The 57,671-nt window shown below is 50.4% G+C and carries 57 protein-coding genes (2 of these 57 cut by a window edge); 21 read left to right on the top strand and 36 right to left on the bottom strand.

Annotated features, from left to right (window positions below; genetic code table 11):
- The 7 genes from fabG to PLA01S_RS23825 form a co-directional block, all read right to left on the bottom strand.
- Nucleotides 1-243 carry the start of a 3-oxoacyl-[acyl-carrier-protein] reductase gene (gene fabG, locus PLA01S_RS23855; protein ID WP_071220042.1) on the bottom strand. 507 nt of this gene lie to the left of the window's left edge, so 243 of the gene's 750 nt are visible here — the first part of the coding sequence; its start codon is at nucleotides 241-243; the stop codon falls past the left edge of the window.
- A 46-nt stretch (nucleotides 244-289) separates the two neighbouring features.
- The gene (gene fabD / locus PLA01S_RS23850) at nucleotides 290-1,222 is read right to left on the bottom strand and encodes an ACP S-malonyltransferase (protein ID WP_127594316.1); all 933 of its coding nucleotides are present in this window, start codon (nucleotides 1,220-1,222) and stop codon (nucleotides 290-292) included.
- 50 nt (nucleotides 1,223-1,272) lie between these two features.
- The gene (locus PLA01S_RS23845) at nucleotides 1,273-2,262 is read right to left on the bottom strand and encodes a beta-ketoacyl-ACP synthase III (protein WP_100538177.1); all 990 of its coding nucleotides are present in this window, start codon (nucleotides 2,260-2,262) and stop codon (nucleotides 1,273-1,275) included.
- An 8-nt stretch (nucleotides 2,263-2,270) separates the two neighbouring features.
- The gene (plsX, locus tag PLA01S_RS23840) at nucleotides 2,271-3,257 is read right to left on the bottom strand and encodes a phosphate acyltransferase PlsX (protein WP_071220039.1); all 987 of its coding nucleotides are present in this window, start codon (nucleotides 3,255-3,257) and stop codon (nucleotides 2,271-2,273) included.
- Between the two features lie 19 nt (nucleotides 3,258-3,276).
- Nucleotides 3,277-3,849 (bottom strand): transcription factor FapR, encoded by a 573-nt coding sequence (fapR, locus tag PLA01S_RS23835; RefSeq protein ID WP_127594315.1) that lies wholly within the window; start codon nucleotides 3,847-3,849, stop codon nucleotides 3,277-3,279.
- Nucleotides 3,850-4,036: 187 nt separating this feature from the next.
- Nucleotides 4,037-4,210, bottom strand: coding sequence for a 50S ribosomal protein L32 (gene rpmF, locus PLA01S_RS23830; RefSeq protein WP_006211382.1), 174 nt, complete (start codon nucleotides 4,208-4,210; stop codon nucleotides 4,037-4,039).
- 53 nt (nucleotides 4,211-4,263) lie between these two features.
- Nucleotides 4,264-4,773: a YceD family protein gene (locus PLA01S_RS23825; protein ID WP_127594314.1), complete on the bottom strand. Its 510-nt coding sequence runs from the start codon at nucleotides 4,771-4,773 to the stop codon at nucleotides 4,264-4,266.
- A 197-nt stretch (nucleotides 4,774-4,970) separates the two neighbouring features.
- Here PLA01S_RS23825 and PLA01S_RS23820 point away from each other — a divergent pair, with 197 nt between their 5' ends.
- Nucleotides 4,971-6,206 (top strand): nucleotidyltransferase, encoded by a 1,236-nt coding sequence (locus tag PLA01S_RS23820; RefSeq protein WP_127594313.1) that lies wholly within the window; start codon nucleotides 4,971-4,973, stop codon nucleotides 6,204-6,206.
- On the opposite strand, the gene PLA01S_RS23815 is transcribed toward PLA01S_RS23820, so the two are convergent.
- On the bottom strand, nucleotides 6,196-7,236 hold the full coding sequence (locus PLA01S_RS23815) for a SepM family pheromone-processing serine protease (protein WP_127594312.1): 1,041 nt from the start codon (nucleotides 7,234-7,236) through the stop codon (nucleotides 6,196-6,198). The two genes, PLA01S_RS23820 and PLA01S_RS23815, sit on opposite strands and share 11 nt — an antisense overlap.
- Nucleotides 7,237-7,349: 113 nt before the next feature.
- Here PLA01S_RS23815 and PLA01S_RS23810 point away from each other — a divergent pair, with 113 nt between their 5' ends.
- Nucleotides 7,350-8,576, top strand: a complete 1,227-nt coding sequence (locus tag PLA01S_RS23810) for a nucleoside recognition domain-containing protein (protein WP_127594311.1) — start codon at nucleotides 7,350-7,352, stop codon at nucleotides 8,574-8,576.
- On the opposite strand, the gene coaD is transcribed toward PLA01S_RS23810, so the two are convergent.
- A complete protein-coding gene (gene coaD, locus PLA01S_RS23805; protein ID WP_100538183.1) occupies nucleotides 8,554-9,069 on the bottom strand; it encodes a pantetheine-phosphate adenylyltransferase in 516 nt (171 codons plus the stop codon). The two genes, PLA01S_RS23810 and coaD, sit on opposite strands and share 23 nt — an antisense overlap.
- A complete protein-coding gene (rsmD, locus tag PLA01S_RS23800; RefSeq protein ID WP_127594310.1) occupies nucleotides 9,059-9,664 on the bottom strand; it encodes a 16S rRNA (guanine(966)-N(2))-methyltransferase RsmD in 606 nt (201 codons plus the stop codon). The genes coaD and rsmD overlap by 11 nt, the downstream gene beginning before the upstream one ends.
- Before the next feature lie 453 nt (nucleotides 9,665-10,117).
- Here rsmD and PLA01S_RS23795 point away from each other — a divergent pair, with 453 nt between their 5' ends.
- The 3 genes from PLA01S_RS23795 to PLA01S_RS23790 all read left to right on the top strand — a co-directional run bounded on the left by PLA01S_RS23795 (nucleotide 10,118) and on the right by PLA01S_RS23790 (nucleotide 12,773).
- Nucleotides 10,118-10,324: a DUF5316 domain-containing protein gene (locus PLA01S_RS23795; protein ID WP_127594309.1), complete on the top strand. Its 207-nt coding sequence runs from the start codon at nucleotides 10,118-10,120 to the stop codon at nucleotides 10,322-10,324.
- Nucleotides 10,325-10,392: 68 nt separating this feature from the next.
- Entirely contained in the window at nucleotides 10,393-10,563 is a 171-nt protein-coding gene (locus tag PLA01S_RS32115) for a hypothetical protein (RefSeq protein ID WP_164817505.1), read from the top strand.
- 236 nt (nucleotides 10,564-10,799) lie between these two features.
- A complete protein-coding gene (locus PLA01S_RS23790; RefSeq protein ID WP_127594308.1) occupies nucleotides 10,800-12,773 on the top strand; it encodes a stalk domain-containing protein in 1,974 nt (657 codons plus the stop codon).
- A gap of 279 nt (nucleotides 12,774-13,052) precedes the next feature.
- Here the strand turns inward: PLA01S_RS23790 and PLA01S_RS23785 are convergent, their stop codons facing one another.
- Together PLA01S_RS23785 and PLA01S_RS23780 are read right to left on the bottom strand one after the other, a co-directional pair.
- On the bottom strand, nucleotides 13,053-13,160 hold the full coding sequence (locus PLA01S_RS23785; RefSeq protein WP_243390772.1) for a YjcZ family sporulation protein: 108 nt from the start codon (nucleotides 13,158-13,160) through the stop codon (nucleotides 13,053-13,055).
- Nucleotides 13,161-13,365: 205 nt separating this feature from the next.
- Nucleotides 13,366-13,620, bottom strand: coding sequence for a helix-turn-helix domain-containing protein (locus PLA01S_RS23780; RefSeq protein WP_127594307.1), 255 nt, complete (start codon nucleotides 13,618-13,620; stop codon nucleotides 13,366-13,368).
- Nucleotides 13,621-13,798: 178 nt separating this feature from the next.
- Between PLA01S_RS23780 and PLA01S_RS23775 the strand changes: the two genes are divergently transcribed.
- The gene (locus tag PLA01S_RS23775) at nucleotides 13,799-14,470 is read left to right on the top strand and encodes a tetratricopeptide repeat protein (protein ID WP_127594306.1); all 672 of its coding nucleotides are present in this window, start codon (nucleotides 13,799-13,801) and stop codon (nucleotides 14,468-14,470) included.
- 86 nt (nucleotides 14,471-14,556) lie between these two features.
- Here PLA01S_RS23775 and PLA01S_RS23770 read toward each other — a convergent pair whose 3' ends face one another.
- The 4 genes from PLA01S_RS23770 to rpiA all read right to left on the bottom strand — a co-directional run bounded on the left by PLA01S_RS23770 (nucleotide 14,557) and on the right by rpiA (nucleotide 16,999).
- Nucleotides 14,557-15,192 (bottom strand): GDSL-type esterase/lipase family protein, encoded by a 636-nt coding sequence (locus PLA01S_RS23770; protein ID WP_127594305.1) that lies wholly within the window; start codon nucleotides 15,190-15,192, stop codon nucleotides 14,557-14,559.
- 129 nt (nucleotides 15,193-15,321) lie between these two features.
- Nucleotides 15,322-15,753 (bottom strand): GNAT family N-acetyltransferase, encoded by a 432-nt coding sequence (locus PLA01S_RS23765; RefSeq protein ID WP_127594304.1) that lies wholly within the window; start codon nucleotides 15,751-15,753, stop codon nucleotides 15,322-15,324.
- Nucleotides 15,754-15,783: 30 nt separating this feature from the next.
- On the bottom strand, nucleotides 15,784-16,233 hold the full coding sequence (locus PLA01S_RS23760) for a MarR family winged helix-turn-helix transcriptional regulator (protein ID WP_127594303.1): 450 nt from the start codon (nucleotides 16,231-16,233) through the stop codon (nucleotides 15,784-15,786).
- 49 nt (nucleotides 16,234-16,282) lie between these two features.
- The gene (gene rpiA / locus PLA01S_RS23755; protein WP_127594302.1) at nucleotides 16,283-16,999 is read right to left on the bottom strand and encodes a ribose-5-phosphate isomerase RpiA; all 717 of its coding nucleotides are present in this window, start codon (nucleotides 16,997-16,999) and stop codon (nucleotides 16,283-16,285) included.
- Between the two features lie 88 nt (nucleotides 17,000-17,087).
- On the opposite strand from rpiA, the gene PLA01S_RS23750 reads away from it, so the two are divergent.
- Nucleotides 17,088-17,285 (top strand): hypothetical protein, encoded by a 198-nt coding sequence (locus tag PLA01S_RS23750; RefSeq protein WP_127594301.1) that lies wholly within the window; start codon nucleotides 17,088-17,090, stop codon nucleotides 17,283-17,285.
- A 79-nt stretch (nucleotides 17,286-17,364) separates the two neighbouring features.
- Here PLA01S_RS23750 and PLA01S_RS23745 read toward each other — a convergent pair whose 3' ends face one another.
- The 3 genes from PLA01S_RS23745 to PLA01S_RS23735 form a co-directional block, all read right to left on the bottom strand.
- Nucleotides 17,365-17,940, bottom strand: a complete 576-nt coding sequence (locus PLA01S_RS23745) for an O-acetyl-ADP-ribose deacetylase (protein ID WP_127594300.1) — start codon at nucleotides 17,938-17,940, stop codon at nucleotides 17,365-17,367.
- 69 nt (nucleotides 17,941-18,009) lie between these two features.
- Nucleotides 18,010-18,441, bottom strand: coding sequence for a hypothetical protein (locus PLA01S_RS23740; RefSeq protein WP_127594299.1), 432 nt, complete (start codon nucleotides 18,439-18,441; stop codon nucleotides 18,010-18,012).
- A gap of 57 nt (nucleotides 18,442-18,498) precedes the next feature.
- The gene (locus PLA01S_RS23735) at nucleotides 18,499-19,122 is read right to left on the bottom strand and encodes a TraX family protein (RefSeq protein WP_127594298.1); all 624 of its coding nucleotides are present in this window, start codon (nucleotides 19,120-19,122) and stop codon (nucleotides 18,499-18,501) included.
- 216 nt (nucleotides 19,123-19,338) lie between these two features.
- Here PLA01S_RS23735 and PLA01S_RS32110 point away from each other — a divergent pair, with 216 nt between their 5' ends.
- The gene (locus tag PLA01S_RS32110) at nucleotides 19,339-19,512 is read left to right on the top strand and encodes a glycine zipper domain-containing protein (protein ID WP_164817504.1); all 174 of its coding nucleotides are present in this window, start codon (nucleotides 19,339-19,341) and stop codon (nucleotides 19,510-19,512) included.
- A 69-nt stretch (nucleotides 19,513-19,581) separates the two neighbouring features.
- Here the strand turns inward: PLA01S_RS32110 and PLA01S_RS23730 are convergent, their stop codons facing one another.
- The 4 genes from PLA01S_RS23730 to PLA01S_RS23715 form a co-directional block, all read right to left on the bottom strand.
- Complete coding sequence (locus PLA01S_RS23730) at nucleotides 19,582-22,803, bottom strand: cellobiose phosphorylase (protein ID WP_127594297.1); 3,222 nt, start codon at nucleotides 22,801-22,803, stop codon at nucleotides 19,582-19,584.
- Nucleotides 22,804-22,912: 109 nt separating this feature from the next.
- Nucleotides 22,913-23,923 carry a LacI family DNA-binding transcriptional regulator gene (locus tag PLA01S_RS23725; RefSeq protein WP_127594296.1) on the bottom strand — a complete coding sequence of 337 codons (1,011 nt, stop codon included), beginning with the start codon at nucleotides 23,921-23,923 and terminating at the stop codon, nucleotides 22,913-22,915.
- Nucleotides 23,924-24,072: 149 nt separating this feature from the next.
- Nucleotides 24,073-25,281: an SLC45 family MFS transporter gene (locus PLA01S_RS23720; RefSeq protein ID WP_127594295.1), complete on the bottom strand. Its 1,209-nt coding sequence runs from the start codon at nucleotides 25,279-25,281 to the stop codon at nucleotides 24,073-24,075.
- 4 nt (nucleotides 25,282-25,285) lie between these two features.
- Complete coding sequence (locus PLA01S_RS23715; RefSeq protein WP_127594294.1) at nucleotides 25,286-26,023, bottom strand: glycerophosphodiester phosphodiesterase; 738 nt, start codon at nucleotides 26,021-26,023, stop codon at nucleotides 25,286-25,288.
- A gap of 230 nt (nucleotides 26,024-26,253) precedes the next feature.
- Here PLA01S_RS23715 and PLA01S_RS23710 point away from each other — a divergent pair, with 230 nt between their 5' ends.
- Complete coding sequence (locus PLA01S_RS23710; RefSeq protein ID WP_127594333.1) at nucleotides 26,254-26,694, top strand: MarR family winged helix-turn-helix transcriptional regulator; 441 nt, start codon at nucleotides 26,254-26,256, stop codon at nucleotides 26,692-26,694.
- Nucleotides 26,695-26,702: 8 nt separating this feature from the next.
- A complete protein-coding gene (locus PLA01S_RS23705) occupies nucleotides 26,703-27,941 on the top strand; it encodes an MFS transporter (protein WP_127594293.1) in 1,239 nt (412 codons plus the stop codon).
- Between the two features lie 149 nt (nucleotides 27,942-28,090).
- Here PLA01S_RS23705 and bcbE read toward each other — a convergent pair whose 3' ends face one another.
- The 5 genes from bcbE to PLA01S_RS23680 all read right to left on the bottom strand — a co-directional run bounded on the left by bcbE (nucleotide 28,091) and on the right by PLA01S_RS23680 (nucleotide 35,976).
- Nucleotides 28,091-29,395 carry a bacillibactin exporter BcbE gene (gene bcbE, locus PLA01S_RS23700; protein ID WP_307719772.1) on the bottom strand — a complete coding sequence of 435 codons (1,305 nt, stop codon included), beginning with the start codon at nucleotides 29,393-29,395 and terminating at the stop codon, nucleotides 28,091-28,093.
- 85 nt (nucleotides 29,396-29,480) lie between these two features.
- Nucleotides 29,481-31,184: a methyl-accepting chemotaxis protein gene (locus PLA01S_RS23695; RefSeq protein ID WP_127594291.1), complete on the bottom strand. Its 1,704-nt coding sequence runs from the start codon at nucleotides 31,182-31,184 to the stop codon at nucleotides 29,481-29,483.
- A 310-nt stretch (nucleotides 31,185-31,494) separates the two neighbouring features.
- Complete coding sequence (gene helD / locus PLA01S_RS23690) at nucleotides 31,495-33,825, bottom strand: RNA polymerase recycling motor HelD (RefSeq protein WP_127594290.1); 2,331 nt, start codon at nucleotides 33,823-33,825, stop codon at nucleotides 31,495-31,497.
- A 295-nt stretch (nucleotides 33,826-34,120) separates the two neighbouring features.
- Nucleotides 34,121-35,179, bottom strand: coding sequence for an FUSC family protein (locus tag PLA01S_RS23685; protein WP_100538204.1), 1,059 nt, complete (start codon nucleotides 35,177-35,179; stop codon nucleotides 34,121-34,123).
- 107 nt (nucleotides 35,180-35,286) lie between these two features.
- Complete coding sequence (locus PLA01S_RS23680; RefSeq protein WP_127594289.1) at nucleotides 35,287-35,976, bottom strand: phosphatase PAP2 family protein; 690 nt, start codon at nucleotides 35,974-35,976, stop codon at nucleotides 35,287-35,289.
- Nucleotides 35,977-36,168: 192 nt separating this feature from the next.
- Here PLA01S_RS23680 and PLA01S_RS23675 point away from each other — a divergent pair, with 192 nt between their 5' ends.
- On the top strand, nucleotides 36,169-36,813 hold the full coding sequence (locus tag PLA01S_RS23675; RefSeq protein ID WP_127594288.1) for an SDR family oxidoreductase: 645 nt from the start codon (nucleotides 36,169-36,171) through the stop codon (nucleotides 36,811-36,813).
- A gap of 185 nt (nucleotides 36,814-36,998) precedes the next feature.
- Here the strand turns inward: PLA01S_RS23675 and mnmH are convergent, their stop codons facing one another.
- Together mnmH and selD are read right to left on the bottom strand one after the other, a co-directional pair.
- Entirely contained in the window at nucleotides 36,999-38,051 is a 1,053-nt protein-coding gene (gene mnmH / locus PLA01S_RS23670; RefSeq protein WP_127594287.1) for a tRNA 2-selenouridine(34) synthase MnmH, read from the bottom strand.
- Nucleotides 38,052-38,090: 39 nt separating this feature from the next.
- On the bottom strand, nucleotides 38,091-39,143 hold the full coding sequence (gene selD, locus PLA01S_RS23665) for a selenide, water dikinase SelD (RefSeq protein WP_127594286.1): 1,053 nt from the start codon (nucleotides 39,141-39,143) through the stop codon (nucleotides 38,091-38,093).
- 295 nt (nucleotides 39,144-39,438) lie between these two features.
- Between selD and PLA01S_RS23660 the strand changes: the two genes are divergently transcribed.
- The 3 genes from PLA01S_RS23660 (at nucleotide 39,439) to PLA01S_RS23650 (ending at nucleotide 42,306) form a co-directional block, all read left to right on the top strand.
- Nucleotides 39,439-40,509: a permease gene (locus tag PLA01S_RS23660; protein WP_127594285.1), complete on the top strand. Its 1,071-nt coding sequence runs from the start codon at nucleotides 39,439-39,441 to the stop codon at nucleotides 40,507-40,509.
- 134 nt (nucleotides 40,510-40,643) lie between these two features.
- Nucleotides 40,644-41,828: a peptidyl-prolyl cis-trans isomerase gene (locus PLA01S_RS23655; RefSeq protein WP_127594284.1), complete on the top strand. Its 1,185-nt coding sequence runs from the start codon at nucleotides 40,644-40,646 to the stop codon at nucleotides 41,826-41,828.
- Nucleotides 41,829-41,961: 133 nt separating this feature from the next.
- Entirely contained in the window at nucleotides 41,962-42,306 is a 345-nt protein-coding gene (locus tag PLA01S_RS23650; RefSeq protein WP_009590070.1) for a LytTR family transcriptional regulator DNA-binding domain-containing protein, read from the top strand.
- Between the two features lie 88 nt (nucleotides 42,307-42,394).
- On the opposite strand, the gene PLA01S_RS23645 is transcribed toward PLA01S_RS23650, so the two are convergent.
- The gene (locus PLA01S_RS23645) at nucleotides 42,395-43,339 is read right to left on the bottom strand and encodes a hypothetical protein (RefSeq protein ID WP_246059791.1); all 945 of its coding nucleotides are present in this window, start codon (nucleotides 43,337-43,339) and stop codon (nucleotides 42,395-42,397) included.
- Nucleotides 43,340-43,426: 87 nt separating this feature from the next.
- Here PLA01S_RS23645 and PLA01S_RS23640 point away from each other — a divergent pair, with 87 nt between their 5' ends.
- The gene (locus PLA01S_RS23640) at nucleotides 43,427-44,197 is read left to right on the top strand and encodes a YwaF family protein (RefSeq protein WP_127594283.1); all 771 of its coding nucleotides are present in this window, start codon (nucleotides 43,427-43,429) and stop codon (nucleotides 44,195-44,197) included.
- A 106-nt stretch (nucleotides 44,198-44,303) separates the two neighbouring features.
- Here the strand turns inward: PLA01S_RS23640 and PLA01S_RS23635 are convergent, their stop codons facing one another.
- From PLA01S_RS23635 to PLA01S_RS23620, 4 genes are all read right to left on the bottom strand, one after another.
- Nucleotides 44,304-45,296, bottom strand: a complete 993-nt coding sequence (locus PLA01S_RS23635; RefSeq protein ID WP_127594282.1) for an aldose 1-epimerase — start codon at nucleotides 45,294-45,296, stop codon at nucleotides 44,304-44,306.
- 128 nt (nucleotides 45,297-45,424) lie between these two features.
- Entirely contained in the window at nucleotides 45,425-47,155 is a 1,731-nt protein-coding gene (locus tag PLA01S_RS23630; RefSeq protein ID WP_127594281.1) for a glycerol-3-phosphate dehydrogenase/oxidase, read from the bottom strand.
- Between the two features lie 188 nt (nucleotides 47,156-47,343).
- A complete protein-coding gene (gene glpK, locus PLA01S_RS23625; RefSeq protein WP_127594280.1) occupies nucleotides 47,344-48,834 on the bottom strand; it encodes a glycerol kinase GlpK in 1,491 nt (496 codons plus the stop codon).
- Between the two features lie 69 nt (nucleotides 48,835-48,903).
- A complete protein-coding gene (locus PLA01S_RS23620) occupies nucleotides 48,904-50,106 on the bottom strand; it encodes an ROK family transcriptional regulator (RefSeq protein ID WP_246059797.1) in 1,203 nt (400 codons plus the stop codon).
- Nucleotides 50,107-50,538: 432 nt separating this feature from the next.
- Here PLA01S_RS23620 and PLA01S_RS23615 point away from each other — a divergent pair, with 432 nt between their 5' ends.
- The 6 genes from PLA01S_RS23615 to PLA01S_RS23590 all read left to right on the top strand — a co-directional run bounded on the left by PLA01S_RS23615 (nucleotide 50,539) and on the right by PLA01S_RS23590 (nucleotide 56,973).
- Complete coding sequence (locus PLA01S_RS23615; RefSeq protein ID WP_127594278.1) at nucleotides 50,539-51,801, top strand: ABC transporter substrate-binding protein; 1,263 nt, start codon at nucleotides 50,539-50,541, stop codon at nucleotides 51,799-51,801.
- 47 nt (nucleotides 51,802-51,848) lie between these two features.
- Nucleotides 51,849-52,790 (top strand): carbohydrate ABC transporter permease, encoded by a 942-nt coding sequence (locus tag PLA01S_RS23610; RefSeq protein ID WP_127594277.1) that lies wholly within the window; start codon nucleotides 51,849-51,851, stop codon nucleotides 52,788-52,790.
- A gap of 16 nt (nucleotides 52,791-52,806) precedes the next feature.
- Nucleotides 52,807-53,643 (top strand): carbohydrate ABC transporter permease, encoded by an 837-nt coding sequence (locus tag PLA01S_RS23605; RefSeq protein WP_127594276.1) that lies wholly within the window; start codon nucleotides 52,807-52,809, stop codon nucleotides 53,641-53,643.
- Nucleotides 53,644-53,686: 43 nt separating this feature from the next.
- The gene (locus tag PLA01S_RS23600; protein ID WP_127594275.1) at nucleotides 53,687-54,709 is read left to right on the top strand and encodes a Gfo/Idh/MocA family protein; all 1,023 of its coding nucleotides are present in this window, start codon (nucleotides 53,687-53,689) and stop codon (nucleotides 54,707-54,709) included.
- A gap of 124 nt (nucleotides 54,710-54,833) precedes the next feature.
- Nucleotides 54,834-55,817, top strand: a complete 984-nt coding sequence (locus PLA01S_RS23595) for a Gfo/Idh/MocA family protein (protein ID WP_127594274.1) — start codon at nucleotides 54,834-54,836, stop codon at nucleotides 55,815-55,817.
- A 193-nt stretch (nucleotides 55,818-56,010) separates the two neighbouring features.
- Nucleotides 56,011-56,973 (top strand): Gfo/Idh/MocA family protein, encoded by a 963-nt coding sequence (locus PLA01S_RS23590; RefSeq protein ID WP_127594273.1) that lies wholly within the window; start codon nucleotides 56,011-56,013, stop codon nucleotides 56,971-56,973.
- Nucleotides 56,974-57,131: 158 nt separating this feature from the next.
- Here PLA01S_RS23590 and PLA01S_RS23585 read toward each other — a convergent pair whose 3' ends face one another.
- Nucleotides 57,132-57,671: the 3' end of an NAD-dependent succinate-semialdehyde dehydrogenase gene (locus PLA01S_RS23585; protein ID WP_127594272.1), read on the bottom strand. It continues 885 nt past the right edge of the window; only the last 540 of its 1,425 coding nucleotides appear in the window; the start codon falls outside the window, past its right edge — the gene reads right to left on this strand; the stop codon is at nucleotides 57,132-57,134.

Below are 57,671 nucleotides of genomic sequence, written 5' to 3'. Positions count from 1 at the left end.
CTCCAACACCTGCTTTACCATGGCATCGGCTTCTTCAGTCCGTCCAACGTTGGATTTAACCGCGATGGCCGATACGCCCTTTGCGCGGATCGCTTCCACAACCTCGGCTGCAGCTGCTTCGCTTCCTGCATAATTGACAGCAACGTTAGCGCCCAGATCGGCAAGTCCGAGAGCAATGCTCCGGCCAATGCCACGGGAAGCACCCGTAACAAGCGCAGTCTGTCCTTTTAGAGCTTCACTCATACCTATTCCTCCTTTCCAGAGTGATCTGACTTTCATCCATCGTTATTTATACGACCGTCTCCAAACTGCTGACGCTGTCCAGACTATTTACATTAATGACTTTGACGGATTTGTCAATCTTCTTGATCAAACCGCTGAGTACACTCCCGGGACCAATCTCGACGAAGGTATCCACGCCTTGAGCGATCATCCATTCCACACTGTCATGCCAAAGCACGGGAGAGTATACCTGCTCCACCAGCAAACCGCGGATGGCTGCGGCATCTTCCACCGGACGTGCCGTCACATTGGCAACTACCGGGACGGAAGGAGTATTAAACGCGGCCTGCTCCAGTTTACCAGCCAGCCGGTTAGCCGCTTCCTTCATCAAAGTCGAATGGAAGGGTCCGCTTACCTCCAGAGGGATGGCCCTCTTGCCGCCTGCTTCCTTGACTCTTTCTGCAGCAGCTGCGACGCCTTGAGCGGAACCCGAGATGACAATTTGACCCGGACAGTTCATGTTCGCAAGTTCTACAACATGTCCCTCTGCCGTAATGCTCTTGCACAGCTCGGACAAAGCCTCACGGTCTGCGCCAAGCACGGCTGCCATTGCGCCTTGACCACCGGGAACGGCTGCCTCCATGTATTCTCCGCGGGCTCTAACGATCGACACAGCTTCTTCGAACGATAATACGCCTGTGCATACAAGTGCGCTGTATTCGCCAAGCGAATGTCCCGCAACGTAATCCGGTTCGATCCCCTTGCCGCGAATGGCTTCCAGATAAGCCATACTGGTAGCCAGTAGAGCTGGCTGAGTGTTTACCGTTTGTTTCAAATCTTCATCAGGACCATTAAAAATAATGGAGCTGAGCGGAAATCCAAGCTGAGCATCCGCGGTTAGAAACAGATCCCTTGCGGCAGGAACCGCATCATAGGCATCCTTTCCCATTCCGACGGACTGAGCGCCTTGACCTGGAAATATAAATGCTGTTTTACCCAAAATCGTTAGCTCCCTTCTCTTATTTAGCTAGGCCTAAAAAAGCATTCTGTTTACCAGATTAGTACGGAAGAACCCCATGTCAATCCGCCGCCAAAACCAACCATCAATACCTTGTCTCCTTCTTTCAGACGGCCGGATTCCTGTGCTTCGACAAGAGCCAGCGGCACGGAAGCGGCTGAGGTATTGGCGTATTTATCAACATTGATCACGACCTTCTCTTCCGGAAGCTCCAAGCGCTCCATGGCAGACTTAATAATCCGGATGTTGGCTTGATGAGGAATGAATAAGTCGATATCCTTTTTGTCGATGCCTGCTTTGGATAGTACAGCTTCCGTAGCAGATCCCATCACCCGTACCGCAAATTTGAACACTTCGCGGCCGTTCATATAAATAAAGTGTTTATTCGTGTTAATCGTTTCAGCGGAAGCCGGCAATCTCGAGCCGCCTGCCTCAATGTAGAGATGTGCTCCACCCGCACCTTCCGCACCCAGATCAAAGGCTTGGAACCCGCGGCCTTCCGGCACTTCACCGACAATCGCCGCTCCGGCACCGTCACCGAACAGGACGCAGGTATTGCGGTCGGTATAATCCGTAATGCGGGACAAGCAGTCCACCCCGATCACCAAAGCGTTGTTGTACATGCCCGTCTTCACGAAATTTGTAGCTGTAGCCAGGCCGTATACAAATCCCGAGCAAGCAGCCGACAGGTCAAATGCCGCCGCTTTTTTGGCACCAAGCCGATCCTGGAGCAAACATGCGGTTGAGGGAAAGAACATATCCGGCGTAATGGTCGCCACAATAATCAATTCCAGATCCTCGGCGTTCATTCCGGCGGATTTCAACGCGTTCACAGCAGCATGGTAAGCCAGATCCGACGTCGCTTCATTCGGAGCGGCAATATGCCGTTCACGGATTCCCGTCATCGAGACAATCCATTCATCGCTTGTATCTACCATTTTCTCTAAATCACGATTTGACAAAATTTTCTCAGGTACGTATTTGCCTGTGCCAATAATACCGACTGGACGCAAATTGTTCATTTCCTCACTCACTTCCCGCTGATTTCATTCGAAATACTCTCTACCAACCGGTTCTGCAGCGCCGTCCGCGCTTGGCGAACCCCATTCTTGATGGCGTTCGCATCCGATGAACCATGGCTCTTAACGACCAGACCGCTCAGACCAAGCAGGGGTGCTCCGCCATGCTCCTTATAATCGAGCGTCGATTTCAGGCTGCGAAGCTCCGGCATCATCAAGGCAGCAGCCATCTTGGTCTTAAGCGACTTGCTGAACTGCTCTTTCAACAGCGAAAAGAGTGCACCAGCCGTTCCTTCAATCGATTTCAACAAAATATTGCCCGAGAACCCGTCACATACAAGCACATCACAAACCCCGTTCATGACGTCGCGGGACTCGACGTTGCCAACAAAATGAATAGGCAGCTCCTCCAGCAGCGGATAAGCATGCTTCGTCAATTCATTTCCCTTGCCCGGCTCGGTACCGACATTTAACAGCCCGACCCGCGGTTTGGTGATTCCGTGCACCTTCTCGCGATACAGGCTGCCCATTAATGCGTACTGCTGCAGATGCTCAGGCTTTGAATCCATGTTCGCTCCGAGATCCAAGGCGAGCATCCCCTTGCCGTCGAGAGTAGGAATCATAGGCGCAAGCGCAGGACGCTCAATTCCCTTCATCCTGCCCACAACGAGCAGCCCTGTCGTCATGAGAGCCCCCGTATTGCCTGCCGAGATCATGGCGTCCGCTTCACCTTCACGAATCATGCGCCCCGCCACAACCATCGAAGCATCCTTCTTCCGGCGGACAGCCTTAACCGGCTCATCCTCCGCTTCAATGACTTCACTTGCATGAACCACCTTCAGATTGGACGGCTTGTCCTTCAGCAGCGCTCCAATCTGCGCTTCATCCCCAACGAGGATAATCTCGGTATCGCTCCATTCCCGTGCGGCAATCAGCGCTCCCTCGACGTTACTCTGGGGGGCATTATCGCCGCCCATCGCATCAATCGCAATTCTCATGCCAAACTTCCTCCTTTACTTATGTCAATTCCCCTGCAGATCGGTAGATTACGAAATTCCCCTGAAACACCATTTCATCAGCGACATAAGTAAACACTTCCACCTTGGCCTTTCCCTTCTGGCCGGCAATGGACCTAACGTAGGCTTTGGCAATGCATTTCTCGCCGAGACGCACCTGTCTCAAAAACCGTATATCCGCTGAAGACGTCAATGCGATTTCTTCATTGATTACGGCAATGGCAAGTGAATTGGCTTGAGCGAACACGTAATGCCCGCGGGCAATCAGCGTTTTGCTGAATACATGCTCCTCACGGATTTCAAATATCGATATGCCGCTCTTGTCCAACTGCAAGTCAACAACATCCCCGATCACCTCTTCGAGTGACAAGGAACGAACCTGGTCATAGGAATGTTCCGCCATCTGCTTCATTCGCTCACGAAGCTCCGGGATGCCAAGTTCCATACGGTCAAGGCGTATCGTCTGAATGCTCACTTTAAGCTGGCGAGTCAACTCGCGGTCTGTAACAAAGGGATTCTCGTCGATCAGCTGAATCAGCCGCTGGTGACGGTCTTTCTTGGATAAACGATCGATGACGAAACAACTCCTTCTGCCGCTATGCTAGCCGCCATTCTTCAAACATACATATATGTAAATTAGTCGCAAATATTAGAACCTGGTACTAATGTTAAGTATAAATCATGTCACGTCAAAAAGAAAGGGGGGCTTCAGACAAAAAAAATAGCACCTCACCAAAGATGAAGTACTACTTATTTAAAAACTATTGTTTGATGATCTCTCTTGCCTTATACGTTCCGCATACTTTACATACGCGATGAGCAAGCTTCAATTCTCCACATTGCTCGCATTTCACCATGCCTGGCACAGCCAGCTTAAAATGAGTACGACGCTTGTCACGACGTGTTTTGGACGTTCTACGTTGAGGTACTGCCATGTTCCCACCTCCTTATCAGTTCAACCCGCTGAACACGGGTGCCATATCCATCATCATTTAAAGAAGTCCTTCAGTCCGGCTAGCCTAGGATCGATCACTTCCGTATCGCAGTCGCACGTGCCTTCATTCAGGTCTTTGCCGCAATTCGGGCAGAGTCCCTTGCAGTCGGCTTTACATACCGGAGCTAGCGGCAGGTGGAGTAAAAATGCTTCTTCTACATAGGGAGTGAGATCCACACTCTCACCTTGCACGTATGTAGTGTCATCATTCTCATCCTGAATGATTTCAGGATCTTCCACCGGCTGGAATACTTCATGAAAAGGGATGTGCACATGTTCGCTGATCGGCTTCAGGCAGCGGGAGCAATTCATCTCCAGCTCGCCTTGCAATCGTCCACGAACATCCACCGTACCAGAAACCGTTGGGGTTGCTGTCAAATCCACGTCTAATGGCTGAACAGCAATGATATCCTTCCGGTCCTTAACGGCATTGCTTACATCCACGGTTTGATGGAACTGTAACGGTTGATCGCTGGTTGTCAATTTACGAAATTGAATTAGCATATCCATCACTCCAAACAAACAAAGATTATTATACCGATTCCCGAAGACTTTTGTCAACAGGATAACCCTAAAGAACCATGATGGCTTCCCGATATTTCTCACGCTACGACGAGTTTCTCACCCTTATTTGGCGATGAGTTTATTGTTGCAGGAACGTCCAGTAATTATGTTATATTCTTATCAAGGAGTTGAAACCCATGAAGACGGTTGGCATTGTCGTTGAATATAATCCCTTACATAACGGTCATGTGCTGCATTATCGCAAATCCAAAGAAATAACGGGGGCGGATGCCGTCGTTGCGGTGATGAGCGGTCCTTTTCTCCAGCGCGGCGAACCTGCCATCGCAAGCAAGCGCGCACGGGCGGAAATGGCCCTTGCCATGGGAGTTGACCTGTGCATTGAACTGCCGGTAACCTATGCCGTGCAGCCTGCGGAGTGGTTCGCATACGGTGCGGTAGCCATTCTGGAAGCCACAGGGGTGGTGGACTATCTTTCCTTCGGATCGGAGAGCGGTACGCTGGAGCAGATTCTGCCGCTGTCCCGTTCGCTTGCCAGCGAATCCGGCGAGCTCCAATCCGAAATTGAAAAGCGGCTCCAGGAAGGCATGAACTTCCCGTCCGCTTACGGCGCAGCGGCTGCAGCCCTATTCGGTGAGTCCGGACCTGCAATTGCCCATTTGCAAGAGCTGCTCACGCAGCCGAACAATTCCCTGGGACTGCACTACCTGATCGCTCTAGAGCGCCTGGGAAGCCGTATTACACCCTATACCATTCCAAGAGAAAACGCACAGTACCATGATCCCGTGCCGGGAGCGTCGTCCATTGCCAGCGCTACCGCCATCCGGAACATCATACTTTCACAGGGATTGGAAGCAGCCAGACCCTACATCCCCGAATTCACGCATAGCATCATGGAACGGGAAATGGAGAGCGGACTAGCTCCCGTCCACTGGGAACGGTTTCGCCAGCCACTGTTTCAATCCCTGCTCACACATACGCCCGCGCAGCTTGAAGGCTTCCTTGAAGTGACCGAAGGCTTGGAGTATCGTGTTCAGCGCATGCTTGCGCGGTTAAACCAGCCTACGGTTGAAGCTCTCCTAGAAGCGTTAAAAACCAAACGCTATACCCGCACCAAGCTCCAGCGTATGCTCCTGCACATCATGCTGAATCATGACAAGGCAACCATGAATCGCGAAGAATTGGCCAAAGGTCCGGGATATATCCGGGTCCTCGGCTTCAACGACACCGGGCGCTCCTTGTTGAAACGAATGAAGCAGAGCGCCTCCCTACCCGTCATTCAGAAGCCGACAACGCTGGAGCATCCACAGCTGGAGAGGGACCTGATGGCAGCCGCCGTTTACGCCAACGGACACCCTAAGCCGGATATCCGCCATTATTACAGTGATTACCTGCTGCCGCCACTCACCCCTTAGGCGGCAGCTGCTCCAGATAATCTACTGCATCCTGCAGATCCTCAACCGGGATCAGTTCCATGTCCGTTTTAATTCGGTCCGCCCGCTTCTTGGCTTCCTCGTAATTTTTTTGCGGCACAAAAAAGATATCGGCTTCCTTCCGGTCAGCCGCGACGATCTTGTGCTTCACGCCGCCAATGGGACCTACGGCGCCTGATTTGTCAATGGTACCCGTTCCCGCTACCCGGTAACCTTTGCTTAAATCACCATCGGTGAGCTGGTTATAAATTTCAAGGGTAAAGATCAGTCCGGCTGACGGCCCACCGATATTGGTATCCGCAAAATGAATGGTGTGATCGGGATTCGCCGGCTCCACGCTTTGCATCGTAGCAATCATGACGCCCAGACCCGGACGCTCCGCTCCGGTCTTCTCATCCTTAATGCTGACAAGCTGAACCTGTTCCTTAACGGTTTTCCCCTTGCGTTCAAGCTCCACGGATACCACGTCCCCGATGCTTTTCCCGCTTAACAGGCTGGCAATTTTCTCATTATCCTTTGCCGGCTGTCCATCGATCTTAATCAATTTATCGCCTGGCCGGAAATGCTCGGCATTAGCAGAATTCTCGGAGATCGACATCACGAATACATAAGCAGGCTCGATGCTGTAGTCAATTCCTGCTTCCTGATAGGCAGCTTCCATCGCAGACGACTGGGAAGAATTCATGTAATACACTTGTGTGGCTGCATATTCATCCTTGTTCTGATCGCCCATTTTTTCTGCCTTTTTCACAACCTCCGCATTGGGGTTAAACGCAGACATCATCAACAAAGCAATATTGGCATAGCTTGCCGACACGGTTGTCATCATAAATGTGCCCTCTTCCGCCGGATCGCTCTTCTCGACATTGATCATGGGCCGAACCTCTTCGGCACTCCCGGGCTGGTATACAAGATAAGGGGTCGGCATATAAACGACAACGTACAGCATGACCCCAACCATTAACAAATAGAGTGCAATTTTTAAGCCATTCGGTTTTACAGACTTCTTCATGTAGTTTCCTTCCCTCCGCCTTATATATCCAGCCTTCCACCAAGTTTGGTCTGACGGTTGTCTCCTTTGCATAAAGTTGTACTAGCCATGTTTACGCTGAAAGGAGATTCCTTATGAATAAAGACAACGCCGTCAAGTCATCAAACGGGCTGTGGAACACCATCCTGCTGGGTGCCGCCGCTTTCCTGCTTGTACTGGCTGTCGTCAGCGCGCCCGAACCTGCCTTCCAAGCCACCCTGCAAGCACTCAAGCTATGGTGGAATATCGTATTTCCCGCTTTGCTGCCTTTTCTCGTTCTGGTGGAAATACTCATTGCCTATGGCTGGGCCCATGGAGTTGGCGTACTGCTGGACCCTTTGATGAAAAAAATATTCAAACTTCCCGGTGCTGGCGGCTGGGTTCTTATAACAGGAATGACTGCCGGGTTCCCGGCAGGGGCGCAGGCCGCCTCCGGAATGTATACACAAGGCGAGCTTCGTGCCATTGATGCCGGCAGGCTCGCCGCTTTATCCCACTTCTGCAATCCAATGACCATTCTCGTTGTCATCGGAACTGGCCTGCTGCATAAACCGGAAGCCGGTTATCTGCTGCTGATCGTTCATTGGATTTCCGGGCTGCTGGCCGGATGGATATTCAGCCTCTCCCATAAACCGGCTTCTTCAGAAGGCACACGGCCGTTTACTTTAAACCAAGTCCGAACAAACGAGTTTGCCCGGCGCCCCCTCCTTAAAAGGGCAGCGACTGCAGCGCTGGAGGCCCATCAACGGGATGGACGGAGCTTCGGCAAATTACTGGGCGATTCCGTTACCCGTTCGGTTCAGACTTTACTGATGACAGGCGGCTTTATCTTGTTCTTCGCCGTCCTGACCAGAGTATTGACCGGTCACCTGCTGCCGCAGCTTCCACCCTATCTTGTATCCGGAATATTGGAGGCCCATCTGGCAGCCCAGTCCATTAGTTCCTCGGCATTCCAAGCCGGCGTTTTGCAGCTGGCTGTTCTATCCGCCGCACTGGCGTGGAGCGGAATCAGCGCTCAGCTGCAAAGCTTGTCGCTGATGCGGGAAACCGGTCTCTCTTGGCGTTACTTTATGATGAAGCGAGCCCTGCATTCGGTACTCGCCTTTGGGATTACACTGGCCATGTGGAAGCCGGTCAGCGCCCTTTCAGCAGGCATCATGCCTGCTTTCCGAACGGAACCGCTGGATCACGCCAATACGGATCAGCACTTCAACTTTTGGAGCGGATTGCCTTCATTCTTGCAGGTTCAAGGCGTGATCTGCTTATCATTGATAGCGGCGTTCTGGCTGTGTTCCCGTCTTATTGACCGTTATCGCCGCTAAATTTACGGCGCATCGCGGCATGGACCTCAGGGCTAACCAAGTCCGTTGTATCTCCATTAAAATGGGCGATTTCCTTAACAAGACTTGAGCTCAGGAACGAATATTTCGGGTGCGTCATCATAAAAATCGTCTCCGCATCCGGGTTCAGCTTATGATTGGTGGATGCCAGTTGAAGTTCATACTCAAAGTCGGTCACCGTGCGGATCCCCCGTACGATGACCTGGGCATTCTTCTGGCGGATATAATTTGCCAAAAGGTCACGGAAGCTGTCGATTTCCACATTCGGAAGATGTGCGGTTTCCTGCCTCAAGAGGTCCTTGCGCTCTTCAATCGTGAACAGCGGGTTCTTGCTTAGATTATTCAACACGGCCACAATCAGCAGATCAAACTGCTTGGAAGCGCGTGTGATGATGTCCATATGTCCCATGGTGACCGGATCAAAACTTCCCGGGTATACGGCAACACGGTATGTACTAGTATTCTCATTTGTCATCCTGTAATTCCTCCTCATCAAGCTCTGACGCTTGATCTTGCGCTGTGTCGTAACGGTATATCGATATGGCGGTTTCTCCGTACTTCGCGGTCCGGAAACAACAAAAATCACCAAATTTCTCAGGATAATTGTAACTTGATTCGTATTCCAATACCACAACAGCCGAATCTTGAAGTAACCCTCGCTCTGCCATATCTAGCATCAGCTCGTCACCATTCTTAAACCGGTATGGCGGGTCCAAAAAGACCAAATCAAAGCTGTAGCCGCGCTTTTCAAGCGCTTTAAGCGCGCGCGCCGCATCGTTGCGGTACACCTCTGCGCTTTCTTCAAGCCTGACCGCCTTCAAATTATCCTTGATCGTACTGATGCTCTTCGGTTCCACATCAATAAAAACAGCACGATCCATCCCCCGGCTTAACGCCTCAATGCCAAGGCCTCCCGTGCCTGCGAACAGATCAAGCGCGATCCCCCCCTCAAAGTAAGGGCCGATCATACTGAATATGGACTCTTTCACTTTATCCGTCGTCGGACGGGTGCTTGTACCAGGCACACTTTTGAGCGGCCGGCCCTTTGCACTTCCGGATACTACTCTCACTGCTTCATTCACCCGTTTCATTATCTATAAATTCATTGCCAAGACAACGCCATTGACAGTGATTATCGTAACACAATCATCCCATATATGAAAAACGAAACATAACGACTCTCCATTTTTTTTCAAAGCCATGTATATTTCTACCACAGCCGGGCATCCTTGAAATATCGACATCAATGAATGTCGTAGACAACCGCGGAGAAGACTTACGTTTCCCCATAAGCTCTTCGTCCGGTTTCTCCTCTCCCATGAGGGAATCTCTTCGGAGGTTCCCGAACTAAATCCCTGTAACGGCATGTTTATTACAGGGATTTAGTTCTTTTTTTATGCCTTTTTTTCCATATCCCTATTCACCTTCTAGTCAGGCGATTCACCTAACCTTATGTGAAAAGCATAACTAATCCCTCTCAGCGAACGTTCTAACGATAAAGGGCATGATGGGAGGAACACGTGATGAACCTGTTTTTATATGCAGGATTGGGTTGCCTGTTGGTTGCAGGGCTTCTATCCGGAGCGTTTACTACGGGAGACCAACAAAGAAGCAACTTCTATGCTGAATCCAAGGACGACCGCGCATCCAGAGTGAAAGTAGCCAACGGGTTCCTTTTAGCCGGTTTCGTATTTCTTGCGGTGGCCGGTATGGTGTATTTGTTCCGCTAAGTGGACTCTTTGAACATTTGCTGGGCACGAATAAACAAAGCACCTGTTTTGAGAGGAGGAAATGATTCATGAATCGTTTGATTAGCAATGAAGATACAGCAATAGAACGAGCAAGAATGAAATATGCCTTGATCACTTTAATCTCTATTCTTACGTTCAGGAAATTTGCCAAAATCGAAACGGTGAAGAATAATTTATACGCGGCTTTAATACTCTTAAGGGGAACTGATATCACTTAATAAGGTTTTCTGCCACCTATGATCCCCTTAACTTAGCACCGTTGGGTCATTGCCGTTCATACGACCAATCGCGAGCTTAACCGGCAAGACGCCCCCGGATATCCGGCGGGCGTTTTTTTGTTCCCTTTTTTAGCCATAACACCAAGCGACAATTGCAGGAATAGCACCGATTTTGTCGAATCAATATAGCTGTTTGAAAAATATTCCTAATGGTAGAGTGAAGAGAGGTCATGTAAGTGAGAAGAACGTTGTATGTTCTCGTATGGTTTAGCATGCTGATGGGACTTGGTTTTGCAGGCACGACGCACGGGATCGCTTCTGCCGAAGAGTCCAAGCTCCAGATCAGCGACATTGCGGGAAGAAACACCTACCTAATGAGCGATGGCTCCATGTGGTCCCTGATAGACGGACGACATGCCATTCGCACGCCGGGTAAAGTTGCAGCCATCAGCGGTTATGAATATGCAGGCATCGGTATGACGCAGGATGGGCGATTAGTGAAATGGGATATCGGGAAGGGGCCCGAGGTCGTTCCGGGAACAAGCGGCGTAAAGCAGATATCCGGGTACTACTGGCTGAAATCAGACGGCACCGTATGGAACGGCTCGGAAAAAGCAAAAAACCTCAGCGGCATTTTGCTCATCGCCAATGCGGATCAAGAATTTGCCGCCTTGTCCTCAAACGGGGAGCTGCTATTAGAGGATAACTACAAAAAGGGACAATTCAAGAAGCTCGGTATCGTGGAAAACCCGGCAGGGGTCAAATCCATGACGGTTCACAGCGGGCGTGTTGCCCTATTGCGTGACAACGGTGACGTGGTTGTATACGAAACGTCCAACTTTGATGATAACGGGCGCATCATCCCGGTTACCGTCGCCCAGAACGCAGCTCATATCGTTTACGCATCCAATGAGCCGACGGATCTTCTGATTGTGACGCTCCAAGACGGAACCGTATGGACAACCGGAGTGTATAAAGACCGCTGGAAGCTCAAGGAGCAGGTCTCCGGACTGAGCGGGATCGTGAGAACCTCCATTTACGGAAATGCCGAGGATCTGTCGGAGGGGTTCTATGCGCAGCGCTCTGACGGAAGCTGGATACATCACACGAACGGACAGAACAAATCGGTTGATGTGCCTGTCGTTAAAGCCTTATCGGTTTCGGTATCCGATGCCAAGCCTTATGTAGGGGATACCCTGGAAGTCAGTATCCAGGAGACTTACACAAACGGGGCCAAGATTAAAGTGCCGGTTAAAGATGCCCAGATCGATATTGAGAAGCCTTATTTGATGAACATGCAGAAGAATGGAACGCTGAAGTCTGCGGGCGTTGGCAAGACACAGATTACGGTAACCTCGGGCGGCTTGACCAAATCGATAACGGTATCCTCCAGTCTGCGCAACAATTTGAAATATGCGAAACAAGTTAACGGGAATATCATGGTTCCGGCCAAATCCGTCATTCAGGCACTGGGCGGCACCTATTCGGCCAAAAGCGGAGCCGTGGAGGCCAAGTTCGGAGAGACCGTACTCTCGCTCACGGCAGGCAGCAACCAGGCCAAGCTGAATGATAGCCCGCTGCGTCTAAAGGCAGCTCCGATAACCGACAAAGGCGAGCTGCTGATTCCAGCCACCGTATTATCCGATGTTCTGGGCGCGAAAATCAGCTGGGATGCCAAGTGGAAACAAGCGAATATCTCTTTTGACGGAGATGCAGCTATGACCGTTGTCTCCAGCGAAACGGCTGGCTTGATCAAAAAAGCGATGCAGGGCAGCTTGGTTAAATTTATCGGCCGAACGTATTGGGTGAATGATTTCGAAGACTTGGAACGCTTCTCGAAATTGACGGTAACCGACATTTTGCCGGACGACAAAGGCGAATTCAACGTGATCTTCAAAACGGGATCAGGAAAAACCGTGAAAAGCTATCCTATGCGCTCTTCGGAAGTGATGCAGCTGTTTGCAGACCGTTCTTCGTTATTAAATTACGACCCTTACCAAAAATACAAATGGTCCGCATCGGTGTGGAAACAGATTAAAGCAGGCCAGGTTTCCCTCGGCATGACAAAAGAACAGGTGCAGCTTTCATGGGGGAACCCGGCAGCCAAGGACATTACCACCGGCGGCGGGAAAACCATTGAAACCTGGGGTTACTCGAATTTTGATATCGTATCTTTCGTAAACGGTAAGGTTATATTGATTATGATGTAGCAGCAGTAACAGACCGGGACAAGAGGTTGAACCCGGGTCCATATTCGTTCTCCCAAAAACAGACCACTCTTTCGAGCGGTCTGTTTTTATTAGGGATTTTCTGATAGGCGCTTAAACTTATGATTCATAACAAGTCATTAGCGCCGATTGTCGCTTCATCAAAAACAAGACCGCCCTAAGAAGAGGCCATGCCTCTTTTGGACGGTCTGTCGTTGTGACTGCTCAAGGTGCTCGGTGTTCACTTATCGATTCAGTTGGTTTGTTCGCTCAAAAGATGGATTAGATAAATGCGCGAGTAATGATAACTAACAAGATGAATAATACCAGAATAGCACCTATAGAAGAGCCATATCCATAACCACCATAACCTTCTCCTACTCCGCTCACATGAATCCCTCCTTTTTTGAACATACCACATGTTATGTCGGTTCCGCTCAAATGAACTGGGCAGCCGCCTGTTCGAGATAAGATTAATGAATTGGCCCATGCATTCGGAACTGCCGGATACGACTATAGAACATCACCCTTGATTCCCATATGAAAAAGGCGCGGTGGAACGGTCGTTCACCACGCCTCATGTAATTTTTGATTCTTATACGTGCGAAAGCAGTTCTTTTCCATCCCGCTCGTTGTCATGGTCTGAATATACATTTCGTCTGCGGCGATCGACCAAACCTTCCTCGCCCAGCTCACGGTATTTGCGCATCCACACTTTCAGCCGTCCGATATCTGATATTTGTAAGGCGGATGCCACTTCTTTCTTAGTCATACCCTCCAGCCGCATGGCGACTGCCTTTTTTTTCGTTTCGAAACTGTAATGATGGAATATTTGTCCCTTTTTCGCCATGATTATCACCTCTTTACTACCTTTATCGGCTATCATCGACCTTCTTTCAATACCTATGGCCTATTCCGACATGCGCATGTCTTCAAGGTCTATAGAACCGATAGTGTTTCCACCTAAATAAATCCATGTTATGGTATAATTTGTGTTACAACTTTACATAGAAATTGAGGGATCTCTTTTGTTTAAACTCATCATTTTTGGATTTCTGTTCTACATCTTCGGTAATCCGATTACGGCAATTCTTGTGCTGCTTCTCATCGTGTATGTGCTGGATCGCCGTTTTGTCGGGGTATTTCCCAGCGTGACCAAGCCAATTAAGCGTGCACGGAATATTTCCAAGCTGCGCAGACTGATTGCTGTTAGCCCCAGCGACGTTTCATCAAGGCACGAGCTTGCCAGATTGCTTCTGGAGCGCCGTAAGTATGGGGAAGCTCTGAAGCTGCTGGAATCCATAGAATCCAGTTTAGAGGACTCCGCCGAGTTCTGGGACGATATCGGACATGCACGCCTGCATACCGGCAGCATCACACAAGGGGAGGCGGATATTATCAGGGCACTGGAGATCAACCCGAGGGTCAAATATGGCCGGCCTTATCTTAGGCTTGCCGATGCATTTCGGGATTCGGATCGGGAGAAGGCGCTCCATTATTTGGAACAGTTCCATTCCATTCACTCTTCCTCCAGCGAAGCCTTTTATTTGCTGGGTTATATGTATCAATCGCTTGGAAGGACCGAGGATGCCAAGAAGTCTTATCAGGAATCGCTGGATGTGTATCGGTCACTGCCCAAATACAAGAAACGGCAAGAACGCAAATGGGCCGTACGAAGTTTTTTCAGGAAATTATTTTAAATAATATGTGATTACCATAAACCAAAGGGCGCCCACACGGTCAAAAGACCATGGGACACCCTTTTTTTTCTTAATCATTCGGATATTTATGCAAGTGGCTTGTACCCAAGCCGGTTTAATTGTTCCGCGATCACCCGGTACCCTCGGCCATTCGGGTGTAAACCGTCCACCGACATCAGTTCTTTCTCACGGCCTGAAAATTGTGTGTAAATATCAGCTATTCGAAAATAGCCGTCACTTAACCCCATCAAATGCCGATTGAACCGAATCACGTATTCCGTTGCCTCCGTCCAGGCCGGATATGGATTATACAGACCGATAGCGCGAATAAAATAAGGTTTGCTGACCGGTGACTTTATTTTACGGATATGTCTAACGGTATTAGCCACATGATTCTGACATCGATATAAAGCAGCGTCCAGCACCTCCCGATTCGGTCGCCCCCCCGTGGACTTTACCGCACGTATCAAGTCATTGCCTCCGATCGATATCGTGATGATCTGGGCCTGCTGCAGATGATAGCGATACGTAGGAAATCGAACGACACGATCGTATAACTCATCCGAGGTTAATCCATTGACCCCGAGATTCTCATGGGCCACGAACTGGCGAAGCTTCTCCTCCGCCATCCGACGGTATAACGGAACAAAACCGCTGCCAGGCATCGCCCCAAACCCGAAGGTTAAGGAATCGCCGACAGCGGTATAATGGTACACCAACATGTTCACCCCCTGCCCCGCTCGTTACGACATTATATGAGGAAGGCCCCCATTGCGAAACGGGTTTATTGTCTTGAATGGCAATTTTAATTCCACTCGAAGACGGCAAGCATGCTTTTTTATATAAATGGCCTATTCTTCGGACTCCTCCACCTCGTAAATGCAGCGGAATCTTTCAACGCCCGGATACTTCTCTCCCAGGCTGTATACCTCAAAGCCGATACTGCGGTAGAAGTTTACGGCTTCTTCATCCGTTTCCGCAATGACTCGGGCCGGCTTAGGCTGGACCTCAAGGAGCAGCTCCAAAATCAATCCGCGTCCATATCCCTTTCCCCGATTCTCCGGAAGAACGGCAAGATGCCGAATGGTAAGCTCGTCCTGATCGACATCAAAACCGATGACTCCTAAGAGAAGTCCGTCCTCTTCAAATCCAAACAGCCGGCTTCGGCCCGTCTGATAAGAAGCTGCCGCCTGATCCACCGCCTCCGGATCCGGAAATACCGAGTAGCTGAGCAGTTCCTTTACTTCGGGTTGCATCGCTTGCATCGTTATATCTTTAAGCATACATATCTCCAATCTTAAACATGTTTAGGTCTACAGCATCTTCTCTGCACTGATCCCCAGCTTGCGCAGCAGCGCCGCCGCTTGCACTCTCTCGTCTTCCGACAAGCCGCTGAGCACCTTAACCATTAATTCCTGATGCTGAGGAAAAATGGCTTCGAAGAATTCTTGTCCCTCTGGGGTAAGCTCAGCATAAATGACGCGCCGATCCTCAGCGGAAGCCCGGCGAACCAGCAGGTTTTTCTTTTGAAGCTTATCCACCACGTATGTAATGTTACCGCTGGAAATGAGCACCTTCTCCCCTATTTTTTGCAGCGGCTGCGGTCCTTTGTGATAGAGTACATCCAATACACCGAATTCGGTGGAGTTCAATCCGTGACTATTGATGCTGCGATTGGAATGTGTCATCACTGCGTTATAAGCTCTGGCAAGGACAACCAGCAAATGTAACGGGGTATCCTCGTGTTCTTGAATATCCGACATATTTCACCCTCCGAAAGATATCATGTAATTAAGGTTAATGAACGCCAGATCAACTGTCAAATATATTCTTTGCTTCTATGCTCCCGGAATGCAATATCCGTACCGTACCATCCTGGCAGCCTATGAACGCTTGGTCGGCCATACCGATAAACAGCCCATGTTCAACCACGCCCGGAATGGCGCCTAGCCGAGAGCTTAATTCCTCTGGACGGGCAATCTGCTGAAACCGGCAATCAGCAATATAATTCCCGTTATCCGTAACATAAAACCCTTCATCTTGCGTACGGCGGATTAACACCGAACAGCCAAGCTGGGCCAGTGACCGAACCGTCCACTCATAAGCAAAAGGGACAATCTCAACCGGCAGCGGGAAAGCGCCGAGTTGAGTTACGGCTTTCGCTTCATCCGCCACAATCACAAGCCGTTCGCTGTGAAAAGCAGTGATCTTCTCACGGAGAAGGGCCCCGCCCCCTCCCTTGATTAACCGCAGCTGATCATCCAGCTCATCAGCCCCGTCAATTGTCAAATCCAAACGATCGATCTGATGTATGGGGGTCAGGGATATCCCTTGTTCCATCGCAAGCTTCTCCGAAGCTTCAGAGGTAGCCACAGCCTGGATCGAGAGCCCGGATCTGACCATCTCGCCGATTTTGAGAATGGCGTAATAAGCGGTTGAGCCCGTGCCCAGCCCTATCTTCATTCCATCCTGCACATACTTGGCGGCATGCTCCGCCGCAATTTTCTTCATATTATATTCACTTGTCATGTGAACCCCTCCTTCGTCTTAAGCTGAATCAAATGCTATAATATGGGGTGAATTGATGAGATTTCATAACTAACGAAAGGATTATACCATGCGAACAGAGAACCAGATCAAATCCAAGATCAATGAACTTACAATGCAGAAGAAAAAGCTGCAAACCCGCTTGACTGCTCTCGAAGAGAACAGTCCGGAGCGAGCCTCCCTTCTCAATCAGGAAGCCCGCCTCGACGATATGATCACGATGCTGGAATGGGTACTGTTTGAGCCAAGCGGTTCCTATCATATGTAAAGTCGACTGACAAACGGCAGGGGCGCTAAATGCGCCCCTGATTTTATTAAGATTATAGAAAATAATTTTTCAGCGGAGCTTATATTTGCGCCTCCTTCTCCTGCGTGAACTGCTCAAGCCAATGGACATAGAGCTCTTCGTTATCAGGAGAAAAACAAACGAAATCAATCCGATCCAGACGGTTATCCGGCAGATCCTCCTCAAGCAGCTTCGTAACCGCCTTCAACGCAACGTCACATGCCGGAGCCTTAGGATACTCATAGATACCCGTGCTTATATTAGGAAAGGCGATGCTTCTGGCACCCACCTCGATTGCAAGCAGAAGACTGTTGCGGTAGCATTCCGCCAGCGTATGCTCCTCACGCCGTCCACCGCCCTCCCAGATCGGGCCGACCGTATGAATGATATACTGGGCAGGCAGCCGGCCTGCTCCGGTGATGACGGCGTTGCCAGGCGGGCATCCGCCTTGCTGCTTGCGAATTTCCATACACTGCTCCATGATCTCCGGCCCGCCAGCGCTATGAATTGCGCCGTCCACGCCTTTTCCACCCAGCAGTCCCGAATTTGCAGCATTGACGATAATGTCGCCCGTCCATGTCGTAATATCGCCTATAAAGACGGAGACCGATGTCCTTCCGATTTTAAATGTTTTCATTTCGGAAAATCTCCTTTCGGTCTTTTATTTCTTTATTACCCCGCAAGTGGGTGGATTGACCCTGTTTGCCTATTCTGTTCTCGGCTTTTTTTTCGCAGCTGCAGACAGTCGGTCGGTTAAACTTTTCTCTTCCGGTCCTTGCAGCGCTTCCTCCACCGTACGGTAGAACATCAGCGTGCCGGTGTCCCTGGCCTTCGTCAAATGATGAAGAAACACATGGCCGGCTTGCTCCAGCTTCAGATCCTCGGATTCATTCTTGACCCGGCAAAGATATACCTTCATCATGCCTTGCGGATCGCGGAATTCCATGACCCCGATGGGACTCATCGACCTTTTGTCCTCCTCCGTGAACTGAGGCGTCATATAAACGGTATATTCCGAAGCAGGCGGAGGAATGTATGCTTCCCGTTTTTTATCCGCAATTAATTTGGAGTTCATGAATGCGATGTAACCCGCCGCCGCGAACAAAAGAATGCCGGCAGCAATTGCGATATTCAACATGTATGTCTCTCCTTGTATATAATCAATCCATCGGGCATTCACCTATAGAGTTTTTCTCTATAAAAACACCCGTAATAACGCAATAATCAGTAAATGCAGCGGATAAAATGAACGCCATACCCAGCGGCTCACCCGGATGGACTCCAGCTTCTTCCATACATGCGGGCCATAAGCTATTACAGCCGTCGGGATGACGCTCCACATCTGCAGCTCCCAGTTATTAAGGAACCAGAATAACAGGTTCAACACCATATGAAGCGGAACAAGCCAGCTGGCCTGGGCATATCGGAATATCAAAATCAACAGCAGGCCGTAAGCTCCGTAATCAAACGGAAATCCTCTCATTAACGCACAGGCGGCAACAACAACCATCCACGATAACAGCTGGGAATCCGATCGTTCCAGCACATACAAAACGATGGCTCCAGCTACCAGGGTAATGACCACATTCAACCCTTCAGGATCCAGCGCAAGCTGATAGGGAATTTGGGAGACCGCCGCAATAACGGCCAGCCGAATGATATACTTGGGTCTCGAAGAAGTGTAGCGGTGCCCCTGAACGAGAGCATAGACGTAGATTGGGAAAGCAATGCGGCCGATGATTCTCCAAACCTCCTGGTCCGGAAAAAACACAAGCCCTACATGATCAATCAGCATCGTCAGCATGGCGATCCACTGCATGATAACCCCCTCCTCGCACTCGAAGATGTTGAATCCATATGTACTTGAAATCGATATATCTATTATGGGTTGCAACACGGGGACTTGCAAGCGAAGAAAACATGAAGGAACCGGATATCCGGCATCCTAAGTCAATATCCTCTATAATAAGAACAATAGCAACTTGAGAAGGAAGCTTGTTTGGATCAACATGATGCAGATGGAGGTGACGGCCATATGGAAAAGAAAAAAAACAACATGGCCCTTGGGATGAGCATGGGGATCGGCGTTGGCGTAGCTATTGGAGTTGCCATGAAAAATATCGCTATCGGCATAGCGATCGGTGTTGCCATCGGCCTTACGTTTGGCTCAGCCATGACAAGCAATAATAAAAAGCCTCCTAATGAATAAAAAACCTTCACATAACTATAAATAGACCATCCGAGATTTCCCGGGTGGTCTATTTGGAGCAAGTGACATCTATCTCATTACAGCATGAATTGCCCGGATGTTCCCATTGCGGACTTCATGAGCCAATTCTCCTGTAAGGAGGGGGCCATCCACCTCGATCGAATCCCCTCCCACCGTAATGAGCGTTAATCGCTGAATCGTAACGCCGTCCTGACCATACGTATTTGCTGCGCGCTCACTGCGATACGTCACCTTGACGGAACCAAGGAAGGTGAACGACACTTCTTGATTCTCGTCAAACAGCCAAGCCGGAAGCACAGGGTTCAGATGCAGCTGAAGCTGGTTGTCTTCGTAACGGAATACCTTTTTCCCTGCCATCATCGAAATCCACATGCTTAGGAATTCGGCCGTCGATCCGCTCAGCCTTGCCACAAAGCCTCGTCCATGCACGTGAGGATCCGGATTCACGCTGCTGGCAATGAACGAGGAGTTCTCCAGCGTACTTCGTCCATAAACGGCCGGGTCCAAAAAAGGGATAAGGGAAGTTTTGATTTCCGAGAAAAACTCGTCATACAATCCGGCTTTTAATAATGAAAGCAAGTATTTATAGGTCATATGCAAAAATACGGATTCCCGCTCCAGCCAGCCCGCTGTAAATGCTCGGATGCGTCCGATTTCATCGGTTTCGCCTTCCAGGCTGACGGACGTTTTATACATCCCCAGCGCGGAATCATACAGATCGGAAGCCTTGATCCGGTCATACATCATTCTTGCCTGGCCTTCATCGGCGAGCTTCATTCCGCGGGCCGGCGCCTCCAGGAAATGCGGGAGCGCATAGGCCTTGAATTCAAGCACTTTTGCAGCGGGCAAACCATAGCGCGTGATGACCGGGTTCCCCGCTGCATCCCGAACCTCTTCATAGCGCTCGGCTTCAAAGCGGAAATACGTTGGCACGATTCCGCCTCCCATCTGCTCGGCACGCTGAATTCCTTCTTCGATTTTGTCCAGAAATGCCGCGTACATATCCTTCACGTTCTTCACCGAAATTTCAACCTCCTGGCCGCTAATCCCGTACCGGACCGATGCACGATAGGCCTCACGCTGCCCCGCTACCCTGTCCCAATAACCGAATGAGTCCAGTGAGCCGGACTGATATTGCTCTACGGCTTCGTATACACTCTCTAAGTAAGACGCAATCTCCTCCGGGACCTGAATCGCTTGATGGCCGAACCGCTCGGCCGCATCCAAGATGAATGAGACCATACGCTTCAATTCCATCGTTTCGCTCATGCCCGACCCAAACAGGCCCGGCAAGCCGTTCATCGCGTCATTCCAGCCCGGCTTGTTCGCCTCCATCTCTACCCCCATCCCGTAAGGATCGAGTGTTGCCATTTTATTAAGGGACAATGAGATCATTTTGACAAACAGATTCGTGCGGTAAATGCTGCCTTGTCCGCCATCTACCTGAAGCCATTCCGCCGCGTTCCGTTTTCTGCCGAGCTTGTTCAGCTTCTCCTCGTCCTCCAGGAGCGCACCGTATTGCCGTACCTTGCCACGGCTGATCACAACCTTCTCACTTCGTGGAAGGACGTACACCGGGCTGTCGAAGAACGTATACGTATTCTCGCCAAACAATAGTTCCTCATAACGGTCGGGATAAATGTCCAAGTAGGTATCAACCAAATCCATATTATAAGTCCAATGATCCGACCAGAAACCCTCGCCGAACGAAGCCGCAAAATGTTGATCGGATATCGTCAACAGCCCGGATAAGAACTGTTCCTCACTGATCTCCAGCCTGATGCCTTGATCCGAAATCGCGTTGATGATTTTCCCCGGCGTATAATCCCCGGAGCATGTATTTGCCAGCTTCTCATAATCTTCCTGCGCCGCGGAGGCCCGCAGCAGCTTCTCCAATTCCTCCTCCTTCCCTTCACTCACGCGGAATTTCGTTCCCTCTACGCTAAGCGGGTTATAACCGTCGGCTTGAATAAGACTGAAAAACATCCGGATGTTGAATGTGCCCACCTTCGGGTTGAAAAACACGTCATTTCGGCGGTTCTGATTCATATCCCGGAAATTGCCGTTCCCTTGTGAATAGTACTCCGGCGAAAGAGAGAAGAAGTTATAATCCCGCTCCGGATCCCCGTGCTTGCGGGAATATAGGTGGACGACCACTCCTTCCTTCCCGTTATCAAATAAGAACGGATATCCGCCCCGCAGAAAATTGTCCAGATAGGACTGACGGCTGTATTCATCAAATAAGGGTAATCCCGTTTTGGTAGCAACATCCTCGGTCAAGTTCCGGGTCAACGCCGAGGACTCCTCGCGTTTATTGAGGATATAGGCAGGAGAACATAAATCGTTTGAGCGCTTGTTGATTTTGCCGATATCGTTCACATGACCAACCAGCGTATAAACGGTCGCCGTCTCCCCGGGCGCAAGCCGGGCCGATAACCCGCTGAAGCCGCATGGCACCTTGTTAACGGGATACGGCGTGGCGTTCATTAAAGCTTCCATCGAACTTACAGCAAATCGATCGGGATGGATTAATGAAGTGTTTCCGCCGAATACAAGCTCAAAGTCTACAAGCGGCTTGATCAACTGCCCATGATGATCAAACGACAGATAGAAGTGACCGCTCGTAACTTCGCTAACTTCCGCCTCGTCGTGCGTACTGGAGCGAACCTTATAGAACGGGATCCCCTGATCAAGGTTCTCCACTTCCATCCAGCTCCGCAGCAGATTGCCAACCTCCTTGTACCCGCTGTTCTCGACACCGTAAGGCAGAATCTCCGGCATGCCGTCCAGCAGCTCGAACGATTCCGTCCGAGTTCCGATATTCGTGATGCTGACCTCGCGGACAAGGGCGGCAAAATCTTCACCGGGCAGCTGAAAATACGATACCGAAGTGCGAAGTCCGTTATCGGCGTGCTCCTCCTCAATGACAAGTTCATTCTGACGGATCAACATCGTTCTCTTCGCATTAGAATCCGGCTGAAAGGATTGGAACGGCTCATAAACGGACGGTGCCCCCGCCATCTTGATAAACGTACGGAAGCCGGTAGCGGAGACGTTCTTATACGAGATATTCGCCGGGGAAAATTCCATGATCGGCGAGTTCTTATCGCGTATGCCGAAGCTGCATATCCCCTGCCCCCGATTCACATAAAAGGTCCACATCGGAATCCCTTTCAAGCCTGCGATTCCGGGCAGAAAGCTGGAAAATGGTTTGGCAAGATCATACTGCTCGATAACAAAGGTATCCTTCTCAAAACGATAATTTGACATGTTCAGATCCTCCTTAAATGGGTTCATAATCGACTCGACTTCAGAATCAACTCAGATTTCGAAACCGGTTTCGAAAAGCGGTAAAAATGAGTCCTGCCTTTAGGTTCACCTAGGTGACCGGGCGGCAGGATTCCCGGATAATCAATTGAACTGGCAGCATAACCGACTTGACGGTTGCGTTTTGTTCTTCGATGGAAGAAAGAAGGATCTCGGCCGCAACGGTGCCCAGCTGCTCCGTATCCTGGCGTATTGTCGTTAAGGCAGGGGTGATGTAACGGGACATTTCAATATCATCAAAACCGATGATGGACACATCTCCCGGTACATTCAGGCCCTGATCCTGAACGGCACGAATAGCTCCAAGCGCGAGTAGATCTCCAGCTGCAAACACAGCAGTCGGCCTCTCTCTAAGCCCCAGCAGCCTCTTCATGGCTTCATATCCACTCTCGGTGGAGAAAAAATCGCTGCCGGTTATGTACTCTTCCCTTAGGTCCAGATCAAGCTCCCGAAGAGCTTGCTCGTAGCCTTGTTGGCGCTGCTCGCCTGCAAACGTATTCAATCCGCCCGATATGTGGGCAATGCTGCGATGTCCAAGCGAATGCAAATACCGAAGTGCCTGCACGCTGCCTCCGATGTTATCGGAGTAAACCGAATGCACAAACTCCGGTGACGAGTCCAGGATGACGCACGGAATGCCGCTCTCCAGCAGCTCCTGGAAATCAGGGTCCTCGCTGCTCGACAGAATGACGACCACACCGTCGACGCCCCGGATTTTGCAATGCTCCACATAACTGCTTCTTCGGCCGCCGACATCCTTGGAGATGAACATCAGATCATACCCTTTGGATACGGCAATTTTCTTAAAGCTTTCGATGACGGCTCCAAAATAGGGGTGACGAATCCCTGCTCCCGTAGCCTCCACAAAGAGAATACCAATGGTCCAGGATCGCTTCGTCGTAAGCGATCTGGCGTTTGCGTTTGGAAGATAACCCATTTCCTTCGCGGTTGCCAGGATCTTGGCTCTCGTCTTCTCCCGGACGTCCGGATAGTTGTTGAAGACTTTGGACACCGTCGTAGGCGAATAGCCTGTTTTTTTGGCAATATCATAAATCGTTGTCAACCTCGGAATCAGCTCCTGCACCTTCGCCGGCATATTCTAATTCAAATCTATCTGATATTAGATTCTACCTGTGCTGGCTGGCTCTCGTCAATGTTATTCCACACGGACTAGCAGGAGCCGAACCTACGGTTATCAAACAAACCAATCGGCTAGGACAAGCCGGCGGAAGCGGTCTGCGATTGTGCAGGACTTTCCGTTTCCTGATGACGAATCATCAGAACGCAGATCAATGCAAGCAGCATGCTGCCTGCGGCACAATAAAACAGAATCGAATACCCCATGCCATCGATGAGCTTCCCTAGAAGAGGCGGTGACGAGATCGCCGCCAGCGAGGATACCAAATAGTACATTCCTGTCCGTGTCCCAATGCTGTCCTCCGATCCGGTAGATACGATAAACGGATAGGAGTTAATATTGATGCAAGCCCAGAATAATCCGCCAACGGTCAGCAATACACGGAGCCATAGCAGTGATTCGACCCAAGGTACGAGCGCGAAGACAATGAACAGCCCGCTGACGCCGATCAGAATCATCCGTTTCTTGCCGAATTTACCGCCAAACCATCCGCTTGGAATGGCGAACAGAACAAAGGCGAGTGAAAAAAACGTCAGGGAAAAGGAAGCCTGCGATTCCGTTAGCCCCATCTCGTTTTTCCCGTACAAAGTAAACAGCGTCTCAACCCCTTGATATGCGACAAACCAGAAAAATATCGCCGCCAAGAGCAGCACCGTCGTCCGATTGATCTGACTCTTAAAGGAAACTTTAGCTTTAGCGGCCGTCTGAGCCTGATAGCCTGGAGCGTCACGCTTCTCTTGGATAAACGTTCTCAAAATGAACAACGACACCAGCGTTATGCCGGCTGCGGCAATAAAAGGCAAGGAATGATGAGCGCTATACAGTACCGAGCCCACGCCAAAAGCCAATATGGACCCTATGCCGCCCATAAAGTTAATGATGCCGTTGGCTCTCGTGCGGCGTTTCTCCTCCGTAATATCCGGCATTAATGAAACGGTGGGCGAACGATACAGGCTCATGGCCAGGTTCATGAGGACCATGAACAGTATCAATGTTACCATCCCGGTGTGAAACGGAATGATTGCGGTAAACAGAGCGCCAAGCGGCATGCCGATGAGCAGATAAGGCATTCTTCTGCCAAACCGGGTATGGGTCCTGTCGCTGCGACTTCCGATCCATGGCTGCAAGAACAAGGCGAAGTAATTGTCGATCGTCATAAAAAAACCGATCAGTGCGACACTGGATATGTAATCCTCCAGAAAATAGGGCACAAACGCATTGTACAGCGCCCAGGTAATGCTAATGCTGAAAAAGCCAAAGCCCAGCAGCCATGTTTTCTTCACAAAGTCACGCTCCCTTGGTTTGTAGCAATCCCCCGAGTACATCCGGATAATCCGTAATAATGCCCGCCACGCCAGCATCGATCAAGGCTTTCATCTGTTCCTCGTCATTGACGGTCCAAGGGTGATAGACTACGCCATGCTGCTTCGCTTCCGTTACCCATTCCGGCAGAACCGCGCGATGGTATGCGTGAAGAGCATCCGCTTTCGCCAATTTGGCATACTCCCACGGTTTGTATAACCCTTCCCCATACAACAGGCCGGTACGGATTTCAGGATCAATATGCTTGCACTCCACCAGAGAATAATGATTGAAACTTGAGATGACGATTTGCTCTGACATTTTGAAATGCCTTACGGTCTCGATCACACGCTTTTCCAGCCCAGGATATTGAATCGACCCGTTCTTCAGCTCGATGTTCACGATTGTACCATGGCTTTTTGTCAATTCCAGCAGTTCTTCCAGCAGCGGAATCCGTTCCCCTTGAAAGGCGGCCCCAAACCATGAGCCTGCGTCCAACTTGGCCAGCTCCTCATATGTATAATCCTTGACAAGCCCTTCAGCCCCCGTCGTGCGTGCGACACTCTCGTCATGGATCAAAACCAGCTTTCCATCCTTCGTCATCTGAACATCAGTTTCAATCCCGGTAGCACCCTGCTCCAAGCCTTTGGCAAAGGCAGCCATCGTATTCTCGGGGCATATGGCCGATGACCCGCGGTGTGCAAAATTAATCAATTGTGACATTTGAACTTCCTCCTGAGTGGTGAGATATTGGTTTGTACTATAAATATAGCTCTCAATTGTTAGAGCTATGTTATCATTCCATTTTTCATATTCCACATCGTTTAACGAAACCCTGTCATGTAGACAATTAATTTTTTAAATGGTTTGACTGATTTGTATGTCAGGCATATAATTGTTTAGACAACTATTTTTGAAAACTTGAAATGAAAGGTGTGACTTGTTTCTTGAAAATGCCTAAACGCAACCCCTCCATCGGTTTTCATCTGGGTTACACCTATCGCCGCGCCTCCCAATTGTTTGCGAATGCCTTGAAGCCCTATGATATTACCCCCGAGCAATGGCTGGTTCTGTACCACATCGGAGAGCATGAAGGGTTGAATCAAAAGGAAGTTGCCGCCAAAGCGGACAAGGATCAACCGACCACTACCCGTATTTTGGATCTGCTCGAGAAAAAAGGATACACCCGCAAATCCGTATCGGTTAACGACCGGAGAGCTTTCCAGCTCTTCTTGACGGATACAGGGAAAGAATTGATCGACGCAACCACAACCATCGAAAGTCAATGCGGAAGCCAGTTAATCGAAGGCATTGACGATCATCAATTAGAGATGTTCTGGGACACACTCTCACGCATCAATGCCAACATAGACAACTTACACAAACAGGAGTGATGTTTCACATGAATGAAATGAATACAAAGCAACGTTTATGGACCAAAGAATTCATCACCTTGATGGTCAGCAACCTATTTCTGTTTCTGACCCTGCAGATGATGCTGACCACGCTGCCCGCATACGCCAAGGATGCGTTTATGGCAAGTCCGCTTCAGGTCAGCCTGATAACCAGCCTGTTCGCCTTCAGCGCGATCGCCTCCCGCTTCGTGTCAAGCAAAGCACTGGAAAAAGGAAAACTGCGCCTGCTGCTGTACGTCGGGCTGATGATTTCGCTTGCAGCCACGCTGGGCTATTACTGGGCATCCGGGATCGCCTTTCTGCTGCTGATGCGCGTTTTGTTTGGCATCGGCTTTGGCATGACAAGCACCTCGTTTCCTACGATGGCATCGGACGTCATTCCTATCAAACGACTGGGCGAAGGCATGGGGTACTTCGGATTATCCACTACGCTCGCCATGTCGATCGGCCCGATGATCGGCTTGACGCTCCTGCAAGACGGGGGGTTCACACCGCTTGTGGTCATCACCGTCATCATCAATATACTTATCTTCCCACTCGCCTACGTTCTAACGTCAAGATCGGCAAAACGGAAAACGGAGCGCCCCGCAGCGGTTCAACCTCGAGTTGAGGATCAACCGAAGGGCTCATTCAACAAAAAGCTGATTCTCCCCAGCGTCCTTAACTTTTTGATGTCCATTACGTACGGAGGGCTGCTGAGCTTCATGGCGTTGTTCGGCACCGAAGCCCACCTCCGGAATCCCCAGTATTTCTTCTTGTTCAATGCCATTGCCATCATTCTGGTACGGCCGTTCTCCGGCAGAATCTATGACCGCTATGGACACAAGGCGATGGTTATACCCGCTGCTGTTCTGATGGTCACCGGTCTGCTGTTGCTGACCTTCGCCTCATCGACGGGTACTATGCTGTTATCAGCATTATGTTATGGCCTTGGCTTCGGCGCGATGCAGCCGTCCATCCAGACCTGGATGATCCAGGAGGTTCATCCGCTCCAGCGCGGCATGGCCAACGGCATGTTCTTCAACTCACTGGATTTCGGTGTCGCTATCGGCTCGATCGCGCTCGGCTCCATCGCCAAATCGACTTCGTACACGATCATGTACCGATATTCCGCCATTGCGCTTGTGCTGTTAATCCTGATTTATATCATCATGCAGGTAACCGGCAAATCGCGCTCCAAAGCAACCTTAAAGCTTGAGGAGACCGAACCCACCGCTGCAGGATAACGGAGAATGCGGCTAAGCCAAGAGAAGCAACGGCATATGCACATCGAATGCGTCCAGGAATGGATTAAGGAAACAAAGTAGACGATGAGAGTTCCTCCTTGTCAATATGCTCCCCTCCATATCCGGATATGAGAAAAAGGTCTTGTCCATTATTTATGGACAAGACCTTTCTTTTTCAAGCCCTGCGGTTTCTTGAAGTCGACTCGGTATGAGTTCCCTCCGGTGTCGTCTTTCTTCGCCTCCGGCTTCACGGCGAATAATGTGAGCAGGCCGCCTACCGCCGCGACGGCTGCCAACGTGCCGAACAGAACCCAATGATTCGCCCCGAGCAGCAGCGAGACAACTGGCGGACCAAGCGATACGCCGATAAAGCGCATACTGCTGTATAGAGAGGTAATGGTACCGCGCTGTTCCTTCTCTATACCTTCCGTCAGCAGCGTGTCCATGCATGGCAGGACCATCCCGATCCCGATGCCGCCAAGCGTCATCATTCCGACTACAAAATAGATCTGAGCGCTAAATCCGGTGACGATCAGGGATACCGTCAAAATGGCCATACCCGCGAAACCGGTCCACTTCTTAGCCGCTTTATTTTTGCCCGTGAATTTACCGGCTAAATAGGAAGACAGACATAACAAAGCCAGAGGAATCGCAAGCACCAGCCCTTTCACCACACCTTGTAAACGGTAAGTGCTCTCGAGCGTTTCCGACAAATAGAAAAGTACGCCGAATACGCCAAACATCGCGATGCCGCCGATGGCAAATATGGCATACAGCCATCTTCCCTTCTCGTGCAAAACCTGCTTGGTTGTTTTCAAAAACTCGCGAATGGATTGTTTGTCGTTGTCGTTCGACTTCGGTGTCTTCACAAGAAAAATGACAAGCACGATAGAGATCAAGCACAGAATCGGAATAGCTATAAAGGGCAAGAACCAAATAAAACTTCCGAGCAGGGCGCCCAATATCGGACTGACTACCTTGCCAAACGTATTGGAGGTTTCGATAATACCCAAACTCTTACTGACCTCTTCTTCCTCTTTAAACATGTCACCGACAAGCGGAATGACAATGGGGAATGCCCCGGCAGCACCAATTCCCTGCAGAAACCGTCCCGCCAAAATAACGTAATATGCCGCCGTCCCACTCAGCATCCAGGCTGCCACAGCCGAGACAGCTCCGCCTAATGCCGCAATAATTAAGCTGGGGATGATGATCTTCTTTCGTCCATACCGATCCGATAAATAACCGGCAATCGGAATCAGTAAGATGGCTACAACAGCATATACCGTTATAAGCATACTGACTTTGAAGGAACTGATCCCCAGAGCTTTTGAAATCTGCGGCAAGATGGGAATCAGCATGGAATTGCCCAACGTCATGATGAGTGGTATGGATGCAAGGGCAACCAGATCCCATTTCTTGTTTTCCATGAGAGAAGACCACCTTTGCGTTATCTGTCATCCATATTGTAGGTTCTTTTGCCCAGAATATGCATGATTGCAAGGTGGCCGTTTTTTCCCATATGCCATTTTTCCTTATTTATACTTTAAAGCCGGACATCAACTGCCGAAGCTTGCCAGACATTACATTCAAATCTTCAACGGAATCTGTAATTTCCTCCATAGAGGCCAGCTGCTCTTCCGTGGCAGCACTGACGCTTTGGGTTCCGCCTGCCGTCGTCTCCGTGACCTCCTGAATTCTGCGGATTGCGTGAACAAGCTCCCCTGCTCCGGAGTTCATCTGTTCTGTTGCAACGGTGACACTCTGAATTTGTTCGTTCAATTCGACGACGGATTGCTCAATTTCCTTAAAGGCTCTCTCGGCTCCTTGCGCCACGTTCATGCCCTGGGTCACTTCGCGGGTCCCCTGCTCCATGACGCCGGCCAAATCAACAATATCCTGCTGAAGCTCATGGACGAATTGTCTGATTTCGACGGAGGAGTTTGATGCCTGATCAGCCAATTTCCGGACCTCGGCAGCTACAACCGCAAAACCTCTGCCATGCTCGCCCGCCCGAGCCGCCTCAATCGAGGCATTCAAGGCAAGCAGTGATGTCTGCTCTGCAATTTCGATAATGATCTGTCCCATCGCACCGATGTTGGAGGCCTTTTCGCCGAGCGCCCGCACCGACTGCGCGGATTGATCCACACTGGTGCGTATGCCTTCCATTTGAGCCAGTGTATGTATAAGTGCCTGTTCCCCTCCAGCCGCAAGTTGGTTCGTCGTTGCTGCCAATCCGGAGACGTCTTGGGCGGCATGCGCGATATGTTTCATTCCTTCCGCCATGTCCGTTATCGTAGCTGTCGTTTCCTCTGTATCCTGAAGCTGGTTCTCTACCCCGGCCGCCAGCTCTTCCATGATGCCTGAAGTTTGCTGGGAAGCTTGACGGATTTCCTCGGTCGTGGAGTGCAGCGTCGAAGCTGCGACACCGACTTTGCCGGCCGTATCCTGCACCTGTACGACAAGCTCCCTGAAGCCATCGACCAATTTGTTATAAGCGTCGGCTACATCCCTGATTTCGTCTTTCGTTGTGATATGTAATCGGGTAACCAGATCACCGCCGCCTTCGGCAATCTTCAAAAGCTGACTGCTCATCTGATTCAACGGACGGATCGATCGAGTAAGAAGATAACCCTGTATAGCAAAATAAACAACGGCTGCGATTCCGATCAGCATAATGATCAAATTCTGAAATTGGCTGCTGGCCGCAATTTGATCAGCCTGCTTAGCCAAGGCTTCATTTTTATCTACCGTAAATTGTGCGATAAGCGTACTAAATGACTTGCGCACTTCACGTTCCTGGTTAAATGCTGCTTCATATACCCGAAACGGCACAGCCTTGTAAAATCCGGTATCATACCCCAATTTGTTTAACACCTCAGAAACGGCTTCGGTGTAGATGACATACCCGGTTTCGATCTCGTTAAATACCTTTTGGTCTTCCTCAGCCGTCATCAAGTCTTTGGTTTCGGCCATGAGTTTGGCGACGGACTCCTGTTTCGCTTTCAATGAATCGGCAAAGGTCGAATCACCGGTCAATAAGTAGCCCCGCTCATCATTAGAGACGCCCGTCAATAGGGTCTCCAATTGCGTCAGGTTATAGATGACCTTCTGATCCACTTCAATAATCTTGCTGAACCTCTTCTCCGTCATATTCGAAGTGATGAACGCGATGATTACGATAACCGCCGTAACCGTTGCAAGAATCGTAGACGAAAGAATTAATTTTGTTTTTATCTTCATCCGCAAGCACCCGACCTTTGATATAAGTAATATACCCCCAATCCTTTTTTCGTCAAATTTGTGTCCAAAATGAATAGACGGGGCGATCGAGAAAGCGCTTTTCCCGAAAATAATTGAAAAAAATTATTAATCACCGGTCAAATCATCATAAATATTGGATAACTCCCTCCTTATGGTATAAAGCATACTCCCTATCTCCTCCTAAATATGTTTCCGTTTTTTTCCTTTTCTATGAAACATGTTTGGATTTCATATAACAATCATGAAAAAAAGGCCTGCCTAAGCCGTGGCCAGACAGACCTTTATTCATTTAATATTCATCCGGGATAAAATGGCTCTTTTCCCCGATATGATACACATGAAGTTTGTGCATGGCACGCGTACATGCGGTGTAGAACAGTTTGCGGTCGCTTTCGCGGTGGTACACATCCTCGGAGCCGTTGTATATGATCACCGCGTCGAATTCCACGCCCTTGGCTAGATAGGCAGGAACGACAAGCGTTCCTTTCTCGAAAGCAGGAGTGGTTTTGGTAATTAATCGCGTAGGTATATCTGCTGACAGCTGCTCGTGTACGCGTCTGCTCTCCTCTTCTGTCCGGCAGATCACCGCCACGTACTGGAATCCCTGTTCATGAAGCTCACGGATATCAGAGACAATTGCTCCATGCAGGTGTTCCTCATCGTTCACCGCAACCACACGCGGAGCTTCGCCGCTCCGGTTAAATGGAACAATCCGCTCCCCGCCCGGTATCATCTGCCGTGTGAAATCAACGATTTCATACGTGGACCGGTAGCTTTGCGTCAGATTGATGACCTCCGTATCGTCCTTGCCGTACAGACTCACCAGATTTTCCAGATTGCCGAGCGCCTCTCCATGTGCGTAAATCGCTTGATTGAGATCCCCCAGCACCGTCATTTTCGCACGCGGGAACAACCGCTTCAGGAATTCCAGCTGAAATCCCGAATAGTCCTGTACTTCATCAACAATCACATGACGAATCGACGTGTTCGTCCGGAAACCTTGAAGCAGCTCCTTCAGATAGAGGAACGGAGTCGCGTCCTCATACAACAGCGATTTGTTGTCCAGTGACGCAACGGTAAGCTTGCAGATTTCCTCCCAATCATCCGGGAGTCTCTCCAAATTTCCGGCCGCCCGGCGAAATAGCGATTCATCCGTAAATAATTTTCGGTACATGCCTTTCACATCCACATATCGGAACCGCTTGATCCAGCGTCTAACCGGCTTGAGCCGGTTGCTGATGACCATTTTGGCAAGGACATCCCTTTCCTTATCGAAATCGTCAAACGTATCCGCCTTCCGGTTTTGCTTGCGTCGCATCGTTTGAAAGGCCCGTTGATAATCCTCCGTATCCAGCAGCTGGATTTGCTCTTCCACCCACGGGGCGTCTTTTTCGCTCTGAGCGAACTCCGACAGGCGTTTCAGCATCCACTCTTTCATCAGGTCGATCCGGCCAGCGAGTTTAACCGCCGAATCATAACTATAGAACTGCGCGGACATTTCGTCGGAGCTGACGATAACCTTACCTTGGAAAACGACCGGCTTAAAGAGCATCCCGCCCTTCTCCAGCAGCTCCTTGTATTGTCTGATGGTGTCAAGATAAGCTCCCGAGGATTTATAGGATATGCTCTCGAGTCGTGCCCGGTAACGCGGCGAATCGTCCGCATTCAGCAAGGTTTCCGTCTGTGTGAACACGTCTTCGAGCTCAAACTCTTTCCCGAGCCGGTGTTCCAGATAAGACTGGAAGGTCGTCTGCTGCATATTGTCCTCGCCGAGCTCCGGAAGCACTGTGGATACATAACTGTTGAACAGCGGATTCGGGGAAAACAGAATCATCTGATCGGCCCGAAGTGTCTCCCGGTACTTATACAACAGATAGGCCACTCGCTGCAGTGCGGCTGAGGTTTTGCCGCTGCCGGCAGCCCCCTGAACGATCAGCATTCGGGTTTTGTCGTTTCGGATGACGGCATTCTGTTCCTTCTGAATCGTAGCTACGATGCTCTTCATACGATCATCCGCGCTATGGCTGAGCACCTGCTGCAGCAGCTCATCACCAATCGTCACACCGGTATCAAACAATACCTTGATCTCGCCGTTATGGATGACGAATTGGCGCTTAAGCAGCATTTTGCCTTTGACCGTACCCGAGGGCGTTTCATATTGGGCCGGACCGGGTGCCCCGTCATAATACAAGCTTGATATCGGAGCCCGCCAGTCATAAACGAGAAACGTCTCCATATGTTCATCCAAAAAAGATCCTGTCCCTAAATAAATGGTGTCCGTCTCCGTGGTTCCATCCTCTTGAAAATCAATGCGTCCAAAGTAAGGGGATTCCACAAGTTTTCTATACTTTTTAAGCAGCTTGCTGGATTGCAGATGAGCATGCTCACGTTCCGCGAGCACTTGCGACTGCTGTCTCAGGTTGGTGGACGTTTCACCCAAATCGTCCGGGTTGCTGAAGTTGACCGTAACTTCGTCCCAAAAGTCTTTCCGCATATCAATCACGACTTCACGGATATCTCCGACGCTCGCTTCCAGCTGAGATATTTTATTACCGATTTTCGTTGTCACTTCCGTTACCCGTGCCTGTTCTTCTTGCCAATCCTGTTCGCTGATAGCCATTTGTTCATCCCCCTAATATACTGGTTGACAGCGCAATTCGTCTGTGATAAAATAAAATTGTGATATTCTAACCATATTGTCCATGTTTAATGACAAACCATTGCTAATTATAGCAATGTGTCCCGTATAATTCAACATCGAATCTTAGTAACCGACCCACCGGGGCGGTTTTTTTTGCGTTTATATACAATACCATTCCCAAGGCTCACTGCCAAGAGGAATCATCCTAAACCCTGGTGCATGAAAAGCCGATCAAATATGGCATCTTGATCGGCACCCAAATGATGAACTTCTCTTATTTACGCAGCCACGAGAACAAGGCTTCCTCCTGCTCTTTATCATCCACGACACGGCTGATTTGATCCGCTACCCGGTTCAGCCGGTCAAGCTGATATCCGTAATCATACATGGAGGCGGCCACCACCGATAGCCGAAGCCCCCCTGGATTGGCGCCTGGTCCGCACATCACCTGCTCCATGAACGCTTCATTGTTCTCCGCCATGGTCTCGGCTTCGTCCTCATTCGGTTTCAGTTTATCTTCGAATTTCCACAAAATATGCTCATGGTACTTCATTAACCGCTCCAAATTGTGATCAAACTGCTCGTCGATTTCTTCGGACCGTTCCGCCTGAAAATAGTGGTTCTCCACCGCATCCAGCACTTCATATCCCTTACGAAGGGATTGCAGCAATTGCTTATACACTACGAGCTGTCTGGCTTGACTGTACTTGGCCCGCTTCAGCTTCTTCTGCTCTTCCTCAAATAAATTGTATTTGTCGGACAACGATTTGATCGCGGATTCCAGTTCCTTCTTCTCCGCACGGTATACCGAATCCTTCATTTCGTGGGAGATGGCCGTGCGCAGCAGCAGTGACATTTTGCCAAATACAATATGAATCCGCGTGATATACTGTTCCTTGGGTTTCGGGGGAAACACAAGAATATTGATAAGAAATGCTGATATGATACCGATAATCGTCAGAATAAAGCGATTGAGCGCAAAATCCCATTGCCCGGAAGCTTCCATCACGGAGATGACCGTGACAAGCGTAAGTCCGATGGTCTCGCCCATTTTGAGCTTCATGCAAATCATAATCACTAGAATACATACCAAACCGACGGAAATCGGCTGATTCGATAAAAAATATCCTCCGAGCATCGCCAGAATCGCACCGAGCGTACTGGTCTGCAGCTGGTCCAGGAAATATCTCCACGACCTGTATATGGACGGCTGCATCGCAAAAATCGCGGCTATGGCGGCAACGACAGGGGATTTAAAATCAAACAGCATGGCTAAATAAAGAGCCAGCGTCACGGCTAAGCCGGTTTTGAACATTCTTGCTCCAAACGCCACAGACAGCCCTCCTTACCTAACCCAATTTCACATCTAAGGATACACACCATGATACATACTCCTCCGTTTGAACCGCTATTACATGAATTACCCTTACGCTTCCAATGTTATGCAGTTTCTGATTCATTCACATGCTCCGGGTTGGCCCGCTTCCCCATCCTTTTCTCATAAGATCGGACCAGATATGCAAGCCAAGCGCAAGAAGCCAGATATCCGCCAACGATATCGCTTGGATAATGGACCCCAAGATAGACCCGGCTTAGTCCGATGCCGAGAATCATTACGACGGAGATGGATATTAATGTGCCTCTCCCCGCTCTGCTGTCAATATGTCTCCACAACAAGTAAGCCAACACGCTGTAGAACGAGAAGGCGACCATGGAATGTCCGCTGGGATAGCTGTACCCCGTAATTTCAATTAAGCGGTGGATGTCGGGCCTTGCCCGTTGAAAGACCCATTTTAATAATACATTCAGAATAGATGAACCGAAGACGACCACAATAAGGAGAAGGATCTCCACGCGGTGTCCCAGTACCCAATATAGCACGGCGATTACAATCAGACATAACACAATCACCGGTCCGATAGAACCTATAAACGACAGCCCAATGGCGATATCCGTGATAAGCGGATGCTCCCAGGCTTGTACCGTTGTTATGATCGCCAAATCAAACGATGCCAGGCTTTGCCGCATTACCAAAGCAGCCAGTGTGACAAATCCTATCAAGCTGATCATCGAAATGAGGAAAATCCAGCGTTGTCTTCCTGAAGTCGGGTGTAGCTTCTGTCCGCTCAACTCTCTTTTCTCCTTTGCCTTTGTTTCGAATCCGTGCGAATTGGTGAAAACAAGATAATATCATTTTCCTGAGATAAAGGAAAGTCCAGTTGGGATATACATGAAATATCTCGTAGTCTATGTCAAAATCGCAATGATTACTCTTTCAAGAGAATTTTTACCATAAAGTTTACCATAAAGGAGCATGTCCACATGAAGGTTCTCGTTGTCGGTGCCAACGGCCAAATAGGCAACCAGCTTACACATCTGTTGCAAGACCATGAAGGCTATACCGTAAAAGCAATGGTACGAAAAGAGGAACAAGCAGCCACATATGAAGCTGCAGGAATAGAGTGTGTTCTTGCAAACCTGGAAGGGTCGGTCGAGGAGCTTGCTGATGCGGCGAAGAATTGCCAGGCGGTGGTATTCGCTGCCGGCTCAGGCGGAGCTACCGGATACGACAAAACCCTGTTAATCGATCTGGATGGAGCCGCAAAAATGATTGAAGCAGCCGAGCAGGCGTCTGTCTCGCGCTTTGTGATGGTAAGCGCCGTGGGGGCGCATCATCGGGAATTTTGGAATGAGGAGATCAAACCGTATTATGTCGCCAAGCATTACGCGGATCGCCTGCTTCGTCAGAGCAGCCTCTCGTACACCATCATTCGTCCAGGGGGACTTACGAATAACCCCGGTACCGGACGCATCACCGCTGCGGAGAATATCCAGGGCGGATCGATTCCGCGTGAGGATGTAGCACGAACGATACTGTTATCCCTAGATGAAGAAAATACCTTCCGTCGTTCCTTCGATCTGATTTCAGGAGATACTCCTATATCCGAAGCTTTATCCTCCATTTAAAGAGAATGCCTTTGTCAAAAAAAATCGCCCCTTAGCATAAGCGATACGTTGGTATCGGCTCATACTTCAGGGGCGATTTTCCATACTAGTTCCAATCATAATCAGCTCACAATAAAAGCGGTCAATGCCAACGCAGGCGCATCGTTTATGATTTACTTTGTCACATTAGCCTTTGTTTTGCTACCTTACGCGCCTGTCTTCCGAAGCATTTGATTCCGCAATATATCTTTAACCGCAACCACCGCTTCTTCCACCCGGTCCACCGCCACAACAATGGGAGTATTGCCCTCATATTGGCCGAAGGAGTGATTGTACTTGGGATCATAATAATGCTCGAGCAGCAGCTGTATTCCCTGAGCAAACCGCCCCTCTTCCAAAGACTTGCCGATTTCCGCGGCGATAGGTGTGTGGATCCTGTTTTTGATTAATTGAAAGGCCGCCAAATATTGCTCTTTAAAAGCGGCAGGGTTGTAATCCTCCAGGATCTGGCGAACACGTTCCGCCATCGGCAGTTCCAACACGATGGCTACCCCCGACTCCTTCTTCTTCATCAGGAAATCGGGAACGGCAATTTTGCCGATCCGTTTGCTCTCCGCCTCAAATAACAAATACGGCGAAGATTCCAGTTGCTTCAGCCGCTCAACCAATCCCGAATCAAACGTCTTCTGATTATTCGCCTGTAGACCAACATGCCCAAAGATCGAGCCGCGATGTCCTGCCAGCCCTTCCAGGTCCACGACCGGGTAGCCTTCCTGCTGGAGCTGTCTAAGCACTGCCGTCTTGCCGGTCCCTGTCAATCCGTGGAGGACAAATGCTTCCGCGTCCAGACTCTTATGCTCCAGCGTATCCAGCACATACTTCCGGTATGCCTTAATCCCGCCCGTAATCCGATTGACATGGATATCCATCAAAGAGAGAACGGTTGCGGCAGTCCGGCTGCGCATGCCACCACGCCAGCAATAGACCGCCTTATCTCCCTCGATTTCCTTGAATTGCTTCACAAAGCTCGGGAGCTTGGCCGACATAATGGCAAGTCCACGCTCTTTAGCCGCATCCACGCTCACCTGCTTATAAATCGTCCCGATCTCCGCCCGTTCTTCATCATTGAAGACCGGAATGTTCAGACTTCCCGGAATCGTGGAATCCCTGTACTCCGAAGGGGAACGGACATCAATCAAAGTAATCTTCTTCCTGCTTTGCAGTTCCATTAATTCTTTTACGGTGATGTCTTGAAACATGTCTGTTCGCTCCTTTATTGATACAAAACGCGATTCACTTTATAACTCAACAACAATGCGATTCGGATGGTCATGCACGACCTCGCCGATTCTTCCAGCTTCCAGCCCGGCATGGCGAAGCTCTGACAGAAGCTGATCTGCCTGCGAGCCATCAACCGCAATGAGGAGTCCTCCCGAAGTTACGGCATCGCACAAAATCCACTTATCGATCTGGTCCATGTTGTCCGGGAAATTCACGTCGTCCTTCACGTGATCATAATTGTTCTTCGTACCGCCTGGAATAACACCGCCGTCGGCCATCTCGCGAACCCGCTCCAGAATGGGAACAGAAGGTTTAGAAATCCGGATCCCCGTGCCGCTTCCTTTGGCCATTTCGAGCGCATGGCCAAGGAGACCGAAACCTGTCACGTCGGTGCAAGCATGCACCTCATACGGTTCCATGAGCTCGGCAGCCGTTTTGTTCAATGCCGCCATCACGGCGGTAACTCGGCGAATCTCCTCATCGCTTAACAGATCCTTCTTGATGGAACTCGTCAGGATACCCACGCCGATTGGCTTGGTCAGAATCAATGCATCGCCTGGCTTAGCACCGGCATTGGTTCTTACTCTGTCCGGATGGACAGTACCTGTAACGGCAAGGCCGAACTTTGGTTCTTTGTCATCGATGGAGTGCCCGCCAACCAGGGTTACCCCCGCTTCCTTCAATTTATCCCCTGCACCTCTCAAAATATCCGTCAATACCTGCTTGTCCAGCGTTGAGATCGGAAATGCCACGATATTCAAGGCAGTCAACGGCTTGCCTCCCATGGCATAAATATCGCTGATGGCATTCGCAGCAGCCACTTGTCCAAAATCATAGGGATCATCCACAATCGGCGTAAAGAAATCGACAGTCTGAACCATAGCCAACTCATCCGTGAGGCGGTATACGCCTGCATCATCACTTGTATCCAAACCAACCAATAAATTGGGATTCGGCTCGGCTTGCGGGAGCTTGCGAATGACCTGAGCCAGGTCCGCAGGTCCGATCTTGCAGCCGCATCCTCCTTTAGAGGAATACGAGGTTAATTTTATTTTCTCCGATTGACTCATCACGGGTCTTCCCTTCGTCTTAAGAGTTAATTTTAACAAAACGCATGCAACAACCCCGGCGTGGATGCTTAAAAAACCTCTCATCTACCCCGGGGATAATCTGATATTCGTCCGTTTACTAACACTTGTGATCACACACAATATCTTTATTATAAGAAATCGGCTGCCCCAAGTCTAATGGTCTTCCTATTTCTTGCAATTACCGGGAATATCTTTCTTCGTTCTGTCCACAATGTGATATACTAGTTGATTGGATATGTAAATCATTTCACAACGCATCGGGGGAGTATAAATCATGAATCACTCAAGCGACGGCAGAATGGCCTTTGATCATTCGGATCGCAGAAGAACCATCTGGTTCATCACCATCTTCATCATCATTGCAGCAACAGGGCTAACCTACGTAAAATGGTGGCCTTATTACGATAAAGCGCTCAAAGCCATTATGGAGCACAGCATCGGCTCCTCCATATTAGGCATGGACCCGGGCAATGCCGTACCTTCTTGGCAAGCGGCCTGGGACTATGCGGTCACGTATTTTAAAGCCGTTTGGAAAGCGGCGGTGCTCGGTATCCTGCTCGGGACCTTGATCCAGTCGCTGCTGCCCTCCCAGTGGCTGCTCCGCGTTCTCGGCAAAACCACTTTCGGCAGCACGGCGATTGGAGGAGTTGCCTCCATTCCGGGCATGATGTGCTCCTGCTGCGCAGCACCGATCGCGATCGGTCTGCGTAAGAAAAAGGTGTCCGTGGGCTCTGCCCTCGCGTTCTGGATCGGCAATCCGACCATCAATCCGGCAACACTCGTCTTCATGACGTTTGTTTTATCATGGAAATTCACCGCGCTGCGTTTGGTCTTCGGCCTCATTCTAACCTTTGGCGTCAGTTACCTCGCTAACCGCTTCGCCAAAGAGGCGGATCCCATCGAGATTGACGCACCAGAGAGCACCGATCAACCCGATGAACGTCCGCTGTGGCTGCGCTGGTTCTCCAGCATCGGTCATATGATGATTCGCGTGGTTCCGGCATATTTTATAGCCGTGCTACTCCTAGGCGCATTGCAAGTGTGGATGTTCCCGCATTTGGGAGCAGCTGCCGGAAACACGCTGCTGGCCGTCATCTTCTTCTCCGTGATGGGAATGCTGTTTGTCATTCCAACTGCGGCGGAAATCCCGATCATTCAGGCCTTTATGGCAGCGGGCCTCGGAGCGGGTCCGGCCGCAGCCCTGCTTCTGACGCTGCCGGCCATCAGTCTTCCTTCCCTGCTCATGGTAAGACGCTCATTCCCGAGGAACGTCATGTGGTTTGTTGTTGCTTCCGTTGTCCTGCTTGGAATTGTATGTGGTATAGCGGGAATGCTGATCCTGTAGGTCCAGCTCCAACTTTTTCGATTATCTTTTCAATTTTTATTTTTTCTTAAGGTAAACCCTTGGCTTATCTGGTAAAGTGATTAAAGAATGAACCAACTCATTATTACATGCAGTCGAAGGGAGTCAATCATTAAATGAAAGATAACGATTTGCAGCCAAACCATCCGGGGCAACCCGAGGATGAACAGGGACAAGCCCTAGAGAAAGAGAATAACCAACAAGATCCGGGCAGCTTGTCTAATGAAGAAGAAAGAATAGATTCAACCTATCCTGAGCCCATCGAGCTTCACAAGGATGAGAACGAACAGCCTGCGCTCATGCATCCAGCAGGGGATCAACCGCTTTACGATGAACAGTCTCCTGCAGGTGGCGGCGGGAACGGAAGCAAAGGCTGGATGATCGCTTCGCTGGTATTGGCGGCAGCGTTAATCGTCGTCCTGATTGTCCCTCCGTTTGCCAAGGGATCCGGCAATGAAGCTATAGCTAAAGTCAATGACGTTAACATTACCAAGGATAATCTGTACGATGAGCTTGTCAGCTTAGGCGGTAAACAAACACTCAATTCGATGATCACTGAGGAATTGATCCAGCAGGAACTCAAGAAGAAATCCATTACGGTGACCGACGCTGATGTGAATAAAGAAGTAGATACCTTGAAGGCGACCTTCCCTTCCGAGGACCAATTCAATATGCAGCTTCAGCAAGCCGGCATGACGCTCGACGATCTTAAAGAACAGACCAAAACCCAGGTTGAGCTCAAAAAACTGATGGCCGACAAAATCAAAGTAACCGATGAAGAAATTAAAGAAATCTACGACCAAAACAAAGAAAGTTTCGCTACTCCTGAGCAAGTTCGCGCTTCCCACATCCTCGTGGAAACCAAGGAAGAAGCCGATGCCATCGTGAAGCAATTGAAGGAAGGCGCCGACTTTGCAGCGATTGCAAAAGAGAAGAACCAAGATGCTACGAAGGAGACCGGCGGTGACCTGGACTTCTTCGGACGCGGCCAGATGGACCCAGCATTTGAAGAAGCAGCGTTCAAATTGAAGAAGGGTGAGATCAGCGACCCGGTGAAGAGTTCTTTCGGTTACCACATCATCAAGGTTACCGATCGTAAAGAAGCCACGAACCCTACCCTTGAAGATAAGAAGGAAGAAATCCGCAGTCAGCTTGAGAACCAGAAGGTTTACTCCGAATCCACAGCCTACATTCAAGAGCTGAAGGATAAAGCAACGATCACCAATACGCTGGAAGAAACCGCGGCTGAAACGCCGGCAGATCCTGCAGCGGAAACACCAGAAGCACCTGCTGCACCTTAAACGTTAGTCCAAGCCCCTACCCTTGCGGTATGGGCTTTTTTTAATGTCAAATAAAAAGTTCTTTAAACCCCAGGGAAAACATGTTAGAATGTAAGCGTTATCAAATGTTGATCTTGGAAAAGGGGGAAGCAGAATGATGAAGCACGTATCGGAATCCCGCAACATGTATGAGGACTTCGTGGTGGAGACAGACATTCTGTTCTTTAAAACCGGATCGCACGGTTTGGTCAGCTTTCACGGCAGAAACTATAATATTAAAAAGAGAATGACTGCCGAAAAAATCGCATCCCTGCTCTCCGGTAAACAGTTCTATCATGTCGGCGGCAACTGCTATGTCAACGTTGACAAAATCACGACGGTAGAACAAGGCATCGTTTACTTCGGGGAGAAGGCACCTTCTGCTAAACATCTTCGGATTCCGAGATGGAAGCAAGAGTCGCTCAAGCGCCTTGTCGCTGAAGTAAAACAGCCTGTTTGAGTGAGCTGCGCTCTCTTCTGAAATGGGGCGCAACACACAAAAGATCCCGCATCCGTTAAACGGAGGCGGGATCTTTTGGTTGGTAGGGTTAAAGCTTCAGTTTTTTAGTATTGACTATGTAAAGGTTCTTTAACGGCATGGCACCATTTCTGTACTTCCGGGCACCGGATTCAAACAGAACGTACAGGTCATTGCCCCGTATCGCAATATTCTCGGACATCGGAGGCATCGTCAGCGGCGTAGCCGCAGCCTTTCCCTTTGTTCCACGAGTATATATGAGCAATTTACTTGCATTGTTACGACCGCAGGACTGGCTGTACACCACGCGTGATTTCGTCACAACCGCCCCTTGTATTCGGTCAGGCGTACTCCATGTATAGGTCGCTTTGCGGTTCGACGGCAAGCCGTCGCTGGACGTCAATGGATAACCTCGCAGCTTGCCCTTGGGTCCCGGCGCACACTGTTTGCCGCCTTGATCCTCGCCATCCATATATTCGCCAATCCATAGAATGCCGTCAGAATAAGTGGCATAGGATGCTTTATGGCCGAGCGCATATGGGGTCATGACGATATGGCTGTAATCTTTTTTGCTGCTAATGGTACTCAGCGGAATTTTGTACACATTTTTGCCGGACGCCACCCACAGATGTTTTTTGCTAACCGCAAGCCCTCCGACATGTCCGGTATGTTTTTTGCTGCCGCTCTCATACAAATAGAGTGTTTTGATGCGTTTATTGGTTTTGCTGCTTGTAATCGAGATGCTGCTGGCTTGATTGCTATCCTTATTACCCCAATAATGCGATATAATGATCCAGTTCTTGCTCGGAACGAGGGCCAGCCCTTGCGGAATCCACTCCTTGGTTCCGGAGTAACCAGGAATCGGGGCTCCCTTTTTGCTGATATCGAAAAACTTTTTGTACTTCGAGCTGGCAGCTTCGACCTCTCCGGGATGAGCAAGTCCGCTTAAGCTGAAGATCAGCATTAAGCTAAGCAGGAGACTCGCATAACGTTTGGTTCCCTGTCGTTTACTCACAATAATTGCACCTCTCTTCCATCGTCATATCATCTATAATGGTAATATCAAATTTTAGGTTTATGAACATAGAGAGGATGATCACTCATCGATCCCTATTTTGATCCGAGATATCCGGAAGCGTTTGCTGCTTTCTCCACCGAACATTGGATAGCCATTCTGGTGTTTATCGCCCTTTGCTCCCTATTGTACTTGTTCAGGACGGCAGTCGCCTCCAAGTCTTCTCTGCAAAAAACCGTGAGATGGGGGCTGCTTGCTGCACTTTCGTTACCCGAAGCCTCCCTTCATATCTGGTATGCGTCAACGGGAATATGGGACCCTGCCACTTCCCTTCCATTGGAATTGTGCAGTTTGACCCTGTTTCTCTCCATCGCCATCCTGCTTACGGATGAACGCCGTCTATATCCGTTGGTTTACTTTGCCGGAATTGGAGGGGCCTTGCAGGCTATATTAACACCCAATCTAGGCTACCCTTTCCCACACTTCCGGTTCTTTCATTTCTTCGTTGTCCATATCGCGATCATATTGACGGCATTGTACATGACCTGGGTGCGAGGATACCGTCCAACCTGGAAATCCATCGCCTGGACGATGGTCTTCCTGAACGTATCCGCATTCGTTGTCGGTCTGGTCAACCTTGCTGTCGGCTCGAACTATATGTTCCTGATGCGCAAGCCGGACACCGCTTCACTGCTGGACCTGCTGGGACCGCATCCCGTATACATCCTCATTGAGGAGTTCATCGCACTCGCGCTGTTTATCCTTATGTATATCGCCTTTTTTGTCATTCCGGATCGCTTGAAACGGAGTCGCCGCCATAAACAGCAACAACCGCCTTTTTCTTCGGCTGGCAGTTGAAGAAGGAGTCATATACATATAAAGCGTATGGACTGCAAACGCCCGCGTATTCGGGTGCTGCAATATCCATACGCTTTTTTTCATTGAAAAGGCCTAAACCAGACCCTTAATCCTTAAGATACAGCCTGGAGGTTGCTTCCCAAATTTCGCCCGGAGCCAAACCGAACAGACCGATATCGTCAGCCGGCAAGTCCACGTTCGGCGCATTCACCAGGTTGATCTGCGGTTCGGGACAGAAGAACTTCCGGGAAGCCTGGTTGTTCCAAACCATCCACTGCTTATACGAGTTGCCGACATCATAAACGAACGTTTTCCCAAGCTTGGTATCCGTCAATTCCATACGGTTTCTGCCGTTTTGCGGGACGGCGGTGTAATGGTTGTCCATCGAATCAAAATAGGGAGTTACGCCGCTTGTCCGAAGCAGCTCCTCTTCTGCCGTAAGCGTCTGGAATTTGCCTGTCGGCAGCATCCGCTCACTCATTTCCCACCGCTCGCCGATCGTTATTCTCACGACGCAGTCATCCGCCGTGCTCTCGGGGGCAAACGGAGCGTTGATTGCCGTATGGAAAGCAAGCAGGCACGGCATGCTGCCGGTTCCCAGATTACGAATAAACACATGCTGAGCCAAACCATCCTGATTCAGCGTATAGCGAAGCCGGAACGTGAACTGGTGCGGAAGCATGGCATACACGGGATGATTCTCATCAATGGTGACCGAAACCACCACGTAACTTTCAGCCTCGCTGCTGCCAAAATCCTCGACGCTCCAAGGGATCGTATGTAAAAAGCCATGGAGGTGATTGCCCGTCGCTTCTTCATTGATCGGAAACTGATAGGTTTGTCCATTCCATGGAAATCGGCCGTCCTCATAACGATTAGGCGGAAAAAGAACAGGAATGCCGTGAACGCCCGGATTGGATTTAAATGCTTCCATTTCGTCTGCTTCCGGTTCGCGAAGGAACCGGTAACCGCTTTCGTTATCCCTAAAAGCGATGAGATTGCCTCCGATTTCGGGCAATATCGCCGCTTCGTAAGGGCCGTGCTGGAGCCAAACCGCGCGCTCTCCGTGATATGATCCTTCATACGCTTTGTGGTTCATCGGGTGATCTCTCCTCTCAAGTGTGAACGTATATAGATTATCATACCAAAGCCCTTACTTCTATATTTTCGGGGTGGATGGTCGGCCCATCCCCCCACTCATTCCGTCCCTTTTAAATTGCATGCCGATTAAGACGAAAGCTTCGTTTTAGAAGCGTTTTGCGGAATTGGAGCCGGGGCCGATTGATCGCTTGCTGCAGGCTGTGTGGCCGAGACCAACTCCTCATCCAGTTCCTTCGTGTATTCGAGTGTCTGCTGCTCGCTCCACCCCAGTACCGCAGCCATATAATCGATCACAGGCAGCTTCCATTTTCTCGTCCAATCGATATGGAATAACAGGGAACCCGTGCGACGGATAAAAAAGTCAGCCGGCTTCGCTGCCATCTCATGATGAATCGCATACATCAGCGGAACCAGTACCGATACCGGAAGAGCCGCTGCTTCCGCCTGATCGGAGCCATCCTTGGCCAAGCGGAACAATTCCGACACGTTGGAGCCGTACATTCGCGCCCACTGCTCGGCGAGCTTACGGTCAATTCCTTGCGTTGCGCCTATCTCCGCCTGCTTGCGGACAAAATCAGGGAATTGGCCGGATCCGCCTACCTGACCGCCGGAAATCGGCAGATTTTTCGTTACGCAGGCACCATACGCTTTGCCGCCGTTCTCTAGAATCCGTTGCGCAACCAGGTCGACAACGGTGCCGGCCATTTTGCGATAGCCGGTCAGCTTGCCACCGGCAATAGTAATCAAGCCGGACGGAGACTCCCAAATTTCATCCTTGCGTGAAATTTCGGAGGGACTTTTGCCTTCCTCCAATATAAGGGGCCGTACTCCAGCCCATCCCGACTCGACGTCTGCCGGACTTAGCTTCACGCCAGGGAACATGTAATGAATGGCTTTCAATATATAATCCCGGTCCTCCACCGTGATCAAGGGACGCACGGGATCGGCTTTGTAGACCGTATCGGTGGTTCCCACGTAGGTCTTCCCGTCGCGGGGAATAGCAAACACCATTCGGCCGTCTGGTGTATCGAAGTACACCGCTTGACGAAGCGGGAACTTGGATTGATCGATGACCAGATGAACCCCTTTGGTCAGCTGAAGCATTTTCCCCTTCTTGGACTTATCCATTTCGCGCACCTGATCCACCCAAGGCCCTGCGGCGTTTACAATTTTGGTTCCGGATACGGACTTGACCCCGCCACCCAGCATATCTCGTACGGTGATCCCGGTAATTCGTCCATTCGCATCATAATTCAACGATTCGGCCTTCGTGTAATTGAACAGAACCGCCCCTCTGGCGGCTGCCTCCTTCATGACCTCCAGCGTCAGCCTGGCATCGTCCGTCCGATATTCCACATAATAACCACCGCCCTTAAGACCCTCCTGCTTCAGAAGCGGCTCCCTCTTCAGCGTCTCGGATGCGGACAGCATGGAACGCCGTTCTCCCCGCTTTACGCCGGCCAGGAAATCATACACCATCAACCCAATGGAGGTGCTGAACTTCCCAAAGGTGCCACCCTGGTGTATCGGCAGCAGCATCCACTCCGGCGTCGTTACATGCGGCCCATTCTCATACACAACGGCCCGTTCTTTGCCAACCTCGGCCACCATGCCGACTTCAAACTGCTTCAGGTACCGCAGGCCGCCATGCACCAGCTTGGTCGAACGACTGCTCGTTCCTGCGGCAAAATCCTGCATCTCGACCAACAAAACTGACATCCCGCGCGTGACCGCATCCAGCGCAATCCCTGCACCGGTTATGCCCCCTCCGATAACAATCAGATCGAAGGTTCCCTCCGCCATTTCTTGAAATCGATGCCTGCGGTCCAAACTTGAAAACGACTGTGCCTGCTTCACAATGAATCCCTCCCAGTATGATTTACCCTGTTTTTATCTATCGTTACCCTTCCCATGCAAAAAGACAGCAAAAAAGAGACCACGAAACACGCAGTAGCAACCCCATATCATGAGGTATTCCGCGCCTAGTGGTCTCTCCAAGTCTCCAGACATATATTCACTTATTGATCATTATACCATAGAAAATGCTAATGAAAAGCCATTGCCGCATAAACGGCTTTTTTCCAGCCGCTGTATAATTGCTCCCTTACGTCTTCCTCCATGGTTGGCTTGAAGCTTTGTCCCATGCTCCATTTGCTGCAGATTTCCTCCTGATCCTTCCAGAAGCCGACAGCGAGCCCCGCCAGGTAGGCGGCACCGAGTGCCGTTGTCTCCGTAATGTTCGGCTGTTCCACCGGAACATTCAGGATGTCGCTTTGGAATTCCATGAGAAACGTGTTGGAAACAGCCCCTCCATCCACCCGCAGGGATGTGATATTATAGCCGGAATCTTCTTCCATCACGGATAGGACATCCCGTGTTTGATATGCAAGCGACTCCAGGGTTGCACGGATGAAATGCTCTTTCGACGTGCCACGTGTCAGGCCGAAGACTGCCCCTCGGACATCGCTGTTCCAGTATGGACTGCCAAGTCCGACAAAGGCCGGCACCACGTACACGCCCTCCGTGGAGTTGACCCGGCGCGCATAGGGCTCGCTGTCCTTCGCTTCGCGGAACATCCGAAGACCGTCGCGCAGCCACTGGATCGCCGAGCCGGCCACGAACACGCTGCCTTCGAGCGCATACTGTACGCTGCCATCCAATCCCCAGGCGATCGTAGTGATCAGTCCATGCTCGGATTTTACGGGCTTGTCACCGGTGTTCATCAGCATAAAGCTGCCGGTTCCGTAGGTTGTCTTCACCATGCCTTCCGAGAAGCAGGTCTGCCCAAACAGCGCCGCTTGCTGATCGCCGGCTGCTCCGGCAATCGGAACCTCGCGTCCGAAGAAATGATAGGAAACCGTTTTGGCATACACTTCGGAAGAAGGCCTGACTTCAGGCAGCATGGCCTTGGGGATGTCCAGCAGCTGCAGCAGCTCCTCATCCCATTTCAATTCATGAATGTTATAAAGCATCGTACGCGAGGCGTTGGAATAATCGGTCACGTGCGCCTGGCCTCCGGACAGCTTCCAGATCAGCCAAGTATCGATGGTCCCGAATATAATATCTCCGCGCTCGGCCCGCTCACGGGCACCGTCTACATGATCGAGGATCCATTTGATCTTCGTTCCCGAGAAATAAGGATCAATCAAAAGTCCGGTCTTTCCCCTAACCGTCCCGTCATGCCCGGCAGCAATCAGCTCCTCGCAGATGCCGGCCGTCTGACGGGATTGCCAAACAATGGCGTGGTATATCGGTTCTCCACTATTCCGATCCCATACCACGGCCGTCTCCCGCTGATTCGTAATCCCGATTCCAGCAATCTGATCCGCCTTCACGCCCGCTTCGGATAAGCAGGTCGCAATGACCGCAAGAATGGAACCCCATATTTCATTGGCATTCTGCTCCACCCAGCCCGGCTTTGGAAAATACTGCGGAAACTCCTTATGAGCTGAGTGTACGATATCTCCTTCCTTGTTGAACAGGATCGCGCGCGAGCTTGTCGTTCCTTGGTCAAGCGCAAGAATGAACTGCTCCAATCAACTTCTCCCCTTCCGCATATGCATTTAACCAAAGATAACGTGCAGGTGGAAACGTTGTCAAATCCATTATTCCGTCAGGGAGAAACCTAGCAAGTCCTGCAGCAGGACCGAAGCCGCACCCATTAGCTTGTCATCCTCGCCAAGAGAGGCCAGACCAAATACCATGTCCTCCTTCAGAATCGGAAGCGCGTGTCGGTCTATATAGCTGCGAACCATTTCCAGCAATTCCGGATTTCCATGCGCCATGTCCCCACCCAGGATTAGCGCTTCAGGATTAAACATATTGACCAGGTTGACGATGGCTGCTCCCAGAAGCTCCGCCACTTCCTCATTCAGATCCCTTGCCAGCTTGTCCCCTCTACGAAGAGCTTCCTTGAATACGGACGGAACAATTTGACTGTAATCTCCCCCGCTCATCTCCTGGATCAACGTCGGTCTCCCCGTTGCGATCGCCGTAATAATTCGCGAATACACAGCAATCCAGCTGATGTAACTGTCCAAGCAGCCTACATTGCCGCATTCGCAGCGGATTCCGCTGCGGTTTATGCTCGTATGCCCGAATTCGCCGGCACCGCCATGCTTGCCCCTTAGTAGATGATCGTTAATCAAAATACCGGAACCAAGCCCGTCGCCAATGGAAATATAAATCAGGTTCGCGAATGCGTAATCGCCAAATCGGCGTTCAGCCAGCACGACGGAATTCATATCGTTCTCCACCCAGGTTCGCAGCCCGTAGCGGTTTTCAATCGTCCGTTTCAACGGAACATCGGTCATGCGAAGTTTCGTGTTATAGTGCACCATGCCCCGGCTATCACTCACAATACCCGGCACGGTAATGGATATCCCGACACACCGCTCCAAGTCTTCTTGTCCTGTCATGAAATCATCCATCAGGCTCAGCAATCGTTCGACAACGGCTTCTCCTTGGAGTCCGGTTAGAGAATGCGTTTCCTTCTGCAGCACCCTCGCCTCCAGATTCATGCGGGCCAGCATCATGACCGAATTCGTTATCGCTACCGCGAACAAATAATGATTATCCGGATTGAATTTAAGCAGAATGGGCTTTCTTCCTCCGCTGGAGGAGCCAGTTCCAATCTCGGAAACGTAGCCTTCCTTAATTAGCTCCTGTACGGCTGAGGCGACCGTGGAAGGACTCAGCTTGTTTTTTTTGGCCAGATCGATTCTGGATATGGGTCCCTCTGTGCGGATCTTGTTCAGCACCTTGGACCGGTTTAATGCCTGAATCAGCTTGTGGTCACCTTTTTTCATATTGTTCAAACAAGCTCAACCTTTCTATAGTTTCTTCATCGTAGTGCGACTTTCTGTATCGGAAAAATGAGGATAGAATCACTATAACATTTTCAACAACCGGATATAAACTTATTCCATCCACCGAAATAACATACGGCGTAAGATCTGATAGCGATTCTCTCATATTGTGAAAAAAAGAATTTAAAAGGTTTTGAAATCGCTATCTTGAAAAACAAACAAGGTGATTATATAATCTTTCGCAATAGAAGCTGGTTATTCTGTCAAGAAAGATAGCATTGAGATGTCAACTTTTTTCGACGAATGGAATAACTATTGCTTTTTATATCACTTACATAAAGGGGGCGCTTAAGGGGTCCGATTCACTCTGAACAAGCCGTACGACCAACCACGCTTGATCAAAAATCATATGAATTCAAGGAGGGTTATCTGATGAAAAAAAGAATGTCTGTCCTGATCTCGGTATTATTCGTGCTCACCGCGTTACTGTCCGCATGCGGAGGCGGCAATGCCTCTGGAGGAAATAACGGCAAGAAGGTCATCAACGTTGCGCTATGGGACGAAAATGTGCGGGATACGCTGGACAAATCCATTAAGATTTTCAATGAGAAGCACCCGAATGTTGAAGTGAAAGTGACTTACACCCCTTGGGCCGATTATTGGACCAAGCTGAAAACCAGCCTCGCCGGCAATAGCGGTCCTGACGTCTACTGGATGAACGGTCCTAACTTTCACTCCTATGCCTCCTCCGGTCTGATCAAAGACCTGTCTCCCCTAATTGAGCAAAGCGGTCTGGACACCTCGGTTTATACCGAAGCGCTCTTCGATATGTACACCTATCAGGGCAAGCTTCACGGACTTCCTTATTTCCAGGATTCCGTCGGACTTTTTTACAATAAAGAATTGTTTGACAAGGCCGGGCTGCCCTATCCAGACGATACATGGACCTGGGAAACGGTAGAAGAGAACGCGGCCAAACTGACGGATAAATCAAACGGAATCTACGGCTACATTACGCCGATCGACAGCCAAATCGGTTATTACAACTATATTGCCCAGGCCGGCGGGTTCGTGATATCCGACGATAAAAAAACATCCGGTTACGATACGCCGGAAGCTCTTTCGGCATTCAAATGGCAGCAGAGCTTGATTGAGAAAGGCTACTCTCCGAATGCGCAGCAGCAGCTTGAAACCAAGTCGCGCCAGCTGTTCGGCTCGGGCAAGGCCGCCATGTTCCCGGGAATCTCCGTCAACTCTCCGGAACTCTACAAGCTGCTTGGCGACAAGCTGGGTGTCGCGGTTCTGCCAGCCGGAAAGGAAAAGGCGTCCATCGTCCATGGCCTCAGCTGGGCCATCAACGGCAAGACCAAGGTCGAGCAGGAGTCATGGGAATTGATTCAGATTCTATCCGGCAAGGAAGGACAGGAATTGCTGGCTGACTCTGGCTTCTCGATGCCTGCGTACAAAGGCACGGAGGGCGGCTGGCTGAAGTCCATTCCATCTCTTGATCTACAGGTGTTCGTGGACAGCCTGGAGTTCGCCGTACCATATCCCGTATCCCAGAAAACCGCAGAGTGGCAGGACGCTGAAGTAAAGGAAATTCAGGCGGCTTTCCTCGGAAAGAAATCGTTTGAAGAAGCGCTGAAAAATGCCGGCGAACAGATGAATGCCATCCTTGCGACAGAAACCGAATGACGAGCAGCCGCTCCCAATACGGAAATTAAGAAAGGACGGTGCAGCCTGTGAGCTCTCCCATCACTGTGACCACAGAACCTCCTAAAACAACAACCAAGCGAAAAGCAGGGAAACTTGCCGTTCACGAAGCCATGTGGGGATACATCTTCATTCTGCCTGTCGTGCTGGGCCTCGGTCTGTTCTATATGGCACCTTCCGCAGCATCCCTGTTTCTGTCGTTTACGTCGTGGGATGGACTAACTTCACCTCAATTCATCGGACTTGATAACTTTGCAAATTTGATGAAGGACGACAAATTCACCGGTTCCATGCTGAACACGATGATGTATACCGTAGGTACGGTACCGTTATCCGTTGCACTCGCAACGGTGCTGGCCGTGCTCCTGAACCAGAAGATCAAAGGCATGGTCTTCTACCGCACCTTCTATTTCATTCCCGTCATCACCATGCCGATCGCGGTCGGCATGGTATGGAAATGGTTGTACAACTCCGAATTCGGATTGATCAACCATGTGCTGGGGATCATGAACCTGCCGCAGCCCAACTGGCTGTTCGATGAGAGATTCGCCTTGTTCTCCATCGTGCTCGTCAGTGTCTGGAGCAGCATCGGATACAATGCCGTCATTCTGCTGTCCGGCCTGCAGGGCATCTCCGGCAGCTATTATGAAGCAGCTTCGCTCGACGGAGCGGGAACGCTGTATAAGTTCTTCCGGATTACACTGCCCCTGCTGACGCCCAGCTTGTTCTTTGTCTTGGTCATGTCCTTCATCAATTCGTTCCAGGTGTTTGACCTGATCTTCATCATGATGGATCAACAGACCACGATGCTGGAATCCACCCGGACGGTGGTATACAGCATCTGGGAAGACGGCTTCAAATACTTCAACATGGGTTACGCTTCAGCGCAGGCCTTCATTCTGTTTATCGTTATTCTGATCATTACCATGGTCCAGATGTATATTCAGAAGCGCTGGGTCCACTACCAATAACAGGAGGTGTGTAGACGTGAATACTTCAACCAATGCAGGTAAAGCAAGCCGTCTGACGGTCCACATCCTGTTAGCTGTCGGGGCGCTGCTCATGATTATGCCGTTTCTGTGGATGATCTCGACATCCTTCAAGTCATTTGCCGATTCCATGTCCATTCCGCCGAAATGGCTGCCTGTGGAATGGCATCCGGACAATTACCTGCGGGTCATTCAAACCATCGATTTCGGTACCTATTATTTGAACACCGTTATCGTGACGGTGGGGCGGACGGCTGGACAACTCATTCTGTGCTCCCTTGCAGCCTATGCCTTTGCCAGCTTGAGATTCCCTTTCAAGAACGCCATCTTTCTCGCGCTCTTGGCCGTATTGATGGTCCCTTCCCAGGTCGTTATGATTCCGAGCTTTGTCATCATGCGCGAGTTCAATTGGCTGGACACGTTCTATGTGCTCATCGTACCCGGCATATTCAGTGCCTTCGGCACATTCTTATTGAGACAGTTCTTTATGACGCTGCCGAAAGACCTGGAGGAAGCCGCCAAAATCGACGGCTGCAGTTATTTCCGGATTTACTGGAATATATACTTGCCGTTATCCAAGGCGGCTCTCGTCTCCCTGGCGATCTTCACCATATTAGCCTCATGGAACGATCTGTTATGGCCGCTCATCATGACGAGCTCCGAGGAGATGCGCGTGCTTTCCATCGGGATTTCCAGCTTCCAGGGACAGCATTCCACCGATTACCCCCTGCTGATGGCAGGCGCCCTAATGGCTACCCTTCCCATCATCATCCTGTTTATTTTCCTTCAGCGTTACTTCATTGAAGGCATTGCCATGAACGGGATAAAAGGATAGGACGCGGAAAGCACCAACCATGCAAAAAAAGGAGTGTACGGAAATGTTACAGGTGTTAGTTATTGGTGCGGGCGCCATGGGAAGAACCCATGCCGCCGCCTACGCTTCGATGCCGGGCGTCAAGCTTGCCGGGATTGCCGATATCCAGGCGGAGAAAGCGCAGCAGCTGGCGGACAGACACGGCGCACAGGCCTATGCTTCATTCGAAGCAGCAGTTGAAGGTTTGGGTTCTGATGTAGTTGATGTCATTGACGTCTGCCTGCCAACCCCGCTTCACAAGGAATACGTTGTAAAAGCGGCGGACATCGGCAAGCATGTCATATGCGAGAAACCGCTGGCCAGAAGCGAGGAAGACGCGCACTTCATGATCAACTACTGCCACGAAAAAGGAGTACGATTATTTGTCGGTCATGTGCTCCGCTTTTTCCCGGAATATGTAAAGGCCAAGTCGCTTCTGGATCAGGGCAGCATCGGAAAACCCGCGGTCATTCGGGCAGGCCGTGGCGGCGGTTATCCTGTGGGCTGGAACCATTGGTACAGCGACTTCGGAGCGAGCGGCGGAATTACGCTGGACGCGATGATTCATGATTTTGATTACCTGCGCTGGTGCTTCGGCGAGGTGGAGCGCGTTTATGCCAAAGGGCTCCATGGTCGTCATCAGGCCCAGCTGGATTATTCGCTGGTAACCCTTCGTTTCCGAAGCGGTGTCATCGCGCATGTGGAAGGCACCTGGGCGCACGAGGGTTTCTCCATGAATTTAGAGATGGCGGGCACAAGCGGCATTATCGATTATGACAGTGCCAAGGACAGCCCTCTCCTCTTCAAGACACGGAGCTGTGCCGCTACCATCCCCGGCGTCGTCGTGCCGGAAAGCCCGCTGGAGCACAGTCCCTATTACCGGGAACTGGAGCACTTCATGTCGTGCATCCGCGATGGCTGTGAGCCGCTCGTAACGGCTGAAGACGCATACGAAGCGCTTCGTATCGCGCTTGCCGCTATAGCCTCGATGGCCTCCGGCGAGCCAGTGATTATCGAAGATGCTGCGTTTATACTTACTTCACCATAAAAATGCCTATCGCCGTATTTTCTCAGAAGATCGACCGCATACAGCGGAAATTTTTCTTGCGAGATAAGGAGGCTAAGCCTCTGATGTTTATACTTTCTTATCTCTTTAAAAAGGAGAGAAAATCATGAAATTAGGAGTGATTAGCTTTGCGCATATGCATGCGTTCAGTTATGCCAAAGCGCTGCAGGGGATCGAAGGCGTAGAGCTTGCCGGCATAGCCGATCCTGTAGAGGAGCGCGGACGAAAATACGCCGAGTATTTCGGAACAGCCTATTATCGGGATTATCACGAGCTGCTTAGTCAGGGCATGGATGGCGTCATTGTCACATCCGAGAATGTCCATCATAAGGAGCACGTTCTGGCCGCCGCTGCAGCCGGGGTGCATGTGCTCTGCGAAAAACCGCTTTCGACTAACATACAGGATGCACAGTTCATGATTGATGTGTGCAAAGCAAGCGGCGTGCTGCTGCAAACGGCATTTCCCGTGCGTTACCATGCTGCGGTCGTTCGGGCCAAACAGATGGTCGATGATGGAAGACTAGGCCGTATCCTGGCGATGAAGGGGACCAACCGCGGGCGCAATCCCGGCGGTTGGTTCATCGATCCGGAGCTATCCGGCGGAGGTGCCGTCATTGATCATACGGTGCATGTCGCCGATATCATGCGCTGGATTACAGGTGCCGAGGTGAAGGACGTGTATGCCGAAGTCGGCCATCTCATCTCGGAATCTCCCATTGATGATTGCGGCATTCTGACCATGGAATTCCATAATGGTGTGTTTGCCACACTGGATTGCAGCTGGTCCCGCAATAAGGAGTTTCCGACATGGGGCAACGTCACCTTGGAGATTGTCGGCTCTGCCGGGACCCTAAGCGTTAATGCCACCAGCCAGAAACTGCACGTATACACCGATGATTCCGGCTACCGCCATCATGCATGGGGAGACAGCATGGATGCCAGCCTGATCAGGGATTTCGTATCCTCGATCTCCTCCGGCGCTGCAGAGGCATCCGTCACCGGTGAAGATGGTCTCAAGGCACTTGCCGTGGCTGTAGCCGCCTACCGATCGTCCGAGAGCCATCGGGCCATCACCATGTCGGAGCTGTAATCGTTAACCGGCACAGAAGGCATGCTCGTGGTAATTGAGGAGGTCTTCTGTGTTTTTTTTCATAGCGGATCCGTCAATCCAGGTTCAAATGAATGCTTGAATAATATGGATAGCGGGGCTATAATCACGTGTGAGTAATCGAGTTACCGGAATATGTAACCATCATCTTATACGATCAGGAGTGAGGCAATCTATGATTAAAGCAGGCGTGCTTGGAGCGGGAGGCATGGGCGCTGTCCATATCAAAAACCTTCACGGGAACGAATATGTTCAGCTGGCCGCGATATGCGATACGAATGAAGCGTTAGCCAAGCAGCAGGCCGAGCAGTACGGTACGGCTTATTATACGGACGGCAGCACGATGCTGGAGCGGGAGCAGCTGGATGTGCTGTATGTATGCATTCCGCCATTTTGCCATGGAGATATCGAAGAGCAGGCAGCCGCGAAGGGCATTCACCTGATGGTGGAGAAGCCGCTGGGTCTGGACGCCCAGTCCGTCCGCCACAAAGCCAAGGTCATTGCTGAAAGCGGAATCATTGCAGCCTCCGGCTATTGTCTGCGATACCTGGACACCGTTGCGATCGCCAAAGACTTTCTCAAGGACAAAAAAATCGGCATGGTTCGCGCCCACTACATAACAACGCCTGTACCAACTCCTTGGTGGCGAAAGAAAGCATTATCCGGGGGGCAGCTGGTTGAGCAATCCACGCATACCATGGATTTGGTTCGCTACCTGTGCGGCGATATCACCCGCCTGTATGCCGATATGAAGCTACTGCTGGTGAACGACATTCCGGACCTCGACATTCCGGATGTGGGCGCCATCCAATTCGTGTTGGATTCCGGAGCTGTCGGCCATATGCAAACTGGATTTATCCAGTTCGATCACCGCAGCGGGATCGAGATCATGGGCCGCGACTTCCGCGTAGTTCTGGACGGAACCACGCTCTCCATTGTAGACAAGGAGAAAGAAATCGTGTACCGGAGCAAAACGGACTTTTACAAAAACCTTACCAATGCCTTGATCGACGCCATTCGTAACAACGACCCGAGCCTCGTGCTGGCATCTTATGAAGATGGCTTCAAGACGCTGGAAGTAACGCTGGCCGCCAATGAATCCGCGGAAACCGGCAAACCCGTCATCCTACAGTCATAGCAAAAGGGGGATGCTCGTGGTCTGTAGACCTTGAGTATGCCCCTTCATTTTTGGTTAAGAATGTTTAGTTCATATCGCGCAACGTAGCAAGCTGCATTGTCTCCGGGCAGCTTGCCGCTTGCGCGTAATCGTGTGGGGGATTTAAGCCCAATCCTCTCTTAAAGTCCAAGCGAAATGTACTTCACCTCCAGGAACTCATCCATTCCGTAATGCCCGCCTTCCCGGCCGAGTCCACTCTCTTTGAATCCACCGAACGGCGCTTGCGCCGTCGAAGGAACGGGATCATTCACGCCCACAATCCCGTAATCCAGCGATTCCGCAATGTTAACCGCTTCGCCTAGATTCTGCGTAAATACATAAGCGGCTAAGCCATAGGGACTGTTATTGGCACGCTGCACCGCTTCGTCTATCGTTTTGAAAGTGGTAATCGGCGCAAGGGGACCAAAGGTTTCCTCGTTCATGCACTCCATGTCGTCCGTTGCGTTCATAATGACCGTCGGCTCCATATAATTACGGCCAAGCTCTGATAATGCTTGACCTCCTGCCAGTATGACGCCGCCCTTCTCTTCTGCGTCCTTGATCTGCCTTACGACTTTATCCACAGCGTCCCGGTTAATCAAAGGACCGATATCGACGCCGTTCTCCAGTCCATTTCCTACCTTCAATTGCTTTACAAGCTCAGCAAACCTCGCGGCAAA

The organism is Paenibacillus lautus NBRC 15380 (genome assembly GCF_004000945.1).
Lineage (GTDB): Bacteria > Bacillota > Bacilli > Paenibacillales > Paenibacillaceae > Paenibacillus_AQ > Paenibacillus_AQ lautus.
Note: the sequence above shows the minus strand (reverse complement) of the source record. Positions and strands in the feature narration are given on the sequence as shown.

Excerpts from the sequence above, each read along its gene's own strand:
- PLA01S_RS23845 (WP_100538177.1), bottom strand. The coding sequence starts at position 2,262 with ATGAACAATTTGCGTCCAGTCGGTATTATTGGCACAGGCAAATACGTA.
- plsX (WP_071220039.1), bottom strand. The coding sequence starts at position 3,257 with ATGAGAATTGCGATTGATGCGATGGGCGGCGATAATGCCCCCCAGAGT.
- rpmF (WP_006211382.1), bottom strand. The coding sequence starts at position 4,210 with ATGGCAGTACCTCAACGTAGAACGTCCAAAACACGTCGTGACAAGCGT.
- PLA01S_RS23825 (WP_127594314.1), bottom strand. The coding sequence starts at position 4,773 with ATGCTAATTCAATTTCGTAAATTGACAACCAGCGATCAACCGTTACAG.
- PLA01S_RS23820 (WP_127594313.1), top strand. The coding sequence starts at position 4,971 with ATGAAGACGGTTGGCATTGTCGTTGAATATAATCCCTTACATAACGGT.
- PLA01S_RS23815 (WP_127594312.1), bottom strand. The coding sequence starts at position 7,236 with ATGAAGAAGTCTGTAAAACCGAATGGCTTAAAAATTGCACTCTATTTG.
- PLA01S_RS23810 (WP_127594311.1), top strand. The coding sequence starts at position 7,350 with ATGAATAAAGACAACGCCGTCAAGTCATCAAACGGGCTGTGGAACACC.
- coaD (WP_100538183.1), bottom strand. The coding sequence starts at position 9,069 with ATGACAAATGAGAATACTAGTACATACCGTGTTGCCGTATACCCGGGA.
- PLA01S_RS23795 (WP_127594309.1), top strand. The coding sequence starts at position 10,118 with ATGAACCTGTTTTTATATGCAGGATTGGGTTGCCTGTTGGTTGCAGGG.
- PLA01S_RS32115 (WP_164817505.1), top strand. The coding sequence starts at position 10,393 with ATGAATCGTTTGATTAGCAATGAAGATACAGCAATAGAACGAGCAAGA.
- PLA01S_RS23780 (WP_127594307.1), bottom strand. The coding sequence starts at position 13,620 with ATGGCGAAAAAGGGACAAATATTCCATCATTACAGTTTCGAAACGAAA.
- PLA01S_RS23770 (WP_127594305.1), bottom strand. The coding sequence starts at position 15,192 with ATGTTGGTGTACCATTATACCGCTGTCGGCGATTCCTTAACCTTCGGG.
- PLA01S_RS23765 (WP_127594304.1), bottom strand. The coding sequence starts at position 15,753 with ATGCTTAAAGATATAACGATGCAAGCGATGCAACCCGAAGTAAAGGAA.
- PLA01S_RS23760 (WP_127594303.1), bottom strand. The coding sequence starts at position 16,233 with ATGTCGGATATTCAAGAACACGAGGATACCCCGTTACATTTGCTGGTT.
- rpiA (WP_127594302.1), bottom strand. The coding sequence starts at position 16,999 with ATGACAAGTGAATATAATATGAAGAAAATTGCGGCGGAGCATGCCGCC.
- PLA01S_RS23750 (WP_127594301.1), top strand. The coding sequence starts at position 17,088 with ATGCGAACAGAGAACCAGATCAAATCCAAGATCAATGAACTTACAATG.
- PLA01S_RS23745 (WP_127594300.1), bottom strand. The coding sequence starts at position 17,940 with ATGAAAACATTTAAAATCGGAAGGACATCGGTCTCCGTCTTTATAGGC.
- PLA01S_RS23740 (WP_127594299.1), bottom strand. The coding sequence starts at position 18,441 with ATGTTGAATATCGCAATTGCTGCCGGCATTCTTTTGTTCGCGGCGGCG.
- PLA01S_RS23735 (WP_127594298.1), bottom strand. The coding sequence starts at position 19,122 with ATGCAGTGGATCGCCATGCTGACGATGCTGATTGATCATGTAGGGCTT.
- PLA01S_RS32110 (WP_164817504.1), top strand. The coding sequence starts at position 19,339 with ATGGAAAAGAAAAAAAACAACATGGCCCTTGGGATGAGCATGGGGATC.
- PLA01S_RS23730 (WP_127594297.1), bottom strand. The coding sequence starts at position 22,803 with ATGTCAAATTATCGTTTTGAGAAGGATACCTTTGTTATCGAGCAGTAT.
- PLA01S_RS23715 (WP_127594294.1), bottom strand. The coding sequence starts at position 26,023 with ATGTCACAATTGATTAATTTTGCACACCGCGGGTCATCGGCCATATGC.
- PLA01S_RS23710 (WP_127594333.1), top strand. The coding sequence starts at position 26,254 with ATGCCTAAACGCAACCCCTCCATCGGTTTTCATCTGGGTTACACCTAT.
- PLA01S_RS23705 (WP_127594293.1), top strand. The coding sequence starts at position 26,703 with ATGAATGAAATGAATACAAAGCAACGTTTATGGACCAAAGAATTCATC.
- PLA01S_RS23695 (WP_127594291.1), bottom strand. The coding sequence starts at position 31,184 with ATGAAGATAAAAACAAAATTAATTCTTTCGTCTACGATTCTTGCAACG.
- helD (WP_127594290.1), bottom strand. The coding sequence starts at position 33,825 with ATGGCTATCAGCGAACAGGATTGGCAAGAAGAACAGGCACGGGTAACG.
- PLA01S_RS23675 (WP_127594288.1), top strand. The coding sequence starts at position 36,169 with ATGAAGGTTCTCGTTGTCGGTGCCAACGGCCAAATAGGCAACCAGCTT.
- mnmH (WP_127594287.1), bottom strand. The coding sequence starts at position 38,051 with ATGTTTCAAGACATCACCGTAAAAGAATTAATGGAACTGCAAAGCAGG.
- selD (WP_127594286.1), bottom strand. The coding sequence starts at position 39,143 with ATGAGTCAATCGGAGAAAATAAAATTAACCTCGTATTCCTCTAAAGGA.
- PLA01S_RS23660 (WP_127594285.1), top strand. The coding sequence starts at position 39,439 with ATGAATCACTCAAGCGACGGCAGAATGGCCTTTGATCATTCGGATCGC.
- PLA01S_RS23655 (WP_127594284.1), top strand. The coding sequence starts at position 40,644 with ATGAAAGATAACGATTTGCAGCCAAACCATCCGGGGCAACCCGAGGAT.
- PLA01S_RS23650 (WP_009590070.1), top strand. The coding sequence starts at position 41,962 with ATGATGAAGCACGTATCGGAATCCCGCAACATGTATGAGGACTTCGTG.
- PLA01S_RS23635 (WP_127594282.1), bottom strand. The coding sequence starts at position 45,296 with ATGAACCACAAAGCGTATGAAGGATCATATCACGGAGAGCGCGCGGTT.
- PLA01S_RS23620 (WP_246059797.1), bottom strand. The coding sequence starts at position 50,106 with ATGAAAAAAGGTGACCACAAGCTGATTCAGGCATTAAACCGGTCCAAG.
- PLA01S_RS23615 (WP_127594278.1), top strand. The coding sequence starts at position 50,539 with ATGAAAAAAAGAATGTCTGTCCTGATCTCGGTATTATTCGTGCTCACC.
- PLA01S_RS23600 (WP_127594275.1), top strand. The coding sequence starts at position 53,687 with ATGTTACAGGTGTTAGTTATTGGTGCGGGCGCCATGGGAAGAACCCAT.
- PLA01S_RS23595 (WP_127594274.1), top strand. The coding sequence starts at position 54,834 with ATGAAATTAGGAGTGATTAGCTTTGCGCATATGCATGCGTTCAGTTAT.
- PLA01S_RS23590 (WP_127594273.1), top strand. The coding sequence starts at position 56,011 with ATGATTAAAGCAGGCGTGCTTGGAGCGGGAGGCATGGGCGCTGTCCAT.